The organism is Nitrosomonas sp. JL21 (assembly GCF_009833095.1).
GTDB lineage: Bacteria > Pseudomonadota > Gammaproteobacteria > Burkholderiales > Nitrosomonadaceae > Nitrosomonas.
Genome location: NZ_QRCB01000017.1, coordinates 1 through 57,671, shown reverse-complemented (window position 1 = coordinate 57,671; position 57,671 = coordinate 1). Strand labels below are relative to the sequence as shown.

The 57,671-nt window shown below is 50.4% G+C and carries 53 protein-coding genes (1 of these 53 running past the window's edge); 24 read left to right on the top strand and 29 right to left on the bottom strand.

Features of this window, described 5'->3' with window-relative positions; all coding sequences use genetic code 11:
• Positions 1 to 700, bottom strand: the beginning of a protein-coding gene (locus tag ABF87_RS06215; RefSeq protein WP_345789886.1) for an L-serine ammonia-lyase. The gene continues 755 nt to the left of window position 1, outside the view; only the first 700 of its 1,455 coding nucleotides appear in the window; its start codon is at positions 698 to 700; the stop codon falls past the left edge of the window.
• 410 nt (positions 701 to 1,110) lie between these two features.
• Here ABF87_RS06215 and ABF87_RS06210 point away from each other — a divergent pair, with 410 nt between their 5' ends.
• From ABF87_RS06210 to greB, 6 genes are all read left to right on the top strand, one after another.
• Complete coding sequence (locus ABF87_RS06210) at positions 1,111 to 4,398, top strand: EAL domain-containing protein (RefSeq protein ID WP_160828269.1); 3,288 nt, start codon at positions 1,111 to 1,113, stop codon at positions 4,396 to 4,398.
• The gene (locus ABF87_RS06205) at positions 4,355 to 5,587 is read left to right on the top strand and encodes a hypothetical protein (RefSeq protein ID WP_345789885.1); all 1,233 of its coding nucleotides are present in this window, start codon (positions 4,355 to 4,357) and stop codon (positions 5,585 to 5,587) included. The genes ABF87_RS06210 and ABF87_RS06205 overlap by 44 nt, the downstream gene beginning before the upstream one ends.
• A 19-nt stretch (positions 5,588 to 5,606) precedes the next feature.
• Positions 5,607 to 5,765, top strand: a complete 159-nt coding sequence (locus tag ABF87_RS06200) for a hypothetical protein (RefSeq protein WP_160828268.1) — start codon at positions 5,607 to 5,609, stop codon at positions 5,763 to 5,765.
• A gap of 26 nt (positions 5,766 to 5,791) precedes the next feature.
• Positions 5,792 to 6,778 carry a 2-hydroxyacid dehydrogenase gene (locus ABF87_RS06195; RefSeq protein ID WP_160828267.1) on the top strand — a complete coding sequence of 329 codons (987 nt, stop codon included), beginning with the start codon at positions 5,792 to 5,794 and terminating at the stop codon, positions 6,776 to 6,778.
• Between the two features lie 24 nt (positions 6,779 to 6,802).
• Complete coding sequence (locus ABF87_RS06190; protein ID WP_160828266.1) at positions 6,803 to 7,135, top strand: SMR family transporter; 333 nt, start codon at positions 6,803 to 6,805, stop codon at positions 7,133 to 7,135.
• A gap of 203 nt (positions 7,136 to 7,338) precedes the next feature.
• Positions 7,339 to 7,890 (top strand): transcription elongation factor GreB, encoded by a 552-nt coding sequence (greB, locus tag ABF87_RS06185; protein ID WP_160828265.1) that lies wholly within the window; start codon positions 7,339 to 7,341, stop codon positions 7,888 to 7,890.
• On the opposite strand, the gene ABF87_RS06180 is transcribed toward greB, so the two are convergent.
• The gene (locus ABF87_RS06180; RefSeq protein WP_160828264.1) at positions 7,799 to 8,920 is read right to left on the bottom strand and encodes a hypothetical protein; all 1,122 of its coding nucleotides are present in this window, start codon (positions 8,918 to 8,920) and stop codon (positions 7,799 to 7,801) included. The genes greB and ABF87_RS06180 overlap by 92 nt on opposite strands.
• A gap of 173 nt (positions 8,921 to 9,093) precedes the next feature.
• Positions 9,094 to 9,504: a YchJ family metal-binding protein gene (locus ABF87_RS06175; protein WP_240143554.1), complete on the bottom strand. Its 411-nt coding sequence runs from the start codon at positions 9,502 to 9,504 to the stop codon at positions 9,094 to 9,096.
• A 384-nt stretch (positions 9,505 to 9,888) separates the two neighbouring features.
• Between ABF87_RS06175 and ABF87_RS06170 the strand changes: the two genes are divergently transcribed.
• Entirely contained in the window at positions 9,889 to 11,277 is a 1,389-nt protein-coding gene (locus tag ABF87_RS06170) for a porin (protein ID WP_160828263.1), read from the top strand.
• A gap of 118 nt (positions 11,278 to 11,395) precedes the next feature.
• Here ABF87_RS06170 and rluD read toward each other — a convergent pair whose 3' ends face one another.
• Complete coding sequence (gene rluD / locus ABF87_RS06165; RefSeq protein WP_160828262.1) at positions 11,396 to 12,421, bottom strand: 23S rRNA pseudouridine(1911/1915/1917) synthase RluD; 1,026 nt, start codon at positions 12,419 to 12,421, stop codon at positions 11,396 to 11,398.
• On the opposite strand from rluD, the gene ABF87_RS06160 reads away from it, so the two are divergent.
• On the top strand, positions 12,420 to 13,226 hold the full coding sequence (locus tag ABF87_RS06160) for an outer membrane protein assembly factor BamD (RefSeq protein WP_160828261.1): 807 nt from the start codon (positions 12,420 to 12,422) through the stop codon (positions 13,224 to 13,226). The genes rluD and ABF87_RS06160 overlap by 2 nt on opposite strands.
• A gap of 77 nt (positions 13,227 to 13,303) precedes the next feature.
• Here ABF87_RS06160 and ABF87_RS06155 read toward each other — a convergent pair whose 3' ends face one another.
• Together ABF87_RS06155 and ABF87_RS06150 are read right to left on the bottom strand one after the other, a co-directional pair.
• Entirely contained in the window at positions 13,304 to 13,747 is a 444-nt protein-coding gene (locus ABF87_RS06155; protein ID WP_160828260.1) for a universal stress protein, read from the bottom strand.
• A gap of 107 nt (positions 13,748 to 13,854) precedes the next feature.
• Entirely contained in the window at positions 13,855 to 14,760 is a 906-nt protein-coding gene (locus tag ABF87_RS06150) for an alpha/beta fold hydrolase (protein WP_160828259.1), read from the bottom strand.
• 355 nt (positions 14,761 to 15,115) lie between these two features.
• Between ABF87_RS06150 and ABF87_RS06145 the strand changes: the two genes are divergently transcribed.
• Both ABF87_RS06145 and ABF87_RS06140 read left to right on the top strand, forming a co-directional pair.
• Entirely contained in the window at positions 15,116 to 16,822 is a 1,707-nt protein-coding gene (locus ABF87_RS06145; protein ID WP_240143553.1) for a diguanylate cyclase, read from the top strand.
• A 403-nt stretch (positions 16,823 to 17,225) separates the two neighbouring features.
• Positions 17,226 to 17,483 (top strand): hypothetical protein, encoded by a 258-nt coding sequence (locus tag ABF87_RS06140; RefSeq protein ID WP_160828258.1) that lies wholly within the window; start codon positions 17,226 to 17,228, stop codon positions 17,481 to 17,483.
• 127 nt (positions 17,484 to 17,610) lie between these two features.
• Here ABF87_RS06140 and ABF87_RS06135 read toward each other — a convergent pair whose 3' ends face one another.
• The 7 genes from ABF87_RS06135 to ABF87_RS06105 all read right to left on the bottom strand — a co-directional run bounded on the left by ABF87_RS06135 (position 17,611) and on the right by ABF87_RS06105 (position 25,487).
• Positions 17,611 to 18,177, bottom strand: a complete 567-nt coding sequence (locus tag ABF87_RS06135; protein WP_160828257.1) for a Spy/CpxP family protein refolding chaperone — start codon at positions 18,175 to 18,177, stop codon at positions 17,611 to 17,613.
• Between the two features lie 335 nt (positions 18,178 to 18,512).
• Positions 18,513 to 19,514, bottom strand: a complete 1,002-nt coding sequence (locus ABF87_RS06130; RefSeq protein ID WP_160828256.1) for an alpha-L-glutamate ligase-like protein — start codon at positions 19,512 to 19,514, stop codon at positions 18,513 to 18,515.
• Entirely contained in the window at positions 19,495 to 21,045 is a 1,551-nt protein-coding gene (locus tag ABF87_RS06125; RefSeq protein ID WP_160828255.1) for an inactive transglutaminase family protein, read from the bottom strand. The genes ABF87_RS06130 and ABF87_RS06125 overlap by 20 nt, the downstream gene beginning before the upstream one ends.
• Positions 21,045 to 21,725, bottom strand: a complete 681-nt coding sequence (locus ABF87_RS06120) for an ATP-dependent zinc protease (RefSeq protein ID WP_240143552.1) — start codon at positions 21,723 to 21,725, stop codon at positions 21,045 to 21,047. The genes ABF87_RS06125 and ABF87_RS06120 overlap by 1 nt, the downstream gene beginning before the upstream one ends.
• A 184-nt stretch (positions 21,726 to 21,909) precedes the next feature.
• On the bottom strand, positions 21,910 to 22,275 hold the full coding sequence (locus tag ABF87_RS06115) for a hypothetical protein (RefSeq protein WP_240143551.1): 366 nt from the start codon (positions 22,273 to 22,275) through the stop codon (positions 21,910 to 21,912).
• A 107-nt stretch (positions 22,276 to 22,382) separates the two neighbouring features.
• Positions 22,383 to 24,158, bottom strand: coding sequence for a dihydrolipoyl dehydrogenase (lpdA, locus tag ABF87_RS06110; RefSeq protein WP_160828252.1), 1,776 nt, complete (start codon positions 24,156 to 24,158; stop codon positions 22,383 to 22,385).
• A 63-nt stretch (positions 24,159 to 24,221) separates the two neighbouring features.
• The gene (locus tag ABF87_RS06105; RefSeq protein ID WP_160828251.1) at positions 24,222 to 25,487 is read right to left on the bottom strand and encodes a glutamate-5-semialdehyde dehydrogenase; all 1,266 of its coding nucleotides are present in this window, start codon (positions 25,485 to 25,487) and stop codon (positions 24,222 to 24,224) included.
• Positions 25,488 to 25,689: 202 nt separating this feature from the next.
• Between ABF87_RS06105 and ABF87_RS06100 the strand changes: the two genes are divergently transcribed.
• Positions 25,690 to 26,499: a hypothetical protein gene (locus ABF87_RS06100; protein WP_160828250.1), complete on the top strand. Its 810-nt coding sequence runs from the start codon at positions 25,690 to 25,692 to the stop codon at positions 26,497 to 26,499.
• A gap of 371 nt (positions 26,500 to 26,870) precedes the next feature.
• On the opposite strand, the gene ABF87_RS06095 is transcribed toward ABF87_RS06100, so the two are convergent.
• The 4 genes from ABF87_RS06095 to ABF87_RS06080 are packed head-to-tail and all read right to left on the bottom strand — an operon-like array spanning position 26,871 to position 28,388.
• The gene (locus tag ABF87_RS06095) at positions 26,871 to 27,299 is read right to left on the bottom strand and encodes a hypothetical protein (protein ID WP_240143550.1); all 429 of its coding nucleotides are present in this window, start codon (positions 27,297 to 27,299) and stop codon (positions 26,871 to 26,873) included.
• Positions 27,253 to 27,684 (bottom strand): GFA family protein, encoded by a 432-nt coding sequence (locus tag ABF87_RS06090; RefSeq protein ID WP_160828249.1) that lies wholly within the window; start codon positions 27,682 to 27,684, stop codon positions 27,253 to 27,255. Before ABF87_RS06090 ends, ABF87_RS06095 begins: the two co-directional genes overlap by 47 nt.
• Positions 27,685 to 27,738: 54 nt before the next feature.
• The gene (locus ABF87_RS06085) at positions 27,739 to 27,957 is read right to left on the bottom strand and encodes a hypothetical protein (protein WP_160828248.1); all 219 of its coding nucleotides are present in this window, start codon (positions 27,955 to 27,957) and stop codon (positions 27,739 to 27,741) included.
• Positions 27,954 to 28,388: a VOC family protein gene (locus ABF87_RS06080; protein ID WP_160828247.1), complete on the bottom strand. Its 435-nt coding sequence runs from the start codon at positions 28,386 to 28,388 to the stop codon at positions 27,954 to 27,956. The genes ABF87_RS06085 and ABF87_RS06080 overlap by 4 nt, the downstream gene beginning before the upstream one ends.
• A gap of 300 nt (positions 28,389 to 28,688) precedes the next feature.
• Here ABF87_RS06080 and ABF87_RS06075 point away from each other — a divergent pair, with 300 nt between their 5' ends.
• A complete protein-coding gene (locus ABF87_RS06075; RefSeq protein ID WP_160828246.1) occupies positions 28,689 to 30,389 on the top strand; it encodes an alkaline phosphatase D family protein in 1,701 nt (566 codons plus the stop codon).
• On the opposite strand, the gene holA is transcribed toward ABF87_RS06075, so the two are convergent.
• The 4 genes from holA to ABF87_RS06055 form a co-directional block, all read right to left on the bottom strand.
• Positions 30,358 to 31,416, bottom strand: coding sequence for a DNA polymerase III subunit delta (gene holA, locus ABF87_RS06070; protein ID WP_160828245.1), 1,059 nt, complete (start codon positions 31,414 to 31,416; stop codon positions 30,358 to 30,360). The genes ABF87_RS06075 and holA overlap by 32 nt on opposite strands.
• Positions 31,417 to 31,449: 33 nt before the next feature.
• The gene (gene lptE, locus ABF87_RS06065) at positions 31,450 to 32,001 is read right to left on the bottom strand and encodes an LPS assembly lipoprotein LptE (protein ID WP_160828244.1); all 552 of its coding nucleotides are present in this window, start codon (positions 31,999 to 32,001) and stop codon (positions 31,450 to 31,452) included.
• 33 nt (positions 32,002 to 32,034) lie between these two features.
• On the bottom strand, positions 32,035 to 34,740 hold the full coding sequence (leuS, locus tag ABF87_RS06060) for a leucine--tRNA ligase (RefSeq protein ID WP_160828243.1): 2,706 nt from the start codon (positions 34,738 to 34,740) through the stop codon (positions 32,035 to 32,037).
• A gap of 379 nt (positions 34,741 to 35,119) precedes the next feature.
• A complete protein-coding gene (locus ABF87_RS06055) occupies positions 35,120 to 35,326 on the bottom strand; it encodes a dodecin (RefSeq protein ID WP_160828242.1) in 207 nt (68 codons plus the stop codon).
• A gap of 174 nt (positions 35,327 to 35,500) precedes the next feature.
• On the opposite strand from ABF87_RS06055, the gene ABF87_RS06050 reads away from it, so the two are divergent.
• Positions 35,501 to 36,280, top strand: a complete 780-nt coding sequence (locus ABF87_RS06050; RefSeq protein ID WP_160828241.1) for a M48 family metallopeptidase — start codon at positions 35,501 to 35,503, stop codon at positions 36,278 to 36,280.
• A 14-nt stretch (positions 36,281 to 36,294) separates the two neighbouring features.
• On the opposite strand, the gene ABF87_RS06045 is transcribed toward ABF87_RS06050, so the two are convergent.
• Positions 36,295 to 36,684: a VOC family protein gene (locus ABF87_RS06045; RefSeq protein WP_160828240.1), complete on the bottom strand. Its 390-nt coding sequence runs from the start codon at positions 36,682 to 36,684 to the stop codon at positions 36,295 to 36,297.
• A 406-nt stretch (positions 36,685 to 37,090) separates the two neighbouring features.
• Here ABF87_RS06045 and ABF87_RS06040 point away from each other — a divergent pair, with 406 nt between their 5' ends.
• From ABF87_RS06040 to ABF87_RS06025, 4 genes are all read left to right on the top strand, one after another.
• Entirely contained in the window at positions 37,091 to 37,588 is a 498-nt protein-coding gene (locus ABF87_RS06040) for a chemotaxis protein CheW (RefSeq protein ID WP_160828279.1), read from the top strand.
• Between the two features lie 104 nt (positions 37,589 to 37,692).
• A complete protein-coding gene (locus ABF87_RS06035) occupies positions 37,693 to 37,878 on the top strand; it encodes a hypothetical protein (protein ID WP_160828239.1) in 186 nt (61 codons plus the stop codon).
• A gap of 764 nt (positions 37,879 to 38,642) precedes the next feature.
• Positions 38,643 to 39,155 carry a chemotaxis protein CheW gene (locus ABF87_RS06030; RefSeq protein ID WP_160828238.1) on the top strand — a complete coding sequence of 171 codons (513 nt, stop codon included), beginning with the start codon at positions 38,643 to 38,645 and terminating at the stop codon, positions 39,153 to 39,155.
• Between the two features lie 54 nt (positions 39,156 to 39,209).
• Positions 39,210 to 40,937: a methyl-accepting chemotaxis protein gene (locus ABF87_RS06025; protein WP_160828237.1), complete on the top strand. Its 1,728-nt coding sequence runs from the start codon at positions 39,210 to 39,212 to the stop codon at positions 40,935 to 40,937.
• Between the two features lie 121 nt (positions 40,938 to 41,058).
• Here the strand turns inward: ABF87_RS06025 and ABF87_RS06020 are convergent, their stop codons facing one another.
• The 7 genes from ABF87_RS06020 to gyrA form a co-directional block, all read right to left on the bottom strand.
• Positions 41,059 to 41,604: a FecR family protein gene (locus ABF87_RS06020; protein ID WP_160828236.1), complete on the bottom strand. Its 546-nt coding sequence runs from the start codon at positions 41,602 to 41,604 to the stop codon at positions 41,059 to 41,061.
• 201 nt (positions 41,605 to 41,805) lie between these two features.
• Positions 41,806 to 42,696 (bottom strand): prephenate dehydrogenase/arogenate dehydrogenase family protein, encoded by an 891-nt coding sequence (locus ABF87_RS06015; RefSeq protein ID WP_160828235.1) that lies wholly within the window; start codon positions 42,694 to 42,696, stop codon positions 41,806 to 41,808.
• 58 nt (positions 42,697 to 42,754) lie between these two features.
• Positions 42,755 to 43,873, bottom strand: a complete 1,119-nt coding sequence (gene hisC / locus ABF87_RS06010) for a histidinol-phosphate transaminase (protein WP_160828234.1) — start codon at positions 43,871 to 43,873, stop codon at positions 42,755 to 42,757.
• Between the two features lie 71 nt (positions 43,874 to 43,944).
• The gene (gene pheA, locus ABF87_RS06005) at positions 43,945 to 45,015 is read right to left on the bottom strand and encodes a prephenate dehydratase (RefSeq protein ID WP_160828233.1); all 1,071 of its coding nucleotides are present in this window, start codon (positions 45,013 to 45,015) and stop codon (positions 43,945 to 43,947) included.
• Between the two features lie 45 nt (positions 45,016 to 45,060).
• Positions 45,061 to 46,254, bottom strand: a complete 1,194-nt coding sequence (locus ABF87_RS06000) for a 3-phosphoglycerate dehydrogenase family protein (protein WP_160828232.1) — start codon at positions 46,252 to 46,254, stop codon at positions 45,061 to 45,063.
• Positions 46,247 to 47,338 (bottom strand): 3-phosphoserine/phosphohydroxythreonine transaminase, encoded by a 1,092-nt coding sequence (gene serC / locus ABF87_RS05995; protein WP_160828231.1) that lies wholly within the window; start codon positions 47,336 to 47,338, stop codon positions 46,247 to 46,249. The genes ABF87_RS06000 and serC overlap by 8 nt, the downstream gene beginning before the upstream one ends.
• Before the next feature lie 29 nt (positions 47,339 to 47,367).
• The gene (gene gyrA / locus ABF87_RS05990; protein ID WP_160828230.1) at positions 47,368 to 49,932 is read right to left on the bottom strand and encodes a DNA gyrase subunit A; all 2,565 of its coding nucleotides are present in this window, start codon (positions 49,930 to 49,932) and stop codon (positions 47,368 to 47,370) included.
• 453 nt (positions 49,933 to 50,385) lie between these two features.
• On the opposite strand from gyrA, the gene ABF87_RS05985 reads away from it, so the two are divergent.
• The 7 genes from ABF87_RS05985 (at position 50,386) to fusA (ending at position 57,621) form a co-directional block, all read left to right on the top strand.
• Entirely contained in the window at positions 50,386 to 51,558 is a 1,173-nt protein-coding gene (locus ABF87_RS05985; RefSeq protein ID WP_345789884.1) for an aspartate aminotransferase family protein, read from the top strand.
• A 48-nt stretch (positions 51,559 to 51,606) separates the two neighbouring features.
• Positions 51,607 to 52,530, top strand: a complete 924-nt coding sequence (argF, locus tag ABF87_RS05980) for an ornithine carbamoyltransferase (protein ID WP_160828229.1) — start codon at positions 51,607 to 51,609, stop codon at positions 52,528 to 52,530.
• 67 nt (positions 52,531 to 52,597) lie between these two features.
• The gene (locus tag ABF87_RS05975) at positions 52,598 to 53,827 is read left to right on the top strand and encodes an argininosuccinate synthase (protein ID WP_160828228.1); all 1,230 of its coding nucleotides are present in this window, start codon (positions 52,598 to 52,600) and stop codon (positions 53,825 to 53,827) included.
• Between the two features lie 33 nt (positions 53,828 to 53,860).
• Positions 53,861 to 54,346 carry a YajQ family cyclic di-GMP-binding protein gene (locus ABF87_RS05970; protein WP_160828227.1) on the top strand — a complete coding sequence of 162 codons (486 nt, stop codon included), beginning with the start codon at positions 53,861 to 53,863 and terminating at the stop codon, positions 54,344 to 54,346.
• A gap of 232 nt (positions 54,347 to 54,578) precedes the next feature.
• Complete coding sequence (gene rpsL / locus ABF87_RS05965) at positions 54,579 to 54,956, top strand: 30S ribosomal protein S12 (protein ID WP_160828226.1); 378 nt, start codon at positions 54,579 to 54,581, stop codon at positions 54,954 to 54,956.
• 45 nt (positions 54,957 to 55,001) lie between these two features.
• Positions 55,002 to 55,472, top strand: coding sequence for a 30S ribosomal protein S7 (gene rpsG / locus ABF87_RS05960; protein ID WP_160828225.1), 471 nt, complete (start codon positions 55,002 to 55,004; stop codon positions 55,470 to 55,472).
• Positions 55,473 to 55,530: 58 nt separating this feature from the next.
• Positions 55,531 to 57,621, top strand: a complete 2,091-nt coding sequence (fusA, locus tag ABF87_RS05955; protein WP_160828224.1) for an elongation factor G — start codon at positions 55,531 to 55,533, stop codon at positions 57,619 to 57,621.
• Positions 57,622 to 57,671: the final 50 nt, after the last annotated feature.

Sequence of the window (57,671 nt, the reverse complement as noted above, 5' to 3'; positions counted from 1 at the left end):
GTTCCAATTCGTTGCTGCGTTTCATCGCGGCTATCGATAAACCGCTGTCGGTCGACATTTTCATCATTTGATTGGCGCAATCGAACGGAAAACCGCAGGAACTGACGGCTTCCATTTTTATCGGCGCGACCAGCTGACCAATCTCGGCCAACGTGTTGATGAATCCACCACCAATTGAAAAGTAGGTTTCCGTGAGCAATGTTTTGCCCGTGCCATCCAGCAATTGAAAAATCATGCCGTTGGGATGCTCCGGCAGCGGATCTCCACGATCGAAAACGATATCTTCAGCGGGATTGAAGTGAATGACGACGGTTTCGTCGATCTGAAACGTCGTTTCTGACCACAATGCCTGAAACAATTCATTCACATCCAATTTCGCCAATGCCAGCGGCGTGTATCGATGCATTCCCAAAGTCACGGCGCGATCAGTGGCGTGTCCCTTGCCGGTGAATGCCAGGGAGCCTCGCAAGGTACATCGGACATGCAGGAAAGACGGCATAGGATGGCTGGACACAAACGCCTGGATCCGATCACGGAAATCCTTCGCGGCCACCATCGGTCCCATCGTGTGTGAGCTGGACGGGCCGATGCCTATTTTAAAAAGATCGAGAACGCTGATGAACATGACAATGCCTGTGAAAAAACGAAATAGAGTGACACCGTTGATGATGGTTGTGGATTGGTCGAATAGATCAATCACGCGCGCTAGTATGCTATATGTCTTTCACTGACTCAACTCATTTTTGACAACTTGTTGTTCGACAGGGAACTTATGCTACAACCGAGTTGCCGGGAGCAATGATCAGCGATTCCGGTGACTGTTTCTAGAGTATGGGAGGAAATTTGCGATGAGTCCTGATAGGGCAACGGATCAGCGCAGATGTGTTGTTTAAAAATTACAGTTCTCGCATAAATTTCTATAGGCTTATGTATTTTAGATTAAAATCAAGTTCCCTAAGAGATAGTGCCGGGTGAGACATGCCTGAATTCAAATGCACAATGAGATAGCTCTGACAAAGGTAGCGAGCGCAGTGGTCTTCAGAGCTTCCGCAGTCATCATCAAGTCATGTCATGATTAACGATGAAGTCATTTCGAGAGAGTCCTCCTGCGTGAGCACAACAGTTCCGATTTCCACGATCTTGAGTGATGAGCAACTCAGAGAGTTGTTCGATGGTGTCAACGATTTAATTCAGAGCGTGACGCCGGATGGGCGTTTCCTTTTCGTCAATCGGGCGTGGCGCGAGCTGCTCGGATACTCAACCGACGATGTCGCCGGCTTGACGATCTTCAGCATCATCCATCCCGATCATCATGCGGAATGTCTTGAAACCATCCAGCGCATCATGGCTGGAGAAAATCTGGGGCTCATGGAAGTGCCTTTTTTGACCAAGGATGGGCGTGTGGTCATCGTGGAAGGCAATCTCAGTCTGTATTCCATCAATGGCATACCGATCGCGACCCGCGGCATTTTTCGTAACATTACGGAACGCAAGGCGGCCGAAAGCGAAATCCGTAGTCTGAATGAAACGCTTGAACGTACCGTGGTGCAGCGCACCTTGGAGTTGAGGCTGAGCGAGAAACGGTTTCGAGACTTTATCGCCAGCATCCCCGGCGCAGTCTATGAGTTCTGTATCGATGCCCAAGGAGGCCGTTCGATGCCGTTCATGAGCGAAGGCATCGCCGACTTGATCGGCGTTCCCGCAATGGATTGCATGGCGGATGTCGGCGTCATTTTCAAGCAGATTCATGCGGAAGCCATAGCCGAGCTCGATGCCTCGATGCTTGTATCTATGAAGAACTTACTGCCTTGGTCGCATGAATATCCGGTAACGACGCCGCATGGCGAGAAATGGTTGCGGGGTTATTCGATTCCCAGCCGGGAGAATGATGGCAGTACCCGCTGGCGGGGCGTGCTGGTCGATATTACCCGGCAGAAACACATGGAAATCGCACTGCGCAACAATGAGCAATTGTTTCGCAGCCTCACGGAAGTTGCGCCGGTGGGTATTTTCCGAACCGACGAGACCGGCAAATGTTTGTATGTCAATGAGCGCTGGTGCTTGATTGCCGGGATGGACGCAGAAACGGCGCTTGATTTTGGCTGGGTTACAGCCATTTATCCGGAAGACCGCGAGCGCGTCATGAATGAGTGGGGCAGGGCAGTGCAGTATCAACGGCAATTCATCTCCGAGTATCGCTTCCAGACCAAGGAAAAAGTAATTACCTGGATTCTCGGGCATGCCCAGGCTGAGCGTGATCAGCATGGCAATGTGTTGGGATATGTAGGGACGATTACCGATATTACCGACCAGAAAATAAAGGAAACCGAGCTGGCGGAATCGCGCAATCTATTAAAAACGATTGTCGACACGGCGCCGGTGCGCATTTTCTGGAAAGACAGGGATTCCCGCTATCTGGGCTGCAATCCTTCGTTTGCACGCGATGCGGGCGTCATGTCAATGCAAGAAATCATCGGTAAGACCGACTATGATCTGAGCTGGACCGAAGAGCAGGCGAACCATTATCGAGCTGATGACCGGCAAGTGATCGATTCAGGTATTTCCAAACTATATTATGAAGAATCGCTCAAAAATGCTAGCGAAGAATCGTTGTGGATAGAAACTTCAAAAGTGCCGCTACTGAGTGTCACCCATGAAATCATCGGTGTACTCGGTATCTATCAGAACATCACCAAGCAGAAACAGGCCAATGACTCGATGCGTCTGGCCGCAGCGATTTACCAGTCGAGTAACGAAGCCATCATGGTGACCGATGAGAATGACCTGATCATCCAAATCAATCCGGCATTTACGCGCATGACCGGCTATGACATCGCCGATGTGATGGGCAAGAGTCCTGAAATATTCCGTTCCGGACGACATGATACTGATTTCTACCAGGAGATCCGGCACCGATTGCTCAACGAAGATCATTGGCAGGGCGAGATCTGGGATGCGCGCAAAGACGGTACCGTTCATGCCAAGTGGCTGAGTGTCAGTGTCATTCGGCATGCCGATGGGCGCATTCATTTTCATGTATCGCAGTTCACCGACATCACCGAAAAGAAGAAAAATGACGAGCTGATTTTGTCACAGGCGAATTATGATCAATTAACTGGCTTACCCAACCGTAATCTGTTCAAAAAACGGCTGGAAGCCAAAATCAAGAAATTGCGCCGTACTGGCACACCTCTGGCCATGCTGTTTCTGGATCTGGATCACTTCAAGGATATCAACGATACGCTGGGGCATGACAAGGGCGATGATTTGTTGCGCGAAGTGGCCATCCGCGTGAAATCGTGCGTGATGGAAACCGATACCGTGGCGCGCCTGGGTGGCGACGAATTTGCGGTCATCCTATCGGATTCAGTCGAGATTCAACGTGTTGAATCGGTTGCGCAGCATATCATTCTGCAATTGAACAAGCCGTTCAATTTCAATCAGAATCGCACCAATTACTATATTTCCACCAGCATCGGCATCGTGTTCTATCCCCAGGATGGCGCCGACATGAAAAGTCTGATGAAACATGCCGATCAGGCCATGTATGCAGCCAAGCTGGAGGGGCGCAACCGTTTTTGTCATTTCACTCATTCCATGCAACAGCAAGCGCATGAAAAAATGGCCCTGATTCATGATCTACGGCAGGCAATCGCGCGAGGAGAGTTGCACGTCTATTATCAGCCGATCCTGGAATTGCACAGTGGCCGCATGATCAAGGCGGAAGCGCTGGTGCGCTGGAAACATCCACGGCGCGGCATGATCAGTCCGACGACGTTCATTCCGCTGGCTGAGGAAAGCGGCCTGATTCTGGATATCGGCGAATTGGTGTTCAAACAATCGATCGCTTTTATTCATCAATGGCAAAAACGGCTGGATCACATCATTCAGATCAGCATCAACATGTCGCCCATTCAGTTCAAATTCATGAGTAAATTTAACTGGCTGGAGAAATTGACTGAACTGGGGCTGCCTGGCAGTTGCCTGAATGTTGAAATTACCGAGGGCTTGCTGCTGAAAGATTCGTCGGTGGTGCAGGAATATCTGCTGGAATTTCGCAATAACGGCATCGAAGTATCGATCGATGATTTCGGCACCGGCTTTTCATCGCTCTCCTATCTGAAGAAATTCGATATCGATTATCTCAAGATCGACCATTCCTTCATCAATCAGCTGATCGATAGCGAAACCGACCGCACGTTGGTAGAAGCCATCATCATGATGGCGCACAAATTGGACATCAAGACCATCGCCGAGGGGGTCGAGACGAAGGAACAACAAGATCTGTTGACGCAGTTCGGCTGCGATTATGTGCAGGGATTCTTATATTCGGAAGCCATCAAGGGGAAAGCATTTGAAAAATTGCTGGTTGAACAGGCGCATCGGCTCACTGCCTAGTTTCAGTATGCTGCGATGGGTGCTCTTTGTCCTGATGGTTGGACTGTTGGCCGGTTGTGTGTCGCCGATTGCGCTGAACCGGGCCGTCATCGCGTATGATGATGCAGTAACCGATGCGTTGTCGCAGCAATTGCTGATCAATATTGCGCGCGCCTATCATCGACAGCCGATCCATTTCACCGGGGTATCGAATATCGCGGCAACATTCAGTTTTCAGGCCAACGCCGGTGCCATGCCTTCGCCCGGCGGACTTGCCGGCGCCTCGATAATGCCGATTTTTGGCGGCACCTTCGCTGAAAACCCGACCATCAGCATCGTTCCGATCGAAGGAGAAGATTTCACCCAACGGCTGTTGACGCCGTTTCCACAAAACAAATTGACCTTATTATTGCGGCAGCGTTATGACGTCGATTTGCTATTGCGCATGATGGCGCAGGAAGTGCGCCTGTTCCAATCTCCGCATTATCAAATCTATCGCAACAGCCCGCGCGATAAAAGCAACTACGAGATGTTCCGCCGGGTGGTGCTGCATTTATCAGCCATTCAGGATGACAACAAATTGTATGCCGAGCCGTTGCCGCTCATTCATACCTGGACCGTTCCCGCCCGCGCCATCGAGGCGGAAGGCTTTCAGGCATTGCAAAAGGAATTCAGCGTGCGCCATGATCCGGTCAGCAATACGTATACGCTGCGCAAGCACACGACCGGGCCGATTCTGATCACCAATTACGATCCGGGTCTTCTTTCCGATGATGAACGTGATCAACTGAACAATATGGCGGATGATTGGGATGTCAGCGATATCGCATTCGATATCCGTGCCGATCACTATGGCGGGGGGTGGCCGATGCGGGGCGTGTTCCGGCTCAGGAGTTTCCATGCGATTCTTGGTTTCCTGGGTAAAGCGCTCGGTGCTGAAGCAGGCTATCATGTCGATAAAGATCTTCGGACGCCTCAAATTCTCAACGATGAAAATCCTGATTTGACGATGGAATTGGTGGCTTCGCGCCTGCCTCCATCCGAGGCGGATATTTCAGTGCGCTGGAATGATCGGTTTTATGCGGTGAAAACTACCGGTCCCTATGCCCGCTGGAATCGCGATGCATTTCAATTGCTGTTTTTGCTGTTCCAGATGACCGTCACCGATATCCCGCGCGTCGGCGTGCCCAGTATCACGATCGCCAAGTAACTTCTTTGAGCTGGAATTCATGTCGGTTTTGCAAGTGATCTGCATCCATCATTTGGTGCGAATAGCGCATACCCAGACGGTGGTGTTTGCGACCATGGCTGTACCTCATGCTGTATTCCCTTTGGCGATCATAAAGAACAGAACCGCTGAAACGCTGGTGCATCGCGTTATGATATGATTTTCGATCCTGACGGGAGGAATGAGATGCGCGCAGTTTTTCTTGATTTCGGTTCCGTAACTCGCGGTGATATGGATTGCGGATCAATGGAGCGGGCGATCTCGCCGTGGCAGTATTTTGATGATTCGTCTGAACAGGACGTGCTGGAACGTATTCAAAGTGCTGACGTGGCCGTCAGCAATAAGGTATATATCGGCCATGAAGCGATCGTTGCGGCAAAGCATCTGAAATTGATTTGCGTGGCGGCGACCGGCTATAACAACATCGATCTTGCGGCTGCGGCCGAGCATGCCGTGCCGGTATGCAATGTGCGCGGCTATGCCACGCCCTCGGTGGTGCAGCATGTGTTCATGCTGATGCTGAATCTGGCGCGCCATTTTGTCGATTATCAGGCGCTGGTGAAAGAAGGCGGTTGGCAGGCCAGCAGATTTTTTTGCCCGTTGGATTATGATATTCAGGAGCTGTCCGGAAAAAAGCTGGGTATCATTGGATTTGGTGAGCTGGGTCAGGCAGTAGCTGAAGTTGCCCGAGCCTTTGGCATGCAGGTGCTGATTGCCGATCATAAGGGGAAATTGCCGTGTCCGGGCAGGATGGCATTCGATGACGTGATGCGGGACGCGGATGTGATTACACTGCATTGTCCTTACTCGCAAGAGACGCACCAACTGATCAGCCGCCGGGAATTTGAACTCATGAAGCCCTCGGCGTTGCTGATCAATACTGCACGTGGCCAATTAGTAAATGAGGCCGACTTGCTGCACAGCTTGCGTACGCATCGCATTGCCGGTGCGGCCCTCGACGTGATCCAGGAAGAGCCGCCCGGCGCGGACAATAGTATGTTGCGGCAGCTGCCGCCAAATCTGATTGTGACGCCGCACATCGCTTGGGCCAGCCGGGAATCCAGGCAGCGTTTGCTGGATCAATTGGCAGGCAATATCAGGCATTTCTTTCGGAACGAGCCTTTCAATCAAATCATGGATGCGTTGCACTCGAGCGCTGCCGGTCAACGCTGAACTGAAATAGGAGAAAATACCGGAATGCACCATTGGATGATACTTGCCGCCGCGATCGTCAGTGAGGTGATCGCAACCTCATACCTTAAAACGACCGAAGGATTCACGCGCTTGTGGCCATCGGTCATCGTCGTGGCCGGATATGTGCTGGCGTTTTATTTTTTATCGCTGACGCTGCGAACCATTCCGGTCGGCATTGCCTACGCCATCTGGTCCGGGGTTGGCGTGGTGCTGATTGCACTGAGCGGCTGGCTTTTTCTCGGGCAAACGCTGGATATTGCTGCGGTAATCGGTTTGGTACTGATTGTTTTGGGGGTGGCGGTGATCAATATGTTTTCTCAGAGCATTTCACACTGAATGGCATGAGCGCAATTTATTTTATTAGCGTTAGCGGTTATACATGACCGTAACAAATTGATTGGACTGATCGATTCTGGAATCAAGACGGATGGAATGGATGGGTAACGGCAGGATATGGAGTGAATTTATTGGCTCGTCTTGAACGTTCACCCAGGCTCGATATCGTAATGTGTTTCACGTGAGATTATTTCCCTTTAAATATGAACAAAGCGTTTACCAAGGAAGACGAAGACAACGATGACACGCCCGACGGCACTCCGAAATTGCCGCGAGGTGTGAAAAATTACATTACGCCAGCAGGCCATCAGCGGTTGAAAGACGAGTTTGATCAATTGTGGAAAGTGGAGCGTCCGGAACTCGTCAAAACTATTACTTGGGCCGCATCGAACGGCGATCGTTCGGAAAATGGCGATTATATCTACGGCAAGCGGCGCTTGCGCGAAATCGACCGGCGCCTGCGTTTTCTGTCCAAAAGATTGGATAGCGCGGAGGTAGTCGATCCGGCGCTACGCGGCGAATGCGATCAAGTATTTTTCGGGGCTACCGTGACAGTCTGCAATGTGCAAGGCCAAGAAAATACCTACAGCATCGTCGGGATGGATGAGGCCGATCCCGGTCGCGGCCATATCAGCTGGATTTCGCCATTAGCCAAGGCACTGCTCAGGGCGCGCGAAGGCGACGTTGTGGCGTTGCATACCCCGGGAGGAAGGGAGGAACTTGAGGTGATTGCGATTCGCTACTCGACATTGTGATTCCGGAGGATTGAACCGTGGCCTGAGTACACGAGCGTGTACTGGCAATGCAGTTCCATTGTTGTTCAGTCAAATCCTGCACACCATACAGCCTCGAGATGAATGCGAGGAAACTAGTAACTGCCGGAATATGCCGTGCGCCGGTAAAATATTTGCTTCTTTCGATCATGTCTCCCCACAGGAATGCGCCAAACCCGCCGATTTTGTCGGATTGCTGCAGCACCCAGGCATAGAATGCGATCTGTTCCAGGAGGGTCTCGATATCATCGAAGTACTCTTCTGCCAGAAACGTGCCTGGCACCAACAATAATTTGCGTCCGATGGAATTGTTCGCTTCCAGAGTCATCATGGCACTCCATACCCATTCGCCGTATTCAACCTGATGACGGTAGCCATACTCTTGCGATCCGCAGCGATGAATGGCGCCATAACAATCGAAGCCCAAGTACTCAGCGTCATCCAGCACGACGACTTTTTCATCAGGAAATTCTCTTTTCTGCAGAGTCAGTTCGGTCCATGCCTCGATGTGCATGATTCCTGACCCCGGGAACCGTTGCCGCAACGCTTGTCCCGCCCTGCGCAGAGTATCGAGCGTTTGCACATATCGATTGGCTACTTCGTGGCAGGCAGGTGTTTTATTTCGTATGACGCATTCTCCACGCACGTTCCACATCGGTTCATCCATAAAAAACAGGATGTTTCGCTGATGCAGCGTGGATCGTTCTATCGCGGCGATGATGCCGGAGACATCATCATGGTAAATTCCGGTGTCTGCATCCAGCAGAAAATGATTGATCTTCATGACGGGCAGCAATTTATTATTATTGACATCGAGGTATTCGGTAATTTCCTCCAGCGTCCTGGGCCAGAATCCGAACGAGTTGCTGTGAGCGTCTACTTCATCGAGTTGAGCACTTTCAGTCAGGAAAATACCAAAAATTTTTTCAGTTCGAGCGGTATTGAAATAATCCGCCATGACATTGAGCGAACTTAGCATCAGTACTAAGCTTATAGCGATCAACCTGTTCATCTTGGCGCTCCCTTTTGACTGCTTGATTGTTTTTCCCAGATGAAATGATAAGTCTGTGCTGACGGTATGACTGTGATTTATGTCACTGTTGCGGTAGATGGGCAAATTAAGTCTGATTTCAAAGCACTGGCACCAGATACGATTGTCTTTCAGAATTTTTGATGAGCACTGCTCTAGTTCTCAAGGATATCGCCATCGATATAGCGCCATGCATGGTTTTCGCGAATGAAACGACTGATTTCGTGCAAGCGGTGCGCTTTTCCATTGAGTTTATAACGAGCGACAAATTCTACGATGGCGTGGTCAGTGTCGGATTGCAGATGCCGTTTTACCGTCAGTCCGAGCCAGTGCGGGGTAGGGGACTGTGTCAATTCCAGTGATGAGGGGCAGGTGGACGGATGCCAGGTCGCCAGCAGATATTTTTCCCGGTGCAACGTATAGGCTGTATAGCGCGAGCGCATCAGAATTTCTGCCGTATCCGGCATCTCGCCATTATCCAGAAAACGGCCGCAGCAATCGATATAACGCGGCTCGGCGCCGCATGGGCAGCGCAGAGATTGAATGTCAGACTTTTGATGAGCCAAGGTGATTTCCAGGAAGGAAATGAAGGTAGCGGAATTGTATCGTCATTTCTTGTTGCGGTGTCGGTGTATATGCAGAAAGAAGTCGGGGTGGCAACGAATCGGCTCATTATGTTCGTGCGTGAGCTAACTCCTGACAATTTTGATGCGAGGTGATGCTGACCGTAAATGGGGCTTCGAGGTGATGTCGTCGCCAATCGCTCGAAGGTATGTGTTAGTGCTTTCCGATTGTTCTTCCATGATACTTTTGTGGTATTTTCTCTCCTGGCAGCTCGACGCGAATTGTTTGACCCTTCGATTAATTCGATGTTAGAGTGCTTTCCATAAAGGGGTTATGGTTTTTGGATCCTTAGTTGGATGTTTTTTTTATAATTTTGAGAGGAAAGAATGAAATACCAATTAAAAAAACAAACGAACCGCATGGTTCAAGTTTTCGCAGGAGGGGTGCTGCTGGTCGGCATCGGTGCCTCGGGTGCTCAAGCGAACACGATCATGAGCACCGATAACGGCTTTACTAAATTACTCAGGGAAAATGGCATTAATATCGGTGGCTGGATACAAGGTGGCGCTACCTATAATCCCAGTCAAACGCATGGATTCAATGGACCGGTTACATTTGCTGATCAGGCCAATCGGTTTCAACTGAATCAGCTCAATTTTTTCGTTGAACGCGGTGTCAGAACAGAAGGAAGCGGGTGGGATATCGGTTTCAGGGCTGATTTCATGTTCGGTACCGATGCCATTTTTACGCAGGCATATGGTAATCCCGCATTTGATGTCAATAACGGCAGGCCATTGGCGGATCGCGGCAATTGGGATCTGGATATCTGTTGTAGTTCCAGCCGGACTTATGGCATTGCGATTCCGCAGGCATTTGCAGAAGTGTATGCGCCGCTCGGAAATGGGTTGAATGTCAAAGTGGGGCATTTTTATACGCCCATCGGATATGAAACGGTTCCCGCACCCAACAATTTCTTCTATACCCACGCGTATACCATGCAATATGGCGAGCCCTTTACTCACACGGGCGTACTCGGTAATTACGCGATCACTAAAAATTTCACGGCAATGTTTGGGACCATCGGCGGCAGCGGAACGGGCGGCTGGGATGGCAATTTTGACAAGCAAATGGAAAACTGGGGTGGCATTGGCGGTGTTACCTGGACCAGCGATGATCACAATACCTCCTTGAATGTCAGTGGCACCGGTAGTACTACCTCGACGCGCAATAGCAGTTTCTGGGGAATGTACAGCATTGTCCTGAAACATAAATTCTCGGAGAAAACCCATCTGGTCTTGCAGCATGATCATGGTTTTGCAGATAACGTACTGTTGGCGAACAATGTCTATGCCGGTGTCGTCAAAGATGCGGAATGGTATGGCGTGAATTCGCATTTTTATTATGATGTGACGCCTGACGTGTCAGTTGGTGTGCGTGCCGAGTGGTTCCGCGACCGCGACGGTTTCCGGGTATTTGCGCCAGGCAGGGTGACCGCTGCGACCAATCACCTGGGTGTCAGTTATGCCAGTAATATCGGTTTGCTCGGAGCGAGTACCCCGGCCGATTATTATGCGGTAACGATAGGTGCCAACTGGAAAGCGGCGAAGACATTGAAAATAGCGTGGCAGGGATTGAGTCAACTGAACATCCGTCCCAATATCCGTTATGATCGGGTCGATGCGTTGCACGAATCATTGCAAGCCTCTGCCTACCGTCCATTCGGCGGCAACAAAGATCAGATTCTATTTTCACTGGATGCCGTACTTCCTTTCTAAGATGGAGGTCTGAACTATGAATGCATTGATGACATATGATGATAAAAATGCGCCTTAGGGCGCATTTTTTTATTATGCTGCACTACTCATCGATAACCACTCAAGAAGTCCCTGCAGCTTAACGAGCCTTATTGCTGTACTGCCGCAGTCCATTCAGCAAATTTTCCATATCTTCCGGTATTTCAGCTTCCCAGCTCACGTTCTGACCTGTGTCGGGGTGGGTCAGTGTTAATTTCCGTGCGTGCAGCGCTTGCCTGCTGAAACTCATTATCATTTCCTCGGCGATGGATCGAGCAGCTTTCGGCTTGTTTCCATAGACTGGATCGCCCACCAGCGGGTGGCCGATTGAATGCATGTGTACGCGGATCTGATGCGTGCGGCCCGTCTCGAGGCTGCAGGCAAGCAACGAGCAATTCTCGAACCGCTCAATGACGTGATAGTGCGTGCGCGCCGGTTTGCCCCGTGGGGTTACCGCCATTTTGGTGCGATGCACGGGATGCCGGCCGACCGGCGCATCGACCATGCCATTCTGATTGACCGATCCGAGCACTACAGCGAGATACTCGCGTTGGGCGGTATGTTGCTGGAGTTGGCGTACCAGATGGGTTTGTGCAATCACGGTTTTTGCAACCACCAACAATCCGCTGGTATCCTTGTCCAGCCGATGTACGATACCGGCGCGCGGTACCTGCTCGAGCTGCGAGGCGTGATGCAGCAAAGCATTCAGCAACGTGCCCTGCCAATTGCCGTTGCCGGGATGAGTGACCAGCCCGACCGGTTTGTTGATGACGATGAGCGCATCATCTTCATGGACGATGGCTAAGCCGATGGCCTCGGCTGTATGGCATGAATCTGCGGCAGTGGCTTGTGGAACGATATGAATGTGTTCATTGCCCCATACTTTTTGTTTAGCGGTTGCGGCATGCCCGTCGACTAAAACATGGTTTTCCTCAATCCAGCTTTGCAGCAGGCTGCGCGACCAATGGGGCAGAAGCTTGGCCAATGCCTGGTCAAGGCGCAATCCTGCAAAATCGCCGGGAATGGTCAGTTCGATGTCGTCTTGCTGCGGTTGCGCATGTGCTGAGGGTGTCAGCTTTGCGCTATAATCCGGGGGAGCATCGTTGTCTTTTATGGAATTCATCATGTTACGAAGTTTAGCGTTGATTCTGGTCTTGGCGCTCACTGCATGCGGGTTATTGCCTGAGCATACCGAAGATCAACAGGATTGGTCCGCCAATAAATTCTATTCGGAAGCGAAGAATAAGCTGACCGAGGGCAATTATACCGCGGCCATCAAATTGTATGAATCTTTGGAAGCGCGTTATCCCTATGGACGCATAGCACAGCAGGCGCAATTAGAAACCGCTTACGCGCATTATAAGAATGAAGAAATGGCGCTGGCCATCACGGCTGCGGATCGCTTCATTAAATTGCATCCCAATCATGCGAATGTCGATTATGCTTACTATATCAAGGGCTTGTCGAGTTTTAACGATAACTGGGGCATGATGGGCTTTTTGATGAAGGGGCCGCTCAAACAGGATATGAGTGAGCGTGATTCAAAAGCGTCGCGCGAGTCATTCGAAAACTTCAAGGAACTGGCCACACGTTTTCCGGACAGTAAATACGCAGCGGATGCCCGGCAGCGCATGGCGTATCTGCTCAATTCGGTGGCCATGAGTGAAATTCATGCGGCGCGGTATTATATGAAGCGCAAGGCCTATATCGCCGCCGCCAATCGCGCTCAGAATGCGGTGAAAGAGTATCCGCGAACACCGGCGACCGAAGAAGCCCTGTATATCATGGTCAAAGCCTATGAGGAACTGGAAATGTATGATCTGCGCGATGATGCCGAGCGCGTGATGCGGATCAATTTTCCGGAAAGCCGCTTTCTCAGGGAATTGCCGGAAGTCGGAGCGAAGGGATGGTGGGAATTCTGGAAATCTTGATGGATTCAAATAAAGCAGATGAGCGTGTTGATTCTGATCTCAACGCAACCTGACCACGCGAGCTCTTCAGAACTTTGCTAAAACTCCGGCAAATGGACTGCCAACACATCGCACCCCGCATGATATAGCACATCTTTTGCGGTTGAGCCCATCAGCGCCGCCCATCCATGCCGGCCATGAGAACCAACCACGATCAGATCAATCTGTTGCTGTGCTGCCAATTGTGTGATTTCCTGTTGTGGCTCACCCCAGATCAACCATCGGCATGCCGGCTCGATATCTAATTCATCGCTGATTTGTTTGAGCTTGTTCTTCTCGGTTTCCAGCAACTCATACGATGAGTCTTCATCCAGTGGAATGACCAGTCCATACGGAGTGTCCGGCATCGGAATATTATCCAGCACATGAATGATGTGAAGTTTGGCATTGAGTTGATCCGCCAACTGTTTTGCCTTTAGAGCGACATGATGGCCCTGTGCAGAAAAGTCGATGGCGATGAGAATATGATGGTAGTGATTCATTCTGATCCTTGAATAAATAGATGCGATGGTAGCGTGAAGATGCCGATGGAACGGCGCTCACTTTATCACAATCCTTTTGGCTATACCGTCATGATTGCTGAATTGCCTCACTGGTGCTCATCAGTCTCGACGGGACGTAAATATTGGGCTAAGAAGGCGCTGACTCGATATTCATACTCTCTGCCAGCATACGAATGCATATTGAAGTGCCCGGCGCCGGGAACGACCCATAATTCTTTGGGAGTTCGAGCTGCTGCATACAGACGCTCGGTTTCCGGCTGCGTCGTATGGGCATCGCGCGTGCCAGCGATGAATAGCACCGGCGAACGCAGATGATCGATCTTATGAATGGGACTTAGTTGATCCATTGCAGTGTTCAATTGCAACGACAGGTATGCCAATATCACCGGCATCAACACTGTGCCATACTCTCCAAAATGAAGCCTCAGGCGGTTCTCGACCGCTTCTTCGATGGTAGGGTGCAGCGATTCCAGGATGACCGCATCCAGATTCAGATTCTGTTTTGCCAGTACGATGGCAGCAGCGCCGAGAGAAGCACCAATGGCTCCGATGCGCTCGCGCGGAAATGTGCGCCGCAGATAGTTCACGGATGCAACGACGCTATCGGATTCGTGCAGTCCGAAACTGATGTTTTCTCCTGGGGTTTCGCCATGCGCATACAGATCGATGAACAGCACGCTGTATCCTTGATTTCTCAGGAATCTGGCTCGTCCAAGCATTTCGAGCCGATTGCTTCGCATTGAATGAACCAGCAACACAACGCCGTCGCCGAGATATCCGCGCGATAGCCAGCCATGCACCATACTGCCATCAGCGGCTGGAATCTGTATCGATTCAACCGGAAAATCCGCTGACAGCGTAGCGACCGCGCTGGGAGCCGGAGCGGTCAACAATGAACCCATCAAAAAGACCATCGCGGTAATGGCGAGTAGCACGGCGCTTATTTGAATCGCGGGGGAACGGAATATTTTTCTGGAAGTACTGGGTTTCATCTGAAATGCTTGGCTTGTAAAGTGAATGAGTGTTGAGAAATGTACGGCCGCCTCAGGAAAATTCAAAAATTCCAGATTAATTGATGATCCCGGTGCCGATACAGTGATGATTTTCTCATTATCATTTACCGGCTGCAGAAATAATCATCAAATTAAACCTCAAAAGATTAAATAATTGCTTCAAATCCTTAAATTGTGAAACCGAGGGACTATTTTTTTTATACAATGTGAGCGCGTGCGAGAAATGGGCTATTCCCTCTTTTTGCTAGGACTGCCGCTTACGGCCCGATGAATTCGCAGTGCAAGCATCGGGTATCGACAGCAGGTGTTATCACAGAATCTTCGATCGGCTGCGATGAGTCTTGATCGTGACGATGGAATCGAACCGGGCACATTTATTATGGATACTAGCGAGCATAAAGAATTTCGAGAAAGAATGCGTTTGGTATTAGCTTCCTTTACACAGGAATTGCCGGAAAGAATTTCTGAAATTGAAGCGTTATGGGAGAGGTTGCAAATCGATTGGGATAATAAAGCTCTACAGGAATTACATCGTTCTGTGCATAACCTGGTCAGCAATGGCAGAACATTCGGTTATCCTGAACTGAGCAGCCAAGCGCGTGCCTTGGAGCGCATTCTCAAGAGCCTGTTGCGTGAAGCGTGCCTGACTGATATTGCACAAGCGGATAGTATCTGGCAGCAGATACTTGAGTTGAAAAGGCTGTCGGCTGAGAAGGAACCTGTGGTCACTAGCGATATGGCGGTGGTTGCGGACGAAAATGCGTTTTTGCCGGATGCGGATGGCTCGAATTTGATTTTCGTCGTCGAAGATGATGCCGAAGCTGCGCAAGAATTAGCACTGCAATTACGCTATTACGGCTATGAGGTTGAAGTGTTCAATCATCTGGACAAGTTCCGCAGCGCCATTTTGCATAAACCCAACGCCATTATTTTGATGGATGTTGAATTTCCTGAAGATACGCTCGGTGGGATTCATGTCATGGAAGCCATTCAGCGGGAATTGCCTTGCCCGGCCCGGGTGATTTTTATTTCCGTTCATGATGATATGGCGTTCAGGTTGGGGGCGGTGCGCGCCGGAGGGGTCGCTTACTTCACCAAGCCCATCAACTCCACGGAACTGATCGATCAGCTTGACTTGATTACCGCGTCGCAAATTCAGGAGCCGTTTCGGGTATTGATCGTGGATGACAGTCCGACGGTGCTTGCCTATCACACGGCGATTCTGGAACAGGCCGAGATGATCGTCAAAGCTTTGCCGGAACCGATGAGGCTGCTGGAGGTTCTCAGTGATTTCAATCCCGATATCATTCTGATGGATTTGTACATGCCGGAATGCAACGGTACAGAACTGGCACGGGTCATCCGACAGATGGATGGTTTCCTCAGCACGCCGATCGTGTACCTGTCCACCGAGAATGACTTCAATACCCAACCCGAAGCAAAAAGCCTGTCCGGCGACGATTTTCTGGTCAAGCCGATCGACCCTGCGCATTTGATCGCAGCCATTACCGCGCGAGTATCGCGCGCGCGCTCATTGCGATCGCTGATGATCCATGACGGCCTGACAGGGCTTCTCAATCACACGGCGATCAAAGAAGAGTTGGCACGTGAAGTAGGACGTTCCACGCGCCTGAACACGCCGCTGTCGTTTGCAATGGTCGATATCGATTTCTTCAAGAAAGTGAATGACACCTATGGACATGCGGCCGGTGACCGGGTGCTGAAGAGCCTGGCGCGATTGCTCAAGCAACGCCTGCGCGATACCGACATCGTGGGCCGCTACGGTGGAGAAGAATTCGCCGTGATCATGAATGATACCGATGCCAGCTCCGCAGCCAAGGTCATCGATGAAATCAGAAATGTGTTTTCACGCTTGATCCATTTGAGCCATGACGAAGAGTTCTCGGTGAATTTCAGTTGCGGTCTCGCCGACCTGGCGCATTTTCCCGATGTCGCCAGTCTGAGTGAAGCGGCCGACAAAGCGCTGTATCAGGCCAAGCAGCGGGGACGTAACAAAGTGGTGGTGAATGTAGGCGATTGAATCGTAAATCACTGTTGAGTGGCCGCTTGGCATGGGTGCGCCACTCACTGTCTGAACACGATGTGGGATGAATTGCGATAGCTCAGGGCTGCTGATTATATTGCTCGCTTCAGAATACGTTCGATCAGCAGATGCATGTCAATAACCTGTGTAACAGTTACAGAACCGGTCTTATCACCTGGGTTTTACTCGAAGCTGTCAATCCGACCGAGTCCAGCCCGTCAATAATCTGCGTTGAACGAAGCTTTCAAAAAAACCAAACAGTCCATTTCCTCCTCAGAATGGGCATGATCAGCGCGCTATCCGAATGTACTTTCGCGTACAGATGAGTTTGGCGAAAAAGTGCATGATGGCAACTCATTCTTTGAGAATGCTCAAGATTAACCCCAATGAGGAGATCATCATGAAAATATTAATGATTCTGTTTGTGCTGGGTATGTTTGCTTCAACAGGATATGCGGCTGAAACCGTGCTGGAAAAAAGCGAGGCCCAGAAAAATGAAGTGAAGCGGGATGCCAGCAAAGCCATCAACCGTATCGATGAAGAAACCTGTACCGGAACAGGTACCGATTGCGCCAAGAAAAAATTGGAACATCGGACTGAAGAAGCCAAAGATGCCATTAAGGACAAGTCTTCAGAGATGAAAAATAAAGTGGATTGATTTCATCAGCCATCATTAAAACTTGTTTCTGTGAATGGGTTTTAATGATGGCGGAATGCCAGCCTTTATCTGTACTGGCTCAGATCTGAGCTGCTATGAGTAAAATCAATCTAGTTAGCAACCAGTATCAGTGATGACTATGGCCATGTGTATCAGAGTCATGGTCCATTTTTAGAGAATTCAACTGTTTCCGCTGCTCCTCTGTTAAAACGCCATGAATCGCGCTACGTTCATTAATGTGATGTTCTATCATTGCATTAGCACTCTCAGCAAGTTCTTTCCCAAGCTTGCGTAATTGATCATCCGTTGTACTCGGAATCATGCTTTCTCTTTTCAGGTTTTTTACACTTTTCATCAATTGGTGTTTAATTTGTTTATGTTCTTGATCGTACTTTAGATGCAAACGAACAATTTTTCCTAATTGCTCATCGCTTAATTTCAGTGCGTCTGTATGGGATATGATCATATGAGCATAATCAGGCTCTTTTCCATGCTTGTCCCATTTTTTATGTCTGTCATGTTTCTCATGCAGAGCTTCTTTTTCATGGGAATGTTGCTGTGCTTGAGCCAGTAAGATATTTTTATTTTCAATTTGAGACTCGATTGGATTATTGGATGCCACAGCGATAGAGGCTATGCCAATTAAAAATATCAGAGTACTTGAAACTAAAAAGATGAGCTTGTTGCGAGCCATGATACCTCTCCTTTTTGTGGTTAGGATTTATTAAGTTTAGGAATAGGATAGGATTCATATTCAGTCGCAAAGTGCCCATCTAAAATTTTATTTATGTCATTGTCGATACTGGCGGGAGCACTGGCCGCAGAATCTTTATAAACTTTGGTTCTCAATGATTCCCGCAAGATCAGTGCATCAGTATCTCGTTACCGCTATCGCAGAGTGGGCGAGCATTGATAATCTCAACATTCGCCGGCCATTCTCAGCGAGAATTCGGCCACGCGCGATGCGGCAAAGTGTCACATTGCTTTCCGCAGCCGACGTGGCTGAAATAAGCGAACTGAGCGGGACCGCTATGCTGCGTTGTCGCTTGAACGCGTGTGCAAGGTGCGCGGCGGTTGAGGGCCGGTTTGCACGCAGAATTGCTGTTTGCTGAATTCGGCGCGTGATACCGGACTGGGGTCGATGGATTTCAGCGTTTCTATGATCGCGACACGGGGGGCCAGACCGGCATAGTTGGCCACTTGAATGGCAAGGCCGGGGCGGGCGTTCAATTCAATGATCATCGGACCTTGATCCCGGTCCAGTACCAGATCTGCGCCCAGATATCCGAGGCCGGTCATGTCGTAACAAGCTGCAGCGAGTTGCAACAGCTTGTCCCAGTGAGGAATCACCAGATCGGAGAATGTTTTGCGCGTGTCGGGGTGATGCAGAACGGTGCGGCCAAATTGTACGGCATGCAGCGCTCGGCCGGTGCCGATATCGATACCGACACCGACCGCGCCTTGATGAAGATTGGCCTTGCCATCCGATGCGTGGGTAGTGAGCCGCAACATTGCCATGATCGGATAACCCAGAAAAACGATGATTCGTATATCGGGAATGCCCTGGTAGCTGTAGTCCGAGAATACCGGATCGAGTTGAATCAGCGATTCGATCATCACGCTATCCGGCTTGCCGCCAAGACTGTGCAGACCACTCAGAATATTGGATACATGGCGTTCGATGTCAGCCAATTGCAACGCGTCGCCGCTGGGCTTGAAGTAGAGATTGTGGTCATTCCGGACGATGACGAGAATACCTTTGCCGCCGCTGCCCTTGACGGGTTTGATGACGAACTGATCGTGCGGGCGGAGCAGTTCTTTCAGCGATTTGACGTCATGCTGATAGTGCAGGGTACCGAGCAACTGAGGAACCGTGATGCCGGCTTTCTGGGCCAATAATTTGGTCTTCAGCTTGTTATCGACCAGTGGGAACAAATGGCGCGGATTATAGCGGGAGATCAAACCAGCGTTTCTCTGGTTCATGCCGATGATGCCGAAGCTTCTGAGTTTTTCAGGGCTTGCCAGAAACATTGCGTCGTTCCAGTGAATGGAATCGATACAACTCGGACAACCGGTAGCCGGTATATTGTCCGAGAATCAGGATCAACGCGAGATTGACCAGCATCAGCTCTGGAAAATTGAATGTCAGGTATTCCACTGTCCGGTTGGTCATGAAGAGATACGCGATGATCGCCGTCAACAAGCTGCCACCACCCTGAACGAACACTTCTCTGGGCCCGTCTTCCTCCCACAGCACCGACATGCGCTCGATCGTCCAGGATAGGATGATCATCGGGAAGAATGTCACGGTCATCGCCTGATCAAGCCCGAGCTTGTTGCTCAGAATGCTGATACTGGCCATGATCGCAATGACGACGATGATCACGGCTGAAATGCGCGCGACGAACAGCAGATTGAGCTGCGACAAATACGAGCGGATCAGCAGGCCGGTGCCGACCACCGTCAGAAATATCACGATGCCCGTCAGTAACGTCGTTTGGATCAATGCCAATGCAATCAGGATAGGCATGAACGTGCCCGATGTGCGGATGCCGATCAGTAACCGCATGATGACCACGATCAATGCGCCGATGGGCAATAGTAAAATCATCTTGAAGGCATTCTGCTGCTCGATCGGCAAGCTGTAGATCGAAAAATCGATGATGCCCGCCTCCTTGTTCATGCTGTCACGCAGCACCAGAGTGCGGGTGGGGTGCACATTTTTGATGATCGAGAATGAGATCTGGGAATTCTTACCGCCGACGACATCCAGCAGCGATTCATCGCCTCGCTGCCAGATCAGAAAATCGTCGGGTTTGCCGATTTTTCCAGTATTCTGATTGAACAATAACCATCGGTTCCCGATATACACCTCGACGAAATTGGTCAGCGATTGGCGGCGTCGGCCATCTTCGAGATAGAGCCCGCGCACGATGCGCGCGCTGATGCCTTCCAAAGCCAGCAAGTTGATGATCAGGTGGGTTTTATAATCTTCACTCGGTTTTTCGTTGAGCAATAGATTCTGAGTCTGACTGGGTGTATCCGAATTGAGTGAGGTGATCAGTTCGCGCGTGAAGATTTCGGTATTGGCGGATTTGCTGCGCACCTGATCCAATAGCGTCGTCGCGGCGGTTTTCATGACTTCGTCAAATTCCGGTTTTTCAGGTTCCGTTGGCAAATCCGCAGCAGGCGGAGGAGCAGCGAGCGGATCCGTTTCGTACTCACTGACACGATAATAAACGGTTTGATGGCCAGATGCAGCGCGCTTGCTCCATTGAGCGCGCCGCCCTGCCGCAGTGGAAAGTTCAGTGAACCCATAATCGGATGACGCAAAATCTTCTTCCATAATGACCGTCGTGGGTGTTTCCGCGGGAAGCGCAAAAGACACGATGACTGGATCACCGCGCGCAACGAAATCGATTTTGGCTTCGATCGTCCAGACGGATTTCTTGTCATCCGGCAATAACGGAAATCCCAACGCGAAGTGCTTATAGGCAATCAAGCCTATCCCTAGCGCCATGATCAACGCGACCAGCACATACAATTTAAGTTTGGAATGCATTATTTCGCGCCGCCGGGTTCAGGTCGGTCGGGCTTGGCGGTGGTGTATTTCTGACTGACATCGACGATGGCAAGGTCTTGCAGCAGATTGCGGCCGATCAATACCTGATGCTTGAACCGGCTGCGGTTTTCGAGTGTGAAGTTGACGCGCTCGTCGATGTCGGCCAATACCACGCGCATCCTGACCACGGGACGCCGCTGCGATTCGCGGTTGCCCAGTTCCTTGACCCGCACATAGCGCCGCAAGCGCCGGGTCATCTGAATTTTTTCTTTGGTTTCGGGATGGATCATGCTGAATTTTACAAAGGGTTTGCCATCGCGTTCAAATTCGACGATATCGAGCGCGTGCAATGATGACGTCTGCGCCCCGGTATCGATGCGCGCGCTGAATTCCATGCCGGGAGGATCCAGGTAAACATTTTCGACGCCGCCCAGTATCGTCCGCACCGTAGTTTTTGCGGTAGGCTGCTGGGCTGATGGCGCGGGACGGGTCTGGGTCTCACAAGGATCGGGAGCATCTCCCGGGTTGATGGGTTGTTCAGGACTTTCCTGCGCAGGAGCGGGTGAGTGCTGTTGCAAGGATTTTTTTTGCTCGACCAATTCCGCGAATAAGCTGACCAGTTCGGATTCCTTGGCGCGGATTCGCGCTTCCCGCTCGGCCAGTGCCTCTTGTTGAGTCATGTCGCACGCGGAAAGCAACAGCAGAAGGACTAGAACGATCGCTTGGTTACAGCAGCCGGTGGAGACAATGAAGCGCGCAATTCCCATGAGTAATTTTTTGGTTGTAGGTAGACGATATTTTAGGATGTGTTGCCGTGAAATAGGAGCCAGTGAATCGAGGAGTTATTCCATCAGCCGGCTTGCTTCACGGCTTGCTGACCTGAATGGACAGGGTTTCCTTTTTATAGGTACAGGCATAGCGGTGAATTTCCAGGCAATGCGAAGTGATCGTGAGCTGATACGTGCCTGATGGTTGGTTCTGGGTATTGAATTTGAAGTCAAATTGTCCTTTTTCATTGCTGGGGTAGAATTCATCGGCAGCGACGGCGCCATCCGGGCGCGTCAGCTTGAAATTGAGCAGCACGTCTGGCGCAGGCTGTTCATTGTAATCGACTCGGCCGTGCAACTGGATAGTCTCTCCCACGACAAACTGGGTTTTGGGATCGACCAGCACCGGCTGTGAAGTATGTGTGGCAAAGGAATTCTGCGCTGTGCCGAACAACGTCAACATTACTGCACATGATAGTAGAACGGTTTTGATAGGAATCATGTTCGAGGTCATTAATAATGGAATGGTGTTGTCGGTCGATATTCAGAATGGGTTTTATAATGAATTAGTTATTTCTTTGGTGCCAAAAGATCGGTAATGGTTCCTTCGGCCATTTCAGCCGCGAAGAAAATGGTTTCCGATAACGTCGGATGCGGATGGATGGTCAAGCCGATATCCTGCGTGTCCGCGCCCATTTCCAGCGCCAGCACCGTTTCGGCAATCAATTCACCGGCATTGACGCCCACGACGCCAGCGCCAAGTATGCGGCGCGTCTGCTTATCGAGCAGCAGTTGCGTCAGTCCTTCCTCGCGCGTCATCGAAATGGCCCGGCCACTAGCGGCCCAGGGAAAATTGACCTTTTCAAACTCGATGCCCTGGCGCAGAGCATCCTTCTCAGTCAGTCCCATCCAGGCGATTTCCGGGTCCGTATAAGCGACTGATGGAATCGTGCGCGCATCAAAGGCCACTTTATGTCCGGCAATGACTTCGGCCGCCAGCTTGCCTTCATACGTGGCTTTATGCGCCAACATAGGATCGCCGACGACGTCGCCGATGGCGAAGATATGCGGCAGGTTGGTGCGCATCTGTTGATCGACCGGAATGAAGCCGCGTTCATTCACATGTATGCCGATGGCTTCGGCGCCAAGGGTGGAGCCATTCGGACGGCGTCCCACCGCCACCAGAATTCGATCATACGTCTGCGGTGCCGGTGCATTGTCTCCGTCGAACGTAACCATAAGCCCGGATTCCTGAGTTTCGATGCGGGTGACCTTGGTTTTCAGATAAATCGCCTGGTAGCGCTTCTGCAGGCGGCGCTGCAACGGTTTGACCAGATCAGGATCAGCGCCTGGGATCAATTGATCCATCCATTCCACGACGCTGATCTTACTGCCCAATGCGGAGTACACGGTCGCCATTTCCAGGCCGATGATGCCCCCGCCGATGATCAGCAGATGGTTCGGTATGTCGCGAAGCTCCAGCGCATCGGTCGAATCCATCAGGCGCGGATCGTCATACGGAAAACCCGGAATCCGGGTTGCGCTGGAACCGGCCGCAATGATGCAATGATCGAAGGAAACCGTCGTATGTCCATCCGCTGTTTCAACTTGGATCGTACGCGGCGTCACAAATTTTCCCGTGCCCTGCACGATTTCGACCTTGCGCTGCTTGGCCAATGCCTTGAGGCCCTTGGTCAGTTTGCCGATGACGGATTCTTTCCAACTGCGCAATTGATCGAGGTCGATTTGCGGTTGACCGAACGTGATGCCCTGCGGCTGTGCCTCGGCAGCTTCGGTAATGACTTTAGCGGCATGCAGCAGTGCTTTGGAAGGAATGCAGCCGACATTCAAACATACCCCGCCAAGAGTGGGATAACGCTCAATCAGAATCACGCGCTTGCCCAGATCGGCAGCGCGAAAAGCCGCGGTATACCCGCCCGGCCCGGCGCCCAGCACCACCACATCCGCATGCTTGTCTGCCGCGGGAGCAGGCGATGACGGCGCGGTTTGAGTTGCAGGCGTTGCGGCGGACGCAGGGGGCGCTGCTGAAGCGGCTGGCTTCTGATCGGGTTTTGGCGGCGCAGAGTCTGACGCAGTAGATTGTTCGGTCACGGCCAAGGTCAGAATCACCGAACCTTCCGACACTTTATCGCCGACCTTGACGTTGAGAGCTTGCACCACGCCGGGTTGCGGAGACGGCACTTCCATCGACGCCTTGTCCGTTTCCAGTGTAATCAGCGACGTTTCTTTTTCGACCGCATCGCCGGGCGCAACCAATAATTCGATCACCGGCACATCGTTGAAATCGCCGATGTCAGGTACTTTTATTTCAATTACTTTGGTCATAACATCCTTTGGGCGAGGTACGCGAACGCTCTCTATCTGGTAATCTCAACGAATAGAAAATAATTATTGCCGTAACTGGCCATCTCCCAGCACGATAAATTTCTGGCTGGTCAATCCTTCCAGCCCGACCGGGCCGCGTGCATGGATCTTGTCGGTCGAAATGCCTATTTCAGCGCCCAGTCCATATTCAAATCCATCCGCGAAGCGGGTGGTAGTATTGACCATGACCGAGCTGGAATCGACTTCGCGCAAAAAACGCCGCGCGCGGGTGTAATTTTCGGTCACGATCGCGTCGGTATGCTGCGACCCGTAGCGGGTAATGTGATCGATCGCTTGATCCAATCCAGCGACAATGCGTATGCTCAGAATCGGCGCTAAATACTCTTCGTACCAATCCTGTTCAGTTGCCGCTTTGATCTGTGGGATAAGACTGCGGGAAGCATCATCGCCGCGCAATTCAACGCCCTTGTCGAAATAAATCTTACTCAGTGCAGGCAATATTTGGGTTGCGATGCCTTCGTGGATCAGCAGCGTTTCCATCGTGTTACAAGTGCCGTAGCGCTGGGTTTTAGCGTTATCGGCGATGGCTATGGCTTTGTCGACATCCGCCTGATCATCAATGTAGACATGACAAACGCCATCTAAATGCTTGATGACCGGAATGCGCGCTTCGTTGGCGATGCGTTCGATCAATCCCTTGCCGCCGCGCGGCACGATCACATCGACAAAATCCTTCATCGTGATCAATTCACCGACTGCGGCGCGATCGGTAGTTTCAATGACCTGCACGGCGGATTCGGGCAAGCCGGCCAATTTCAATCCTTCCTGCACGCAGCGCGCGATGGCCTGGTTGCTATGAATTGCTTCCGAACCGCCGCGCAGAATGGCGGCGTTGCCCGCTTTCAGGCACAGTCCGGCGGCATCGGCGGTCACATTCGGGCGGGCTTCGTAGATAATGCCGATCACGCCCAATGGAACACGCATTTTCCCGACCTGAATGCCGGACGGCCGGTAATTCAAGCCGCTGATTTCGCCGACCGGATCGGCCAGTGTGGCGATTTGCAGCAAACCTTCCGCCATTGTCGCGATCCCTTTGGCGGATAACGTCAGGCGGTCGATCATCGCGGCTTCCAATCCCTTGGCGCGAGCATTGTCCAGATCCTGGGCATTGGCTTTCAGCAGCAGCGCTTCATCGCGCCGGATGGCTGCCGCCATCGCTGTGAGCGCCTGGTTCTTGGTGGCCGTATCCGCTTTCGCAATCAAGCGCGACGCTGCGCGAGCCGCTTGGCCAACCGACTGCATGTAGCTTTTTATGTCTGTGGTGTTCATCGATTAATTCTGAGTGGTATGAGTCTATCGATTAGTAGATGGGGAATTATAGTACAAGATAGAGGTTTTATAGCATGGTAGGGCAAGCAAGGCGAATGACAATTTTTTACGTTCTTCCCATTCAGTAGCGATTCAGACAGATTGCAGTACAGTGATTTCATCGGAAATTTGCAGGGAACCTTTGATTGAAAGGAAAAGCAAAATGAACATCACAAGAACCAAATCATTCTTTCGCATGCGGTGTAAGCCGGGCGTTCACATTCAAACCTGGTTATTGTTTCTGTTTGTCATCATGCTGACCGGTTGTAAAACCGTGCCCATTCAAGATAGAAATTTTGCTGAAAATAGCGGCTTTTGGGAGCAAGATGAGAATATGGGATTTCGCCTTCATCATAACGCCAGTGCAAGCAATGCCGTCATCGGAACGCTCTATGCAGCGGGCAAAAGTGTGTTGCTGAATGGCGATCGAGTAAAAATTTCCGCACCGGTAAAGAACAATGCGTTTATAAGTGCGGGGATGCAAAGCGGCGCTCGCATTGAATTCAAAGCATCGGATTCAACCTGCTTAATACGCATCGACAGGTTCAATGCCGGCAATGCCTATGGAGATACATCGAGTTGTTTGCACGATATCGAGACATTGCATGCCAGAATACAAGCCAAAAATGCAGTATTGCAAATCAGTGTTTCGCAACAGCAAACCGATGTCATGGTGCTCAGTGGTTCCATCGAAGTGATGCCGCGGGAAGATACTGGGCAATTCGTGGTGGTCCAGGCGGATCAGAAAATTACCGTCACGCCGGATGCCGTCGGAAAACCCCATGCACTGGGGCCGGATGAAATCTGGCAACGCATGCGCTGGCGCGGGGATTTTCATCTCTATAAAACCGTCGTTGATTGGAACAAAGTAGTTGCCGGCGTTGGCGTCGTTGCCTTTGTTGCTGCTGCGATATTATTTGGTAAGGGACGTGGCGGCGGAGGTCATGGCCGCGGCATTCCTAGGTATCGTTAGATAGCGATCATCTGTAACATGTTATCGATCAATTTCCTTTGTTCGAGACTTGGTTCCTCTTACCACTTCTCTCTCCAACCAGGTAAGTTGACCACTACAACATTCCAATAACCTATGAACGGGCATGATTCTAAACACCGAACTGTCTAGCTCGGTGTCGGTCAGGTTCAAGTAATTTCTAAGCGACATATCGATTCCAAAAAATACTATTTAAAATTAGATACTCAAAACTATTACGTCAAAGATAAAATCGATCACGGGAAGTTGCGTGCAATCTGCTTTTGTTTCATGAGAATGAATCAACTAGGCTTTCATCATAATCATTTTTCTTTATCTACAGAAGTTAGATCCTGACTGAAAAGTGCGACAATTCAAAACACCATCACATGATCGACTAAATACCGGCCGTCCCGATGCACCAGCACCATTTCCGCGACGAATTCGCCAGGTGCTTTGGTGAAGCGTTGTTTCCATACGATTGCCGCCGAGTCCGGGCGGCGGAGGATGGCGATGGGGGTGCGGGTGGTGAAGTAGCCTTTTTCCGTTTGGTATTGCTGGCAGATGCGTGCCAAGTAATCCGGCGTGACGATGGCTTTGAGCCGGTCGGTGAAGTCGCGCACATGCCGGGCGTGATCGACTTGGGTTGATGCATCCATCAAGTTGTCCATGATCGGATCGGCGATCGCCCATAGCTGTTGTTCGCTCATGGCTTCAAAGTTCAGGGTCATGTTCTTCAACGTGAATACCGGTTTTTTATTCCGCGATGCTGATACCCGAGCCGCCCATTTCCTTCGGCACATCTTTCATCTTGGGTAGTCCATCCGCGATGCGCAACACCGATTCCTGATAATGCACGTGAATGGCCGGTTGGAACGAAAAATTCTGCAGGATAGGGGCGAATACATCGATGAGATTCCAGCCGGGATGCTCGGAAAAAATGTGGCCACCGCATGTTTTGCACCATTTGCGGTAACTTTGCGGCGTTTTGTTGTAGGTGCCGATATTTTCCGCGCCGCGCGTAATTTGCAGCGCTGCGGGTTTCCATAGCGTGAAAGCATTGACCGGGCCGGCCGACCAATGGCGGCAGGATTCGCAGTGACAATAACCCATCGCATCCGGCTCACCGGTCACGGTAAACTCAACCGCGCCACAAAAACAATTGCCTTTGTATACCTTTTGATTCATGAGAGTCTCCTTGATGGTTGGTCTATGAATAGGAAGTGTCCGGCTATCGGATCGTTACTTTCCTTGCGTGTTTTCTAGATCAGACTGCTTCTTATAAGTTTCATAAGAAACACCTGCATTGGCCAGGCAGCGTTCGCGCTCCTGCTGATCCATCAGCCGGGTGCATTGGTTACGCTGCCACGATTGGCCGGTGGTGTAGAGTTGCTGGGCGGTGCAGCCAGTTGTTGTCACCATCGTTACGGTGACAACGATAGCCAGAATACGGGAATTCATGCAGTGTGTTCGTTGCCGACGACGTTGACCATCCAGACGATGCCGAAACGGTCGGTGAGCATACCGAAGCGCGGCGACCAGAAGGTTTTGGTCAGCGGCATTTGTACTTGGCCGCCATCCGCTAGTGCGTTGAAAAAATGATCGGCTTCGGCTTCGGTCGCTACCGCGATGGACAGCGAAAAACCGTTGAATTGTGAACCTTCTTCGCAGCCATCGGAGGCCATCAGGACGTTGTCGCCAATGCGGAAGCTCGCATGCATGACTTTGTTCTCAAATCCCGGCGGCAGCATGCCAGGCGGCGGCGCTTCCGGGCTGTCCTTGTGATACATCAGCATGTCAATCTGGGCGCCCAGTGCAGTGCGGTAGAATTCCAGCGCCTCTTCACAGCGGCCGCCGAACATCAGGTAAGGTTGAATGAGTGGAGTTGGCATGATAAGTCCTCATAGAATTGGGTTTTTGCAGAAACTGCGGGTCATACTTCGACCCGCTCGATCAACTATAGCATACCGCGTTTCGATGACAGCGCCGCGGCGGGCCGTGGCCTGGAAAAAGCTGCTGGCGCGGTGCCGATATGCAGTTACAATAGCTTGCAGGCCGTTGAAAAACGCTGCTGTGGTGCCGGACAGGTTCATTGATCAACAGGATGCATGTTTTTCATCGAGTCCGTAGCACGTTTGCCTCGAATGCATCATTTCGACGACTTGATCTTTTTTCATTCTAAGGCGTACATCATGAAAACATTTGATTTCTATGACCGGGGAGGCAATCGTCCCTGGATCAATCCGCTGCTCACGAACGCAGTGATCGTGGGTCATACGACAACGACCAGCACCAAGCTGTGGTTGCGGGCGTATCAGGAAAATACCTATCGCATGGTCATCAACCCTGAGCCGATATTGGGCGAGAATGACATGGCGGCCGATTGGAATCCTGAAATAAAGCTCCTGAACGGCCAGGAAATTTTCGTTCTGCGGAACGTTTTTCATCCGGACATGGTGCGTGAATTTCCCGCCGCCGCCATCACCAATGCTTCGAAACTTGAATTTGCACACGATATCACCGAAGTCTGGGAAGTCACTGGTTTGAAGCCTGGGCAACGATATTATTACGCAGCGTTTGCACTCGATTTGACCACTCGAAAATCAGCGTGGGAGATCGATCCCGATAGCCGATTCAATCGCTTCCGTACGCAGAGTGAAGGCCAAAAGTCGATGACTTTCGGTTTATTCAGTTGCCATATGCCATATAAGAAGAATTCATTCGATTTGATCAACATTCACATGTGGGACCGGTTCGGGGAAGAACTGGATCAGCATGACGGCGAATTCATTCTCGGTGTCGGCGATCAGGTGTACGTGGATGGCAATTCCAAAGTCAGTATCTGGGAATGGTTGAAGCAGAATCGCAAGGAATTCGTGAAGGAAGTGAGGCCGGAAGATCGTGTGGACGTGATGCGCTCATGGTATCGCGATATTTATCGGGGATATTGGGGGCATCGGCAATTGCGGCGCGTGCTGTCGCGTTTTCCGACCTATATGATGTGGGATGATCACGAGATTCTGGACGGCTGGGGTTCATATAACGACCAGGAGAGAAAGAATCTGCTCGATTCCTGGTGGGACTGGGCAGACGATGATGAAAAATTGTCGTTGTTTTATCAGATGTACGAAGCGGCAAAGCTGACGTATCACGAGTATGAGCATATCCATAACCCGACGACGCCCGATGGCCAGTTCGATTATGCATTCACCTGGGGCGCGGCGGCCTTTTATGTATTGGACATGCGCGGCCAGCGCGACTATACCCGTGCGACCAATGACCGTATCCTCGGTCAGGCGCAGATGCAGCGGTTCAAGGACTGGTTAGCATCGGATACGGTCAAGAATGCCTCGGCCATTTTCGTCATTTCTCCGGTGCCGGTCGTGCATGTGAGAAGTTTTGTCGTGAATTACCTTGATCTTCTCTCGCTCACGGATGACATGCGCGATCAATGGGAGCATGAGACCAACTGGGTGGAACGCGACGATTTGCTGGATGCGATGTTCAAGGCGGCGCAAGCGCATGGCAAATCGCTGTATGTGCTCAGCGGCGATGTGCACATCGGTGCAGCTTTCCGTCTCACGCATAAACATTATCCCGACACGCTGGTGTATCAGTTGACGTCGAGCGCCATTACTTATGACTTGCCGTGGCTGCAGGCGTCAGCGCTGGCATGGGCGGTCAAGAATCACGGCTATTTACAGCGCGACGACGACAATAGCGATCCGAACGTGGCGTTCCAATTGCTGATGGAACCCTGCAAAACCAACAACTTTGCATTGATCAATGTGCAGAACACTGATCAGGGCAAGCAGGAAGTAAGCTGGGATTTGTACGGATCGACCGAACAGGATGCCAAAGTCACAAAGTTGCAGCGGATCGTGTTGGAGTAATCATGCTGACAGGCGCGGCGGATGAAGGAAGCGTAAAGCGCAGCCCCAGTTGCAATAACGCATCCCAGACATCGCCTTGAGCGACACCTTTGATCATGCGGTCGATCAACGCAGCCTGCGCCAATCCCTGAGTGAGGGACGGGATGCCGATCCTGCGCGCGGCGGCCAGCGCGATTTTCTGCCGGTCGCCCCAGATGCGCGCGGATTGCAGGAGTTGCGCGGGCGGTTGGCCATGGTCGAGGCCGGTGCGGATTGCGATCAATTGACGGATCTGCTCAGCGAGAGTGGCGAGAATCAACAGCGGCGCGACGCCTTCGCCTTGCAGGCCGGTTAGAACGCGGACATAGCGCGCAGTGTCCGCTGCCATCATGGCATCGGATAACTGAAACACGTCGTAGCGTGCGACGTTCAGCACGACATTCTTGATCTGATCGAAGGTCAGCGCGCCGTTGGGGTACAGCAGCGCCAATTTCTGAATTTCCTGATGGGCTGCGAGCAGATTGCCTTCGACTTGATCGGCGATGAATTGCAGTGATGCGGAATCGGCTTTTTGTTGTTGCCTGGCCAGGCGTTGTTCGATCCAGGCCGGCAACTGGTCACGTTCAATCGCATACACCGGAATCATCACGCCAGCTTCGTCGAGCGCCTTGAACCATTTTGCGGCTTGGCCTTGTTTATCGATGCGCGGCAATGTGACCAGCGTCAGCGTATCAGGCGGCAATGCGCGACAGTAGCCGTCGATGGCCTTGCCGCCTTCTTTGCCGGGTTTTCCCGACGGGATGCGGATATCGATGATTTTCCGGTCGGCGAACAATGATTGATTATTGCCGGCATTCAGTAGCTCAGACCAATCGAAGTGCTGATCGACGCTGAAGAGCGCTCGCTCGGTAAAGCCGTGCTCGCGCGCATGATTGCGAATCAAATCGGCGGCTTCCAGAATCAGCAGCGGTTCATTGCCGAATAAGGTATAAAGCGGAGCAGCGTGGTTTTTTAGATGCTGCGGCAGTTGTTCGAGCTTGATGCGCATACTGAAGAACGATGTCGGGAATAATGTGCGGCATTAATCAGATTTCGTTGATTTTTCCGTTTCCGCCGGTTTTTCCACATCTTCAGGTGGAAACTTGACGGTTGAGAGCCGCCACAGGATCTGCTGAACGGCATCGGTCTGCATATCCTTCTGCAGCAGGCGCTCTTCGGATTCCTTGGCCAGGATCAGCGCATCGAGGAACGGCAGGATGCGTGTCAATGTAACGTTAGCCGGAGGGACGATTTCGACGCCGCGATGATCCAGCAGGCGGTACGTGACGCGATAAATCAAATTGAAATCGCGCACCCGGCCTCCTCCGGATAAGGAAAGAATTCCTCGTTCAGTGGCCACATTCATGATCTCCAGCGTCGCTTCGGCTTCTGCCATGCTGGGAGCCAGTTTTGTCCGGGAGGATGCGCTGATGATGCGCTCCAGCTCGGTGCCGATGATCTGCCCTTCCGGGGCGGTGATATACAGCGACTTGAACGGCAAAGGCGCGACTTGGCCGCGCAATTTGAAACCGCACGCCGCCAGGAGCGACACAATGAGCAGCAGGATGATGCGCTGTTTGAGCTTGATATTCATAGCTTGAGAGACATTTGAGAGTTAATGACGCCGCTACACCACAATATTGACGAGTCTTCCCGGTACGACAATGATTTTTTTGACGGTCTGCCCGTCGATAAATTTCTGCACATGCCCGTCGCTTAATGCCGCCCGCTCGATAGCCTCTTTTCCGGCGTTCTTGGCAATAGTGATTTGCCCGCGTAATTTACCATTTACCTGCACGATCAGCGTCATTTCATCTTGAATCATCGCGGTGTCATCCGCTTTTGGCCATGGCTGGTCGGACAATTCCGTACCCGGTTTCAGTTCGCGCCATAATTGATGGCAGACGTGCGGAACGATCGGCGATAACAGCAGCACGATATTTTCCAGCGCTTCTTGCATCAGATTGCGGTTGGCGGCGTCGCCGTCCGGTAGTTTGGCCAGGTTATTCATCAATTCCATCACGGCAGCGATGGCGGTATTGAAGGTATGGCGCCGCTCCAGATCATCGCTGACTTTGGCGATAGTCTGGTGCAATTGGCAGCGCAACGCTTTGGATTCAGCCGACAGCGCCGCATGCAGTGCCGGGTCGAGATTGACGCTGCCGGCCTGGAGGTGAACGTAAACCTGCCGCCATAAGCGTTTGAGGAATCGATACGCGCCTTCGACGCCGGCATCGGCCCATTCCAAAGTTTGCGTCGGCGGGCTGGCGAACATCATGAACAGACGCGCAGTGTCGGCGCCGTATTCTTCCACCAATTTTTGAGGATCCACGCCATTATTCTTTGATTTCGACATCGTGCCGATGCCGCCCGATTCGACCGGCTGATGGTCGGATTGAAGGAGCGCGCCACAGCGCTTGCCCTGTTCGTCATGCTGAAGTATGACCTCGGTGGGATTGAAATAAGTGATGCGTCCGCCATCCGATTTACGGTAAAAGATTTCATTGAGCACCATGCCTTGCGTCAGCAGATTGGTGAATGGCTCATCCAGTGTCAGCAAGCCGAGGTCGCGCATGACCTTGCTCCAGAACCGCGAATACAGCAGATGCAGAATGGCGTGCTCGATGCCGCCGATATATTGATCGGCAGGCAGCCAGTAATTGGCGCGCTCGTCGGTCATCGCATCATGCCGATCCGGGCAGGCATAGCGAGCGTAATACCAGGAAGAATCGACGAACGTATCCATGGTATCGGTTTCCCTCCGCGCCGCTTTGCCGCATTTCGGGCAACTGCATTCATAAAATGACGGCGTTTTGGCGAGTGGGTTGCCGGCACCGTCCGGAACGAGATTCTGTGGCAGTACCACCGGCAGTTGATCGTCCGGCACGGGCACCACGCCGCAGTCATCACAATGAATCAGCGGAATCGGACAGCCCCAGTAGCGCTGGCGGGAAATGCCCCAGTCACGCAGACGGTATTGCACGCGCTTGTTGCCCAGTCCTTTTGCGGCGAGATCGGCAGCAATGGAGTCCACTGCAGCACTATAACCGAAACCATCGTATTTGCCTGAATTAATGCAAATACCGATCACCTTGTTGCCATACCATTCTTGCCATTGAGAAGTTGAAAACGGTGCATCAATTCCATCATTACCATGTCCACTACCATCTTCCGATCCTGCTCCAGACCCTGTTCCGCCTCCATACCCACTTCCATCACCAAAACCGTCTTCTCGACCTTTTGTGATTACCTGTTTAATTAGCAGTCTATATTTCTTAGCAAACTCAAAATCGCGTTCGTCATGTGCCGGGACTGCCATTACGGCACCTTCGCCGTAGCCCATCAACACATAGTTGGCGACCCAGATCGGCAATTTTCCGCCAGTCAGCGGATGGATGACGAACAAGCCCGTATCCATACCTTTCTTTTCCTGCGTGGCGAGGTCGGCTTCCTTGGCGGAGCCCAATTTGCATTCCTGTATGAAGGCTTGCAGCGCCGGATCGTTCTTTGCGGCGTGCAGCGCGATCGGATGTTCGGCAGCAACAGCGACGTAAGTCGCGCCCATCAGCGTATCGGCGCGAGTGGTGAATACTTTCACATCCTGTGGCGTGCCCGATTCGGCATCTGCCGGAAATGTGATGTCGACGCCGTGGCTCTTGCCGATCCAGTTGGCTTGCATGGTCTTGACCCGTTCGGGCCAGCCGGTGAGAGCGTCCAATGACGATAGCAGTTCGTCCGCATAGTCTGTGATTTTAAGGTAGTACATCGGTATTTCGCGTTTTTCCACTGGCGCGCCGGTACGCCAGCCGCAACCGTCGATGACTTGCTCATTGGCCAACACGGTCTGATCCACCGGATCCCAATTCACCGTGCCGGTGGTTTGATACGCCAGCCCTTTTTCCAGCATGCGCAAGAACAGCCATTGATTCCAGTGATAATAGCTGGGGTCGCAGGTTGCGATCTCGCGTTCCCAGTCGATGCTCAATCCCAGGCTTTTCAGTTGCTTGCGCATGTAAGCGATATTGTCGTATGTCCATTGGGCGGGTGATACGTTGTTTTGCATGGCTGCATTTTCCGCCGGCAGGCCAAACGCATCCCAGCCCATCGGTTGCAGAACGTTGTACCCCTGCATGCGCCGATAGCGCGACAATACGTCGCCGATCGTGTAGTTGCGCACATGTCCCATGTGCAGTTTGCCGGAAGGGTAGGGAAACATCGACAGGCAGTAGTATTTGGGTTTGCCGGGAATTTCTTCCGCCTTGAAGGCAGCCGTGTGTTCCCAATGCAGTTGCGCGTTCTTTTCGATTTCCTGGGGATGATATTTTTCTTGCATGAATGTTGTTTTATACGGTGAAAAGCGAATTATACCGTGAAGTATTGCGGTAAATTGCTTCATCGTCCGATTGCAGGAAAGGATGGCACATTTTTCCGTTTGCGAGCGAAATGAGCCTCAACGAAAAGCCATAACTTGCCCCAATCCATTCCCGGCGGCAGAAGAACTATCAAGAGAGCTGTTCATCACGGAAACGTTGATTACTGCGGCGAATAAGATGAAGAACACACTCACGGAGACCTATCAGCACAATCGATGGGTAAGTGCGTCCTGCGCCACGAAGCAATGCGCTCGTGCAGTCGATGAATCAGCGTTTCCTTGGGTTGAACGTTCGCCGCTGGCTTTGTGCAACGTTTGCCAGCCAGCGATACGGATCAGCCTAATCGAGGCGGAAGCCGATTTTGATTTTCACTTGAAAATGTGCAATCTTGGCGTCAACAATATGGCCGCGAGTATCGATCACTTCGAACCAATCCAGATTGCGCAGGGTTTTACCGGATTTCGTGATAGCCTGCTGAATGGCATCGTCACTGCTTTTGGTCGATGTGCCGACGATTTCGATAATTTTATAGACGTGATCGTTCATGCTGTGATTCTCCTCTATAGCGTGGACAGAAGCGTTATATCATACTTCAAATGATCGATGTCGCGCGCTGCTGTGCGTAGCCGGGATCAGCGAATTTTTTCTTGAGCGCTTGCTGTATTGATCGATTCGTCCATACGACGAAATCCCTGATTCATTCTTTGCGAGGAACTACTTATGATGACCAGAATATTGTTTTTTATAGGAATATTAATCCTTTCGGCCTGCTCGACGACGCCTACCGGCAGAAGTCAAGTCGCGTTCATGCCGGATGATCAGATCGACGGCATGGGGTTGCAGGCTTTTTCTGAATTAAAGAAAGAAAAAAAGATGAGTCAGAATACGCGCGAAAATGAATTTGTCCGCTGCATTGCGGCAGCGATAACGCGCGAGGTCGGTGGCAACTGGGAAGTGATTGTGTTTGAGGATAACACCCTGAACGCCTTTGCTTTGCCCGGCAGTAAAATCGGCGTGCATACCGGGTTGGTGGACTTGGTGGATAATCAAGATCAACTGGCGTCGGTGATCGGTCACGAAGTCGGTCATGTATTGGCCAAGCACAGCAATGAGCGGCTATCTCAGAAAGTCGGCGCGCAGGTGGGTATTTCATTGATTGCCGCTGTGGCTGCGCCACAGACCGAGTTGGGGCGAAGCGCGATGGGTTTGTTGGGTGTGGGTGCCCAATATGGGTTGATCATGCCCTTCAGCCGCTTGCACGAGAGCGAAGCTGATGAAATTGGCCTGGAGTTGATGGCAAAAGCCGGGTTCAATCCTGCCGAAAGCGTAACGTTATGGCAAAAAATGGCGCAAGCAAGCCAAGGTCAGCCAGCGGAATTCATGTCGACTCACCCTTCTCATGAAACCCGCATTCATGACTTGCAAAAGCGCTTGCCCGAAGCAACGGCGCTCATGCAAAAAGCACGCGCAGCAGGAAAGAATCCCAGTTGCAAGAAATAGGCCGCGGTGAGTAACTACTGTTGTGGCTCCGGTTCATCGGCGGGGAAATCCAATTCCACTTTAGCGCCATCCGGATCATGGCAGAACAATTGCCATATTTCCAGGCCCTTCAGCCGATGCAAATCATAAGGAATATTGTGGTGCTTCAAGATATTGACCGTTTCTTGTAGATTCGACGCCGTGAAGGCCATATGATCAATGACACCGGCTGCTATCGCTGGCATCGGCTTGCTTGCCATGATGTGCAAGATCGCTTGATTGCCGCCCGCATACAGCCATGCGCCGGGAAACCCGAACGGTGGCCGATAGCCTTCCTGCAATCCAAGCACATCGATATAGAATTGCTTGCTCCTTTCCAAATCACTGCTCAGCACTGTGAAATGATTCATGGTGTGAATAGTCATGTCGGTATTGTCCTATCGTAAGAAGAAATTCTGTAAAACGACGAGACTCGGTCAAGCAGCGCTGAATCACGCTCCAGATACTCATTGGTCGTTCATGCGCTGCACGTGCATAACTGAGCTTCACCGTTTGGCCCGTCGTGCTTCGTTTCCTTGAAATTTTCCAAAGGAATTATTTCTGAATGTCATCAGAACTATCTGATTTTGATGACGTAATATCGAAATGATAGCGTTAATTCAGAAATACCCAAAAAAATGTTCCTTCTCAATAAACGTTCCTTCTCAATATCGATTATTTTAGGTCGTAATCATAACCAGTTCAGCATTTTCTTTGTGCTCGAGAATTGTCATTGGTGTGCTGGATTTCAATTTGACAGGTAAAGGAGTAGGAAGCATGTTTCAGGAACAGATGGATGGCAAGAACACAGAGTCGATAGCATCCGCGGCAGGCCGAACGATGAATGAATTCTTAACTTTTCGCTTGGGTAGCGAGGAATATGGGATTGAGATTCTGAAGGTCCAAGAGATCCGTGGCTATGATGCGATTACCCAGATTGCCAATGCTCCGGATTTCATCAAAGGGGTGGTCAATTTGCGCGGCATTATCGTGCCGATCGCTGATATGCGTATCAAATTCAGATTGGGAAAAGCGGATTATGATCAATTCACGGTCGTCATTATATTGAATGTTGCTGGCCGGGTGATGGGCATAGTGGTGGATGGCGTATCCGATGTGATTACGCTGGAAGCCGAGCAAATGCGGCCCACACCCGGCATGGGGTCGGTGATCGATACCGAATACATCATGGGATTGGGAACGGTGGATGAACGGATGCTGATATTGATCGATATCGAAAAATTGATGGTCAGCAGCAACATGGGATTGATCGAACACAGCATCAATTAGGTCAGAAATTTTTGAGATGTACTGGAGGAGTAGGGGAAATGCTTAAAGGAATAACAGTTAAAACCGAGTTAATCGTCGCGCTCAGTCTCTTGGTGACATGCTGATTGGTACCGGTAACTTGGGTATTCGTGGGCATTCATGAATCAAATATCGGCTTCAAGTCCGTCTATGAAAACCGTATCGTGCCTGCGGTCGACTTGGCGACCATCAATGATATCTGGAACCGTGCGCAAGAATACCGCGTTTACGGTAGATTCGAAGGATGTCGTTACGGCAAAATCGAAATCTAGGAAATATCCAAAACCATCAAGCGGGCAGAAATCTGAGTAAGATATATCTCGACCAAACTGATGCCTATAATTGCACGAAACGATTTATGAAATGACTACGCTGCACGGCGATGTCGCTGCTCAGAATATGCGACTGCACAAAGTAATTTCAATGCGATTTTGTTGATCATTGTCACGAGTACCCAGAGAAATCATCTTTTCATCCTTCAGTAGAAATGCACACTCCTCAGATGATTCCTGGGATGTCGTGAAACTCCGCACCTCTCTGTCTGATAATTAATTGTTTCTATCCATTTTTATAGTTGTGTTTTGCCCTTGATGAATGCATGAGCCGCTGAAGGAAGCTGTAGATGCGAGCTCATGGAAATTTTAATGAGTCGTTTATTTAGTAGAAACACTTGATACAACAGTCAAGTTCAACTATTGAAGGAAATCTCCTACGCAATGTCAACATACTCTCTGAACGGTAAAAAAGAATCAGCCGACAAAATATATTAATTCATATTCCGTAAGAACTTACTTCCTTTCAATACGTTAATTTTCATTACTCATGAGAAGAGGTCTATGAGCTAACCATAAGTCGCACCACTTATAACGTCAAATAGTGATATCAAAACCAGTTTAATCGTCAATCTATAAAGTAGTTAATTGATACTACAATGTATCCGTATGTCTGCATGTCTGCATGTCTGCATGTCGATTCGCGTGATTCATGAACGTGTCGATCAATTATGCTTTTAAAACAACTATAAGGAGCATGAGTCATGTTGCAGGAACAAGGAGTAGGCATAGCTTCCGATACATCGGGCGAGGGCGCAAGTCGAGTCATGAATGAATTCTTGACGTTCCGATTGGGGGCTGAAGAATATGGCATTGAAATACTTAAGGTTCAGGAAATTCGGGGCTACGATTCCATTACGCAAATCGCCAATGCTCCGGATTTCATCAAAGGCGTGGTGAATTTGCGAGGCATCATCGTGCCGATTGTCGATTTGCGGATCAAGTTCAGATTGGGAAACGTCAGTTATGATCAGTTCACCGTAGTGATCATACTGAATGTTGCTGGCCGGGTAATGGGGATTGTGGTGGATGGCGTATCGGATGTCATCAATCTGGAAGACGAACATATTCGTTCCACGCCGGATTTTGGCGCAGTGATCGACACCGAATATATCGTCGGTTTGGGGACAGTGGATCAGCGGATGCTGATATTGATAGATATCGAAAAACTGATGAGCAGCGGCGACATGGGTTTGATTGAGCAGAGTGGTAACTAGGGAGCGTTAACTAGCAATAATTTATTTTACGAAAGGATTATAAAGGAGAATCTGATGCTACATAATATGACAATAAAGTCACGATTGATGCTGGTTATAGGAACGTTATCGTTGTTGCTGATAGGCGTGGGTAGCCTTGGCGTATATGGTTTGAGCCAAACGAATGATTCTTTTAAAGGTGTCTATGAAGACCGGGCTGTGCCTTTGGGGGATTTGGGCATGGTATTGGATCGCATGCAACGCGCGCGGCTGAATACCGCCATGTCGGCGTATGGTAGAAGTGCTGACATTGTGAAAGAGCGCACGGCAATGACGAGCCAGCGCGATGCCGAACTGGCGGATTTCTGGAAAAAGTTCATGGCCACGAATTTGACGACGGAAGAAGCAGGCTTGGCCGAAAAATTCAGTCAGCAATGGAATAGTTATGTGGAATCACGCAATCGCACAATAACATTGGCAACGGCGGGAAATTATGATGCTGCGGCTGCTAACCTGACGGGCGATGCCAGCGGCAAATTTGATGCAGTTCATGGAACCCTGCTGAAACTGCTTGAACTGCAACGCACCGAATCCGCCAAGGAATACGCTGAAGCGCAAAGCAATTATCAGAGCATTCTCATGATTACCGCGACAGCCATCCTATTAGGCATTATTTTTGCCGTGATTATCGGTTATCTCTTGATCAGAGCGATCGTCGGTACGCTGAATGAAGCCGTTGCAGTAGCAAATGCCGTCGCATCCGGCGATTTGACCAGTAAAATCGATGTCAATTCAACCAATGAAACCGGCCAGTTAATGCAAGCCTTGAAGATCATGAATGACAATCTCGTCGATTTGGTCAGTAAAGTGCGGACAGGTACAGATTCGATCGCTACGGCATCGAGCGAGATTGCGTCGGGTAATTCGGATCTGAGCCAGCGCACCGAGGAGCAAGCTTCCAGTTTGGAAGAAACGGCTTCGTCGATGGAAGAACTCACCTCGACGGTAAGGCAAAATGCCGATAATGCCCGCCAAGCCAATCAGCTCGCAGCCGGCGCATCCGAAGTGGCCGTAAAAGGCGGCGCGGTGGTTGGCCAGGTGGTGCAAACGATGAGCTCGATCAATGAAAGCTCGAAAAAAATTGTCGACATCATCAGTGTCATCGATGGCATTGCGTTTCAAACCAATATCTTGGCATTGAATGCCGCTGTCGAGGCTGCGCGGGCTGGAGAACAGGGCCGAGGTTTTGCGGTGGTCGCGACGGAAGTGCGCACGCTGGCGCAGCGCTCGGCGGCAGCAGCGAAAGAAATCAAGGAATTGATCAATGATTCGGTCAGCAAGGTGGAAGTCGGGTCGCAATTGGTTGACGAGGCGGGTGCCACCATGGATGAAATCGTCAATGCAGTGAAACGCGTGACCGATATCATGAGTGAAATTTCGGCTGCATCGCAGGAGCAGAGTTCAGGCATCGAGCAAGTCAATCAGGCCGTAACGCAAATGGATGAAGTGACGCAGCAAAATGCGGCCTTGGTGGAACAGGCCGCCGCGGCGGCAGAATCGATGCAGGAACAGGCACGTGCGCTCACCCACGCGGTAACGATCTTTAAATTGACGGGAAGTGGATATTCGACCGCAACACCGGTGAAAAGAAGCAATCGTCCAACTTCGGTCACTAAGCTGCCGAACCGTGGACCATCCACTAAAAAGAACGCTATCAGTGTAACGGCGAGCTCATCTTCGGTAACTGCGCAACCCCGTAAAGTTGCTGCAGGCGGCGGGGGTGATGAGTGGGAAGAGTTTTAACCAATAAGTTTTTCTGACGGTTCTCAAGAAAATCCCCTGGCTTTTTGTCAGGGGATTTTCATTTCTGGATACCGATGCGCAAGGTTGGCGAACTAAAGGAGAGATCGTGTCAACCTGCTATTCACTGACCGTAAAGCCACGGTGCAACGTCTCGTTCACTGGCCAACATGTGCTTGCTGATTTTCATATCATCAAAATCGGCCTGCTCAAGTGCATTGATCTGGTAGATCCCTGATGCGACATGGATCTTGATGTGGCCTTCGGCAACTGCGATATGATGGCTGCCATCCTTATGCGTTTCAATGCTGAAACGGGTGCCGATGTCCTTGATGAGCGCGTTGCCGACTTTGACTTCAAGCTGACTGGACGCATTGCTCGCGCTGTTGAAAAAAACGTTGCCTTTGAACAATTCGACCTGCAGCGGATGACTTTCCTTCACGGCTACAGAGCTGCGAACATCCAGCGCCATGTCGATATGTGGTGCTATCTTCGTAGTCAATTCTTCAGACTTGGTTTCATAGAAACGCACGCTGGGCGGCTTGCCGAAGTACCACGTCATCAGACCCAGGGTCACGCATACGCCCATGATGGCGCTATGCACCAATAAACGCCGCCAACTGAAAACAAAAGTAAATGGTTCTATCACCGGAGGTTTGGGTTCTTGCATGGGATGTCAGTACTGGAGCAGAAAAAAATTCAAATTATATACTGACAATAACAGATTTTTTAACCAGTAAGTCTTTGTGGTTACTGAAGAAGATGGTTAAATGACCAGAAATTTCCAACAGAAGCGCCTTCATATCAGCATCATAAGCTGTGTAAGCGGAAATTACTGACCGACAATAAAGAAGGGGCGGGCCATACTGCGTCACGATTCGCTCGTCTTATTGGTGCGCTTGAGCCAGTCCTCTCTGAGCGCCCGGGCTTGCGAAAATGCCCGCTCCAATGCTTCGTCATCGTTGTTTCGCAGAATCTCGGCCAGGGCGTGCAATTCGGCCTGATAGGCTTCAATCTGTGTCAGCAGCGCATCGCGGTTGGCCAGGCAAATGTCGCGCCACATTTCCGGGGAACTGCTGGCGATGCGCGTGAAATCGCGAAAACCGCTGCCAGCGAAACGCAGCAGATCGTCAGCAGCATGATTGCCATGTTTGAGATGATTCATCAGCGTAAATGCCAGCACGTGGGGTAAATGACTGGTGGTGGCGAGCACGCGGTCATGTTCATCGGCAGCCATCAGCGAGACCTGTGCGCCGCATGCCTGCCATAGTTGACGGATATGCTCGACGCTCTCGAGACTAGTCTCGGGCAGCGGCGTCAGGATGACGTGCCGATTCTGATACAGGTCAGCGCGTGCGGCTTGTACGCCGCTGTGTTCAGCACCGGCAATGGGGTGGCCGGGTACGAAATGATGCCGGTTCTGGAGCGAGAGATGCGCGCGGGCTGCGGCAATGACATCCTGCTTGGTGCTGCCGGCATCGGTAATGATGGTATTGGCTTGCACATGAGGCGCCAGGCGCATCATCACGTCGTCGGTTTGACCTACCGGCATCGCGAGAAAAATCAGGTCGGCATTGTGCACCGCAGATGCGATATCACTGGCGATTTCGTCGATGATTTGCCGGGCCAGCGCATGTTCCATATTGCGCTGGCTGCGCCCGACGCCAACGATGCGCTGAGCCTGACCGGTTCTGCGAAGCGCTGCGGCAAATGATCCTCCGATCAAACCGACACCGATGATGACAACCTTATTGAATGGCATGGTATGTTGATCTTTGATGACACGAAAATGGGTTAATGAATTGACGGCATCGGATGACTCAGGTCAATTCGCCGAGGGCATGAGCAAGCGATTCGAGGAAACGCCTGTTTTGCGATTCCAGGCCGACCGTTACGCGCAGATGGTGAGGCATTTCATAAATGCCCAGAGGCCGCACGATGACGCCTTGCCGCAATAGGCTCTGATAGACTTTGGGTGTATTGGTTGCGTCGCCCATGACGCGGAAACTGATGAAATTGCCATACGACGGTATGTATTCTATGTTCATCTTACGGAATCCATCAGTCAATTGCAGCATGCCGGCACGGTTGAGTGCATATGATCTCTGCACGAATTCGGCATCGTGCAGGCCAGCCAGTGCGCCTACCAGACCGATGCTGCTGACATTGAACGGCTGGCGCACGCGGTTCATCAAATTGGCCACGTCCGGGTGCGCCAATCCAAAACCGATGCGGGCGCCGGCAAGGCCATACACCTTGGAAAAGGTGCGGGTGATCAGCAGATTGGGAAATTGCTTCAGCCATTTGATGCTGTCCGGTTTGTTGGCTTCGGGGAGATACTCATAGTAGGCTTCATCCATCACGACGAGTACGTCGCGCGAGACGCGCTCCATGAAACAGTACAGTTCTTCTTCAGTGGAGAGCGTGCCGGTTGGATTATTCGGGCTGGCGATAAACACGATGCGGGTTTCCGGAGTGATCGCATCCAGCATCGCCGGCAGGTCGTGCCCATAATCGCGCGCAGGCACTGAAATGCCATTCGCGCCGATCATCTGCACTACCAAGGGGTAGACGGCAAACGCGTGCTGAGAATAGATCGCCGCTGCGCCGGGCTTCAGAAACACGCGTGCTGCCAGATCCAGCACATCGTTGGAACCATTGCCGAGAATGATTTGTTCAGGATCGATGTCATAGCGTTTCGACAGCGCGGCTTTCAATTCATAGCCGCTGCCGTCTGGGTACAATGCGATCTGGTGCAGCGTATTGATCATCGCATCCAAAGCCAATGGACTGGTGCCAAGGGGATTTTCATTCGAAGCCAGCTTGATGACGGTAGTTTCATCCAAACCCAGTTCTCGCGCCAATTCCGAAATGGGTTTGCCAGGTTGGTAGGGTTGAATGGAGCGGATATATTCCGGAGCAAAATCGCAAAGATTCATAGGATTAAAAACTGATGATTGAAAAATAGGTGCCAAAGAAAACCTTATTGATGAGGAGAGTGTTGCGTGGATCAAGCTGTTGGATATGACCCCAATATTTTCAGGAATATCGCTCGGTCACGCAGACCGGATAGCGCAGCAGCGACCTGCTCATTCTGTTGATGTCCTTCAAGGTCGACAAAAAATACGTATTGCCATAGTCCGGTACGAGATGGGCGAGATTCCAACCGGCTCATACTGACGCCATGCTGCGCCAGCGGCTCGAGCAATTGGTAAATCGCACCGGAACGGTTATCAGTCGCCATGACCAGCGATGTTTTGTCCTTACCGGAAGGCAGCGTCTCTTGTTTGCCAATCACGACGAAACGCGTGGTATTGTTCGGATCGTCCTCGATATTTTCCGCGCAAATCGATAATTCATACAATTCGGCTGCCCGCCGACTTGCAATCGCGGCAGTTTGACTATCCGATGCTGCTTGCCGGGCAGCATCGGCATTGCTGGCTGCATTGATGAATGCAGTAGTAGGAACATGCGGCAGGTTGGCTTTTAACCAATGGTGACACTGCGCCAATGATTGCGGATGCGAAGAAACATTAGTGATCCGGGTGAGGTCGGTGTGCTGCGCCATCAGGAATTGATGCACGGGCAATTGAATCTCACCGCAAATCATGAGCGGTGTTTGCAGCAGCAGATCCATGGTTCTGCCCACAGCGCCCTCGGAGGAATTTTCAACCGGCACAACGCCATAACTGGCCGTGTCGGACTCAACATTGCGAAACACGTCGTCGATCGAATCGCAGGCGATTTCAGTGATGGCGCTACCGAAGCGTTTCAGTGCCGCTTCTTCCGAGAAAGTGCCATTGGGGCCCAGGTAGGCCACGCTCATGGGTTTTTCCAGGGCACGGCACAATGACATGATTTCAGTGAAAAAATGACCGATGTGCTGATTGCTGATCGGACCAGGATTGTGCGCCTGAATACGCGTCAATATCTGTGCTTCACGCTCGGGGCGGTAAACGATGCCGCTTTTCTTGATCTTACCGATTTCCTGGGCCAGTGTGGCTCGCTTGCTGATCAATTGAAGAAGCTCGTCATCGATGACATCGATTTGATCGCGTAATTGTTTGAGTTGTTCGAGCATGGAGGGTGAAATTCTGGTTAACGATAATTCATCACAAGCGCGACGTTATTTCGGCAAGGGCAAATAGCGCGCCATCAGTACGCCGGAAATTGCCGAAATTTCATTCAATACCGATTGCTGCACCGGACTGTCGACATCGACCAGCGTGAACGCCATTTCACCGCGGGATTTATTGATCATGTTATGAATATTCAATCCGGCGTTCGCCATGCTGGTGGAAATCTGTCCGAGAAGATTGGGCACATTGGCATTCGCCACGGCAACCCGATACGGCGATTCGCGTTCCATTTCGATATCCGGGAAATTGACGGTATTCACGATGTTGCCATTTTGCAGGTAATCGATGAGCTGATTGACGACCATGACGGCGCAGTTTTCTTCCGCTTCCGATGTCGAAGCGCCAAGATGCGGCAGCGTAATCACGGATCGTTGCTGTTGCAGCCGCTGGCTTGGAAAATCACTGACATAGGTTCTGATTTTGCCGGCAGCAATACCTGCCAGCACGGCTTCTTCGTCAACGATCGCGCCGCGGGAGAAATTCAGAAGAATAGCATGGTGCTTCATGATCTTGATGCAGCTTTCATTGATCAAATGATGAGTGGAATCCAAGAGCGGGACGTGCACGCTGACGAATTCGCTATGGCGCAGCAGATCCTCCATGCTGTGGGCTTTCTTGACTTCCGCCGATAAGCTCCAGGCCGACTCGACGGTGATTTTCGGGTCGAAACCGATCACTTTCATGCCGAGTTTGATGGCCGAGTTGGCGACCAGTCGGCCGATTTCTCCCAGACCGATGATTCCCAGCGTACGCCCCGGCAATTCGATGCCGGAGAAACGTTTCTTGCCTTCTTCCGCTTGCTGATTCAGCGCTGCGTCATTGCCTTCGAGCGTGCCGACAAAATGCAAAGCGGGAACGAGATTGCGAGCGGCCAAGAAAATGGCTGCAAGCACCAGTTCTTTCACGGCATTGGCATTGGCACCTGGGGTATTGAATACCGGAATGCCCCGGGCACTCATCGCGTGCACCGGAATATTATTAGTTCCAGCGCCGGCGCGCCCAATCGCTTTGACGCTGAGGGGTATGTCCCGGTCCAGTAGATTGTACGAACGCACCAATAGGGCGTCCGGATCAGCGATCTCATGCCCGACCTGAAAATCATCGACGTGAAAACGATTCAACCCCTGCAAGGAAATCTGATTCAGGGTCAGGATCTTGAATTTGGCCGGATGATCAAGCATAGCGGTTGGCGAACTCCTTCATGAATGCGACCAATTTTTCCACGCCTTCGATCGGCATGGCATTATAGATCGAGGCTCGCATGCCGCCGACCGAACGGTGTCCTTTCAATTGAAGCAAGCCGATTGCCTGGGCTTGTTTAAGGAATTCGTCTTCCAACGCAGGAATTTCCAACGTAAACGGAACATTCATGCGGGAGCGGTCGGGCCGAGCAACTGGGCAGCGATAAAAATCGGTACTGTCCAGCAAGTCATACAGCAGATTCGCTTTGGTCAGATTGGTTTGTTCCATGCTGGTCAATCCGCCTTGCCGTTTCAACCATGCGAGCACGAGGCCCATGATGTACATGGCATAGGTTGGCGGCGTGTTGTACATCGAATCATTTTTTGCGTGAATCTGGTAATCGTACAACGTGGGAGTGCCTGGCAGCGGTTTTCCCAGTAAATCCTGACGGATGATGACCAGCGTCAGACCCGCCGGGCCGAGATTTTTTTGCGCCCCGGCGTAAATCAATCCATAGCGGGTGATATCCAAAGGACGGGACAAAATGTCGGAAGACATGTCTACTACCAGTGGAATGCCGCTGCTGGGATCAACATCCGGTATCCAATGAAATTCAACGCCACCGATGGTTTCATTACTGGTGTAATGAACATAGGCGGCATCAGAGCTCAATTGCCACGCGTCCTGGGGTGGGATATAGGTGAAATTGGCCGCTGCGGAAGTTGCCGCGACATTCACGATGCAATACCGGCTGGCTTCTTCGATGGCTTTGGTCGACCAGTGACCGGTATTGATGTAATCGGCTTTTTGCTTACCGCGCAGCAGGTTCATCGGCACCATGGAGAATTGACTGGAAGCGCCGCCTTGCAAAAAAAGGATCTTGTAATGATCCGGAATACCGATCAATTCGCGTAGATCCTGTTCGATCGTTTCAGCGATTGCCATGAATTCCTTGCCGCGATGACTCATTTCCATCACCGACATGCCGCTGCCGTGCCAATCCAGCATCTCATCGCGTGCTTGCTGCAGTACCTCTTTCGGAAGTACCGCCGGGCCTGCGCTAAAATTGTAGATCTGATCCATGATGTATTTCCCGCAGAAGTATCAGCTCATTAATTGTCGCTGTCATCGTCATTGTCCTCGCTTTCCACGACTCGTTCCAATCCCGCCAGTTTCTCGCCGGCATCCAGATTGATCAATGTAACACCCTGTGTGGCCCGGCTCATTTCCCGCACTTCATTGACCCGGGTACGGATCATGATGCCGCCGGAGGTAATCAACATGATTTCATCTTCCGGTTTCACCAGCTTGGCAGTGACGACTTTGCCGTTGCGAGGACTGGTAATAATTGCAATCATGCCCTGTGTGCCGCGGTTATGGCGAGTATATTCACTGATTGGGGTGCGCTTGCCATAACCGTTTTCAGTAGCAGTCAGGACGGCAAGATCTTCATTTTCAGCAACCAGCATTGAAATCACCTTCTGTCCTGAACCGAGCTTCATACCCCGCACGCCGCGGGCCACCCGTCCCATCGGACGAACGTCATTTTCGCTGAAACGCATGGCCTTGCCATTATCCGAAAACAGCATGACATCATGCTTGCCTTCCGTCAGCTCGACGCCGATCAAATAATCGCCATCGTCCAGGCCGATCGCGATAATGCCATTATTGCGCGGACGGGAAAATTCCGATAAGGGTGTCTTTTTGACCGTGCCGAATGCCGTGGCCATAAAGACAAAACGGTTTTCATCAAATGTTCTGACGGGCAGGATGGCGTTGATTTTTTCACCTTCTTCCAATTGCACCCAATTGATGATGGGTTTGCCGCGTGACTGCCTGCCCCCCTGGGGCACTTCATAGACTTTGATCCAGTATACGCGGCCAAGACTCGAGAAGCAGAGAATATAGTCATGCGTGTTGGCAATGAACAGCTTGTCGATGAAATCGTCTTCCTTGGTGCTGGTGGCTAATTTGCCTCGGCCTCCGCGTTTCTGGGCGCGATAATCATCCAGTAATTGCGATTTGATATATCCGCTATGCGAAAGTGTGACCACGACATCAGCCGGTGCAATCAGATCTTCGACATTCAAATCCTGTGTGTCGACCACGATTTCGCTGCGGCGCTGATCGCCGAATTGCTGTTTGATGGTTTCGAGTTCTTCAGTAATGATGGCGGTAATGCGCCCGGGATTGGCGAGGATGTCCAAAAAATCGATGATGCTGTCAATGACGTTGCGGTATTCCTCGACGATCTTTTCCTGTTCCAGGCCGGTCAGACGTTGCAAGCGTAATTCCAGAATGGCTTGGGCCTGTGCGTCGGATAACCGGTAGCCCTGTGCCTGTAAGCCAAACGTGCCATCCAATCCTTCGGGGCGCAATGCATGAGCATCCGCCATCGCGCGCGCTAGCATTTCCCCGACCAGCTTGGAATGCCAGGTTCTCGCCATGAGCTTTTCTTTGGCATCTGCCGGAGTTGGTGCGGCTTTTATCAATGCGATGATTTCATCGACATTGGAAAGCGCGACTGCCAGCCCCTCCAGAATATGACCGCGCTCGCGAGCTTTCTTCAGTTCAAATACAGTGCGGCGCGTCACTACTTCGCGCCGGTGACGCAAGAAAGCATCCAATATCTGTTTCAAATTCAGTAATCGCGGCTGACCATCCAGCAGGGCGACCATATTCATACCGAACGTATCCTGCATTTGAGTTTCTTTGTACAGGTTGTTCAGGATGACTTCGGGCATTTCGCCACGTTTCAATTCGATGACGACACGCATGCCCGATTTGTCGGATTCGTCCCGTAAATCGGAAATGCCTTCAATTTTCTTGTCGCGTACCAGTTCACCGATGCGGATGAGCAGATTGGCTTTGTTGACCTGATAGGGCAGTTCGTCAATGACGATGCATTGGCGGCTGCCTTTTTCCATATCCTCGAAATGTGTCCGCGCCCGCATGACGACCCGGCCGCGCCCGGTGCGGTAGCCATCTCTTACACCCGCCACACCATAGATAATTCCAGCAGTCGGAAAATCCGGTGCAGGGATGAAGTCGATGAGTTCATCGATGGTGATGTCTGGATTGTTGAGCAAAGCAAGGCAAGCGTTCACTACCTCATTCAGATTGTGAGGCGGAATATTAGTGGCCATCCCTACCGCAATACCCGATGAACCATTGATCAACAGATTGGGAATCTTGGCTGGGAGGATGAGCGGCTCTTTTTCGGAATCGTCATAGTTGGCACCGAAGTCGACGGTTTCCTTGTCAAGATCGGCGAGTAATTCATGGGCGATGCGCGACATGCGAATTTCGGTGTAGCGCATCGCTGCTGCATTATCGCCATCCACTGAACCAAAATTTCCCTGCCCGTCGATGAGCATATAACGCAGCGAAAAATCCTGCGCCATGCGGACGATAGTGTCATACACCGCCGTATCGCCATGCGGATGATATTTACCAATGACATCACCGACGATACGGGCAGATTTCTTGTAAGGCCTGTTCCAATCATTGGAAAGCTCATGCATCGCAAACAGAACGCGCCGGTGCACGGGTTTCAACCCATCCCGGACATCTGGCAATGCGCGACCTACGATGACGCTCATCGCATAATCAAGATAGGATCGCCGCATTTCCTCTTCGAGGCTGATGGGCAAAGTTTCCTTGGCAAATTGATTCATAGGTTATGACGTAGGAGAAACAAAGTTATTGAATAGAGGTATTTTTTAAAAAGGGAGCTCTGAAAATAACTGTGTCCGGCCTTGCTGCGCGATTGAATCAAGGATCAGACTGAAAATACAATTTACCGCACGCCTGGATTGAGTAAGTTGAATCCTACTTCGCCTGGCCTGGCCGTTGCTCGCAAGGTTTCTCAGAGTTCTCTCGGAAATATATGAATTTAAGGCTGCCCATTCTAACATGTTGATGCAATTTCTCAGTTAACTTTGAAGTGTTGGGTGGGGTATTATCGCGGTAATCAGTAATTCTTTAAAGAAAAAAGCTTGATTAAGCCAATCAAATAAGTAAAGATAAGCCCCTATTCTGAATTTTCCTGATATTCTGATATTGTCTACTGAAAAGCCTCAACAGAATTTTCATTCAAATCACTTAAAAATAAATGCGAGCGTTGTGTTGTGTCTAATTTGATGAATACCTATTCACGGCTGCCCGTCACGTTCACGAAGGGCGAAGGCGTGTGGCTGTGGGATGATCAGGGGGAACGCTATCTGGATGCATTGTCGGGGGTTGCCGTGTGCGGACTCGGGCATTGTCATCCGCGCTTGACCAAAGCAATCTGTGAACAGGCCGGTAAGCTGATTCACACGTCCAACTTGTATCATATTGAAAGGCAAGAACGGCTGGCGGACCGGTTGATTGAATTGTCGGGCATGAACAAAGCCTTCTTTTGCAATTCTGGTGCAGAAGCCAATGAAGCGGCGATCAAACTTGCCCGCTTGCATGGACACAATAGAGGAATTGCACTGCCAACCATTATTGTCATGGAACGTTCCTTTCATGGCAGAACGATGGCAACCTTGACGGCCAGCGGCAATCGCAAGGTGCAAGCTGGCTTTGAACCGTTATTGACAGGTTTTGTGCGTGTTCCTTATAACAATATGGCGGCTATTGCTCAAGTCGCGGTCAATAATAAAGATATCGTTGCAGTTTTAGTGGAGCCTTTCCAAGGCGAAGGCGGCGTGAATATTCCCGAAGCGCATTATCTTCGTGAATTGCGTAAGCTGTGCGATCAATATGAATGGTTATTGATGCTCGACGAAGTGCAATCGGGAATCGGCCGGAGCGGTAAATGGTTTGCCTATCAGCATAGCGAGATTCTGCCGGATGTCATGACTCTGGCTAAGGGGCTGGGAGCCGGCGTGGCGATCGGTGCGTGTCTGGCCCGAGGCGTTGCCGCTGACGTATTCAAACCGGGAAATCACGCCTCTACCTTTGGCGGCAATCCACTGGCTTGTGCAGCAGCCCTTGAAACACTCGCAGTGATTCAGGATGAGGAATTATTGAGTCATGCCACGAAACTGGGAGACTTCATGCGGGATCGGCTCAACGATCAACTGCGCGATATTTCGGGTGTCGTGCAAATTCGAGGTCAGGGCTTGATCGTTGGTATCGAGCTTGCCGTTCCCTGTACTGATCTGGTCAAGACGGCATTGAACAAGAAATTGTTGATCAATGTGACATCCGATAAAGTAGTGCGCCTGTTGCCGGCATTCGTCATGCAGCAATCCGAGGCCGAGCAGGTGGTGGATACGATGTGTTCGTTAATAAAGGAGTTTTTGAATAGCTGAATAACCGGCATACAGGTATGCAGGGCGATTGGCTGCTCATTGGGGCGTATGCAATTCAAGCATTTTCTGCAGTTCTCTGATTTTAATCGTGAGGAATATGAATACATCTTTGAGCGTGCTCGCTGGATAAAGCACGAATTCAAGCAATACCGGCAGTATTGGCCATTGACTGATCGCACGTTGGCAATGATATTCGACAAAAACTCGACGCGCACCCGCCTGTCATTTGAGGCAGGCATGCTTCAACTCGGCGGCGCGGCTATTTATTTATCGACGCGTGATACTCAATTGGGACGCGGTGAGCCGGTTGAAGATGCAGCAAAAGTCATTTCCCGCATGGTTGATCTCATCATGATACGGACGTATGAACATGACATTATCAAACGTTTTGCCGAAAATTCACGAGTGCCCGTCATCAATGGGTTGACCGATAAATATCATCCTTGCCAAATCATGAGCGATATTTTTACGTATACCGAATATCGGGGCGGCATCTCTGGAAAAATCGTGGCTTGGATCGGTGATGCCAATAATATGTGCAATACGTGGCTGCAGGCTGCGAAAATTTTCGATTTCAAAGTTCATGTGTCAACTCCACCCGGTTATGATATCTGCCCAGAACAGATTGGATTGATCGATGCCACCCATTATGAGATTTTTTCCAGTCCTCGCAAAGCTGTGATGGGTGCGGATCTGGTGACAACGGATGTATGGACGAGCATGGGGTTTGAAGAAGAAACTGAGCAAAGAAAAAATGATTTTGCTGAATTCTGTGTCAATGCCGAGATGATGGCATTAGCTAAAAAGGATGCGCTTTTTATGCACTGTCTACCGGCTCATCGTGGTGAAGAGGTAAGCGCAGAAGTGTTGGAAGGACCGCAATCTGTCGTGTGGGATGAAGCAGAAAATCGATTGCATACTCAAAAGGCATTGATGGAATATTTGTTGCTGGGTAAATTGGCTGGCAATTAGCCCGGTTGTTGATGAGAATGGCGGTAATACTGCTGACAGGATAATTAAGCGAGCATATTAATAAATAATGAAAAAAATCAATAAAGTAGTGTTAGCTTTTTCAGGTGGATTGGACACGTCGGTCATTTTGAAATGGCTGCAAGATACGTATCAATGTGAGGTGGTGACATTTACTGCTGATATCGGCCAGGGTGAAGAGGTTGAGCCGGCTCGCGCGAAGGCCAAGCAATTGGGCGTCAAGGAAATCTATATTGATGATCTGCGCGAGGAGTTCGTGCGAGACTTCGTATTTCCCATGTTTCGGGCCAATACCATTTATGAAGGGGAATATCTGCTTGGTACGAGCATCGCGCGACCATTAATTGCGAAAAGGCAGATCGAGATTGCGCAAGAAACTCATGCCGATGCGGTTTCACATGGTGCGACCGGTAAAGGAAACGACCAAGTGCGCTTCGAGCTGGGTTATTATGCTCTGCAACCGAATATTCATGTGATCGCGCCGTGGCGTGAGTGGGACTTGACCTCTCGAGAGAAATTGCTGCAATACGCTGAACGGCATGGGATCCCAGTCGAGATGAAAAAGAAAGCAGGTTCGCCTTACAGCATGGATGCCAATCTTCTGCATATTTCCTATGAAGGCCGTATCCTCGAAGATCCCGCGATGGAACCAGAGGAATCGATGTGGCGCTGGAGCGTGTCACCGGAAAATGCACCCGATGAACCCGAGTATGCGGAGATCGAATTCAAACGCGGCGATGCTGTATCTTTGAACGGTAATTCGTTATCGCCTGCAGACATGCTGGCAAAGCTGAATCAATTGGGTGGTAAGCACGGTATTGGTCGACTGGATCTGGTCGAGAATCGGTATGTCGGAATGAAATCGAGAGGATGCTATGAGACACCTGGAGGCACCATCTTATTGCGAGCTCATCGAGCTATTGAGTCGATCACATTGGATCGAGAAGTGGCGCATTTGAAGGATGAATTGATGCCGCGTTACGCTGCGCTAATTTATAATGGTTACTGGTGGAGTCCTGAGCGAAAAATGCTGCAAGCCATGATTGATGCTTCACAAGAAAAGGTCAATGGCTGGGTGCGGCTAAAATTATACAAGGGTAACGTCATCGTCGTAGGGAGAGACTCAGCTACCAATTCTCTGTTTGATCCTCATATTGCTACCTTTGAGGAAGATGCGGGTGCATATAATCAAGCAGATGCAGCAGGATTTATAAAACTCAATGCGCTCAGATTGCGTATCGCGGCGAATGCCAGCAAGAATAAGCCTGCAACTAAATGATCATGCTTTGTGCGACGGGAATTGAAATTAATCATGCCATCATTTGACATTGTTTCAGAAGTTGACAAGCAGGAAGTTAGAAATGCGGTTGATCAAGTCAACAAAGAAATAAGCACTCGCTTCGATTTTAAAGGCTCTGATGTGCGCGTGGAGCAAACCGATCTTCAATTGACAGTGTTTGCTGATGATGACTTCAAATTAGAGCAAATCTTGGACATTATGCGAACCAAACTGACTAAACGCTCGATTGATGTGCGTTGTTTGGACAAAGGTCAGATTGAAAAAATCAGTGGAAATAAAATCAAACAAGTAGTGACTGTCAAAACTGGACTGGATGCTGATTTGGCCAAGAAAATCGTCAGAATTCTTAAAGATAGCAAACTGAGGGCACAGGCTAGCATTCAAGGAGAAACTGTCCGGGTGACCGGCACCAAGAAAGATGTGCTGCAAGAAGCGATTCAATATGTAAAAAAATCCATAAATGATTTTCCGTTGCAGTTTCAGAATTTTCGGGATTAAAAAAATTGAGGAAAGGAATGCGGAGGTTGTGCATCACTTATCAGGATCGATGTTTGTCTTGACATGCATGGATAAACCACCTAGAATCCGCTCTCTTTTTTGTCGCATCATTGCGTATTAAGCTACGTTGATCCGGGGCGGCAGCGATAATTGAGCATCGATTTCAATACAAATAAATGTAAGTGTTTAAGTGTGGACGGCAAGCGTCGTTCCCGTTTTTTAGGACATAGAAATGCCGACAATAAGTCAGTTAGTTCGAAAGCCGCGTGTTGCTAAGCGTATTAAAAGCAATGTGCCTGCATTGGAGAATTGCCCACAAAAAAGAGGAGTGTGTACCAGGGTATACACTACGACCCCTAAAAAGCCAAACTCGGCATTGCGTAAAGTCGCCAGGGTTCGATTGACCAATGGGTTCGAAGTTTCCAGTTATATTGGCGGTGAAGGACATAATCTTCAGGAGCACTCGGTGATTCTTATTCGTGGTGGCCGGGTTAAGGATTTGCCTGGCGTGCGCTATCACACGATTCGAGGTAGTTTAGATACTGCCGGTGTTAAGGATCGCAAACAAGCGAGATCTAAATATGGATCTAAGAAGCCCAAGAATGCATAAGAACTAGAATATCGGATAACAAGAAGTAAACTATGAGGTTGCACAATGCCTAGACGTAGAGAAGTTCCAAAGCGAGAAATATTGCCAGATCCAAAATATCACAATGTAGAGTTGGCAAAATTTGTTAATGTGCTGATGACTCGGGGTAAAAAATCAGTCGCAGAACGAATCATTTATGGTGCTCTGGAACATATACAGAAGAAAACTGGCGGTGACCCTTTGGAAGTGTTTACGCAAGCATTAACGAACGTCAGGCCCATTGTAGAGGTAAAAAGTCGTCGTGTGGGTGGGGCTAATTATCAGGTGCCGGTTGAAGTAAGATCAGTTCGGCGTAATGCATTGGCGATGAGATGGTTGCGTGATGCTGCTAGAAAAAGAAGCGAAAAATCGATGGATGCTCGATTGGCGGGTGAGTTAAGTGAAGCAGCCGAGGGTCGCGGCGGGGCAGTTAAAAAAAGAGAAGAAGTGCACAGAATGGCAGAATCTAATAAGGCATTTTCGCATTTCAGATTCTGATAAATTCTGGTTTCATCGATTAGTAATTTTAATTGAAATCTACGTAAGGCAATAAACCGTGGCAAGAAAAACACCCATAGAACGTTATCGAAATATCGGCATCATGGCGCATATTGATGCCGGTAAAACAACGACGACAGAGCGCGTACTTTTTTATACAGGCGTATCTCACAAGCTTGGAGAGGTGCATGATGGTGCGGCCACGATGGATTGGATGGAGCAGGAACAAGAAAGAGGTATTACCATTACCTCGGCTGCTACGACATGTTTCTGGAAAGGTATGGCCGGAAATTATCCGGAGCATCGAATTAATATTATCGATACGCCGGGGCACGTGGATTTTACGATTGAAGTGGAGCGTTCGTTACGTGTGTTAGATGGAGCCTGTACGGTATTTTGTGCGGTAGGTGGAGTGCAGCCTCAGACCGAAACGGTTTGGAGGCAAGCAAATAAATATCGAGTTCCGCGACTAGCTTTCGTTAATAAGATGGATCGATCCGGGGCTAATTTTATGCGCGTTTACGAACAAATTAAAGCCCGACTCAAAGCTGCACCCATTCCTATCCAATTGCCAATTGGTGCTGAAGATAAATTCGAAGGCGTTATCGATTTGATCAAAATGAAGGCAATATATTGGGATGATGAAAGTCGCGGTATGAAATTTGAAGAACGCGATGTTCCTTCAAATCTTGTGAACGATGCTCGAGAATGGCGCGAAAAAATGCTGGAATCAGCAGCGGAAGCTAACGAAGAACTGATGAATAAATATCTTGAAGATGGCGATTTGGAAATTGCTGATATCAAGAATGGTCTACGTACACGAACTATCAATAACGAAATAGTCCCTATGATGTGCGGCACTGCCTTTAAAAACAAAGGTGTGCAAGCGATGCTGGATGCAGTGATTGATTTTATGCCATCGCCCACAGATATATTGGCTATTGAGGGCGAAAAAGAGAATGGTGAGCCTGATAAACGTAAAGCAGACGATAACGAACCATTTTCTGCTTTGGCATTCAAGATTGCAACCGATCCCTATGTCGGTCAATTGATCTTTTTCAGAGTTTATTCTGGCGTCGTTACTTCGGGTGATACTATTTACAATCCGGTTAAAGGAAAAAAAGAGAGAATCGGAAGGTTGTTGCAAATGCATGCCAATCAGCGCGATGAGATCAAGGAAGTTCGGGCAGGAGATATTGCTGCTGCTGTTGGTTTGAAGGATGTCGTGACGGGCGATACCTTGTGTGATCCTCAAAAAATCATTACGCTGGAAAGAATGGATTTTCCTGAGCCGGTAATCCATGTTGCAGTCGAGCCAAAAACAAAGTTAGATCAGGAAAAAATGGGCATAGCTTTGAATAGACTTGCTCAGGAAGATCCTTCATTTAGAGTCCGAACTGATGAGGAGTCTGGTCAAACCATCATTTCTGGAATGGGTGAGTTGCATTTAGAAATTATTGTCGATCGGATGAAGCGTGAGTTTGGTGTGGAAGCTAATGTGGGAGCCCCTCAAGTTGCCTATCGAGAAGCCATAAGAAAACCGGTTGAAATAGAAGGTAAGTTTGTAAAACAATCCGGCGGACGCGGTCAGTATGGTCATGTTTGGCTCAAAATGGAGCCTAATGAGGCTGGGAAGGGTTTTGAGTTCGTTGACGAAATTAAGGGTGGTGCAGTACCGCGAGAATATATTCCTGCGGTTGAGAAAGGTTTGCTGGAAACTCTGCCGAGTGGGGTGCTTGCTGGTTATCCAGTTGTCGATGTGAAAGTCACGCTATTTGATGGTTCATATCATGACGTGGATTCTAATGAGAATGCATTCAAAATGGCTGCTTCTATTGCATTCAAAGACGGAATGCGTAAAGCAAATCCGGTACTTTTGGAGCCAATGATGGCTGTAGAAGTGGAAACTCCCGAAGATTTCATGGGAAATGTAGTAGGTGATCTGTCATCAAGGCGAGGAATGATACAAGGAATGGAAGATATTCCTGGTTTAAAAGTCATTCGTGCGGAAGTGCCGCTCGCAGAAATGTTTGGCTATTCCACTGCACTGAGATCAGCAACACAGGGTAGAGCGACTTACTCCATGGAATTCAAACATTACTCTGAAGCACCAAAAAATGTAGCAGAAGCGATAATCAATAAGAAGTAATTGAAAAATTGTGCGTAAAAGGAACGGATCATGGCAAAGAGTAAATTTGA

What these genes read in the sequence shown, in the direction of transcription:
- ABF87_RS06200 (WP_160828268.1), top strand. Translation starts at nt 5,607, where the DNA reads ATGTCGGTTTTGCAAGTGATCTGCATCCATCATTTGGTGCGAATAGCG.
- ABF87_RS06195 (WP_160828267.1), top strand. Translation starts at nt 5,792, where the DNA reads ATGCGCGCAGTTTTTCTTGATTTCGGTTCCGTAACTCGCGGTGATATG.
- ABF87_RS06190 (WP_160828266.1), top strand. Translation starts at nt 6,803, where the DNA reads ATGCACCATTGGATGATACTTGCCGCCGCGATCGTCAGTGAGGTGATC.
- greB (WP_160828265.1), top strand. Translation starts at nt 7,339, where the DNA reads ATGAACAAAGCGTTTACCAAGGAAGACGAAGACAACGATGACACGCCC.
- ABF87_RS06180 (WP_160828264.1), bottom strand. Translation starts at nt 8,920, where the DNA reads ATGAACAGGTTGATCGCTATAAGCTTAGTACTGATGCTAAGTTCGCTC.
- ABF87_RS06170 (WP_160828263.1), top strand. Translation starts at nt 9,889, where the DNA reads ATGAAATACCAATTAAAAAAACAAACGAACCGCATGGTTCAAGTTTTC.
- ABF87_RS06160 (WP_160828261.1), top strand. Translation starts at nt 12,420, where the DNA reads ATGTTACGAAGTTTAGCGTTGATTCTGGTCTTGGCGCTCACTGCATGC.
- rluD (WP_160828262.1), bottom strand. Translation starts at nt 12,421, where the DNA reads ATGATGAATTCCATAAAAGACAACGATGCTCCCCCGGATTATAGCGCA.
- ABF87_RS06155 (WP_160828260.1), bottom strand. Translation starts at nt 13,747, where the DNA reads ATGAATCACTACCATCATATTCTCATCGCCATCGACTTTTCTGCACAG.
- ABF87_RS06150 (WP_160828259.1), bottom strand. Translation starts at nt 14,760, where the DNA reads ATGAAACCCAGTACTTCCAGAAAAATATTCCGTTCCCCCGCGATTCAA.
- ABF87_RS06145 (WP_240143553.1), top strand. Translation starts at nt 15,116, where the DNA reads ATGAGTCTTGATCGTGACGATGGAATCGAACCGGGCACATTTATTATG.
- ABF87_RS06140 (WP_160828258.1), top strand. Translation starts at nt 17,226, where the DNA reads ATGAAAATATTAATGATTCTGTTTGTGCTGGGTATGTTTGCTTCAACA.
- ABF87_RS06135 (WP_160828257.1), bottom strand. Translation starts at nt 18,177, where the DNA reads ATGGCTCGCAACAAGCTCATCTTTTTAGTTTCAAGTACTCTGATATTT.
- ABF87_RS06130 (WP_160828256.1), bottom strand. Translation starts at nt 19,514, where the DNA reads ATGTTTCTGGCAAGCCCTGAAAAACTCAGAAGCTTCGGCATCATCGGC.
- ABF87_RS06125 (WP_160828255.1), bottom strand. Translation starts at nt 21,045, where the DNA reads ATGCATTCCAAACTTAAATTGTATGTGCTGGTCGCGTTGATCATGGCG.
- ABF87_RS06120 (WP_240143552.1), bottom strand. Translation starts at nt 21,725, where the DNA reads ATGACTCAACAAGAGGCACTGGCCGAGCGGGAAGCGCGAATCCGCGCC.
- ABF87_RS06115 (WP_240143551.1), bottom strand. Translation starts at nt 22,275, where the DNA reads ATGTTGACGTTGTTCGGCACAGCGCAGAATTCCTTTGCCACACATACT.
- lpdA (WP_160828252.1), bottom strand. Translation starts at nt 24,158, where the DNA reads ATGACCAAAGTAATTGAAATAAAAGTACCTGACATCGGCGATTTCAAC.
- ABF87_RS06105 (WP_160828251.1), bottom strand. Translation starts at nt 25,487, where the DNA reads ATGAACACCACAGACATAAAAAGCTACATGCAGTCGGTTGGCCAAGCG.
- ABF87_RS06100 (WP_160828250.1), top strand. Translation starts at nt 25,690, where the DNA reads ATGAACATCACAAGAACCAAATCATTCTTTCGCATGCGGTGTAAGCCG.
- ABF87_RS06095 (WP_240143550.1), bottom strand. Translation starts at nt 27,299, where the DNA reads ATGTGCCGAAGGAAATGGGCGGCTCGGGTATCAGCATCGCGGAATAAA.
- ABF87_RS06090 (WP_160828249.1), bottom strand. Translation starts at nt 27,684, where the DNA reads ATGAATCAAAAGGTATACAAAGGCAATTGTTTTTGTGGCGCGGTTGAG.
- ABF87_RS06085 (WP_160828248.1), bottom strand. Translation starts at nt 27,957, where the DNA reads ATGAATTCCCGTATTCTGGCTATCGTTGTCACCGTAACGATGGTGACA.
- ABF87_RS06080 (WP_160828247.1), bottom strand. Translation starts at nt 28,388, where the DNA reads ATGCCAACTCCACTCATTCAACCTTACCTGATGTTCGGCGGCCGCTGT.
- ABF87_RS06075 (WP_160828246.1), top strand. Translation starts at nt 28,689, where the DNA reads ATGAAAACATTTGATTTCTATGACCGGGGAGGCAATCGTCCCTGGATC.
- holA (WP_160828245.1), bottom strand. Translation starts at nt 31,416, where the DNA reads ATGCGCATCAAGCTCGAACAACTGCCGCAGCATCTAAAAAACCACGCT.
- lptE (WP_160828244.1), bottom strand. Translation starts at nt 32,001, where the DNA reads ATGAATATCAAGCTCAAACAGCGCATCATCCTGCTGCTCATTGTGTCG.
- leuS (WP_160828243.1), bottom strand. Translation starts at nt 34,740, where the DNA reads ATGCAAGAAAAATATCATCCCCAGGAAATCGAAAAGAACGCGCAACTG.
- ABF87_RS06055 (WP_160828242.1), bottom strand. Translation starts at nt 35,326, where the DNA reads ATGAACGATCACGTCTATAAAATTATCGAAATCGTCGGCACATCGACC.
- ABF87_RS06050 (WP_160828241.1), top strand. Translation starts at nt 35,501, where the DNA reads ATGATGACCAGAATATTGTTTTTTATAGGAATATTAATCCTTTCGGCC.
- ABF87_RS06045 (WP_160828240.1), bottom strand. Translation starts at nt 36,684, where the DNA reads ATGACTATTCACACCATGAATCATTTCACAGTGCTGAGCAGTGATTTG.
- ABF87_RS06040 (WP_160828279.1), top strand. Translation starts at nt 37,091, where the DNA reads ATGGATGGCAAGAACACAGAGTCGATAGCATCCGCGGCAGGCCGAACG.
- ABF87_RS06030 (WP_160828238.1), top strand. Translation starts at nt 38,643, where the DNA reads ATGTTGCAGGAACAAGGAGTAGGCATAGCTTCCGATACATCGGGCGAG.
- ABF87_RS06025 (WP_160828237.1), top strand. Translation starts at nt 39,210, where the DNA reads ATGCTACATAATATGACAATAAAGTCACGATTGATGCTGGTTATAGGA.
- ABF87_RS06020 (WP_160828236.1), bottom strand. Translation starts at nt 41,604, where the DNA reads ATGCAAGAACCCAAACCTCCGGTGATAGAACCATTTACTTTTGTTTTC.
- ABF87_RS06015 (WP_160828235.1), bottom strand. Translation starts at nt 42,696, where the DNA reads ATGCCATTCAATAAGGTTGTCATCATCGGTGTCGGTTTGATCGGAGGA.
- hisC (WP_160828234.1), bottom strand. Translation starts at nt 43,873, where the DNA reads ATGAATCTTTGCGATTTTGCTCCGGAATATATCCGCTCCATTCAACCC.
- pheA (WP_160828233.1), bottom strand. Translation starts at nt 45,015, where the DNA reads ATGCTCGAACAACTCAAACAATTACGCGATCAAATCGATGTCATCGAT.
- ABF87_RS06000 (WP_160828232.1), bottom strand. Translation starts at nt 46,254, where the DNA reads ATGCTTGATCATCCGGCCAAATTCAAGATCCTGACCCTGAATCAGATT.
- serC (WP_160828231.1), bottom strand. Translation starts at nt 47,338, where the DNA reads ATGGATCAGATCTACAATTTTAGCGCAGGCCCGGCGGTACTTCCGAAA.
- gyrA (WP_160828230.1), bottom strand. Translation starts at nt 49,932, where the DNA reads ATGAATCAATTTGCCAAGGAAACTTTGCCCATCAGCCTCGAAGAGGAA.
- argF (WP_160828229.1), top strand. Translation starts at nt 51,607, where the DNA reads ATGCAATTCAAGCATTTTCTGCAGTTCTCTGATTTTAATCGTGAGGAA.
- ABF87_RS05975 (WP_160828228.1), top strand. Translation starts at nt 52,598, where the DNA reads ATGAAAAAAATCAATAAAGTAGTGTTAGCTTTTTCAGGTGGATTGGAC.
- ABF87_RS05970 (WP_160828227.1), top strand. Translation starts at nt 53,861, where the DNA reads ATGCCATCATTTGACATTGTTTCAGAAGTTGACAAGCAGGAAGTTAGA.
- rpsL (WP_160828226.1), top strand. Translation starts at nt 54,579, where the DNA reads ATGCCGACAATAAGTCAGTTAGTTCGAAAGCCGCGTGTTGCTAAGCGT.
- rpsG (WP_160828225.1), top strand. Translation starts at nt 55,002, where the DNA reads ATGCCTAGACGTAGAGAAGTTCCAAAGCGAGAAATATTGCCAGATCCA.